At 71.8% G+C, this 48319-nt stretch carries 46 protein-coding genes and 1 pseudogene; 24 read left to right on the forward strand and 23 right to left on the reverse strand.

Translation table 11 applies throughout. The features are described from left to right. Positions 1 to 127 precede the first annotated feature (127 nt). The 7 genes from MLY01S_RS03370 to MLY01S_RS03400 are packed head-to-tail and all read right to left on the reverse strand — an operon-like array spanning position 128 to position 7618. On the reverse strand, positions 128 to 1612 hold the full coding sequence (locus MLY01S_RS03370; RefSeq protein ID WP_067189319.1) for a phytoene desaturase family protein: 1485 nt from the start codon (positions 1610 to 1612) through the stop codon (positions 128 to 130). 31 nt (positions 1613 to 1643) lie between these two features. After that, positions 1644 to 2003, reverse strand: a complete 360-nt coding sequence (locus MLY01S_RS03375) for a cation:proton antiporter (RefSeq protein ID WP_067189321.1) — start codon at positions 2001 to 2003, stop codon at positions 1644 to 1646. A 3-nt stretch (positions 2004 to 2006) separates the two neighbouring features. Next, complete coding sequence (locus MLY01S_RS03380; protein ID WP_082739608.1) at positions 2007 to 2285, reverse strand: monovalent cation/H+ antiporter complex subunit F; 279 nt, start codon at positions 2283 to 2285, stop codon at positions 2007 to 2009. After that, positions 2282 to 2689, reverse strand: a complete 408-nt coding sequence (locus MLY01S_RS03385) for a Na+/H+ antiporter subunit E (RefSeq protein ID WP_245232081.1) — start codon at positions 2687 to 2689, stop codon at positions 2282 to 2284. Before MLY01S_RS03385 ends, MLY01S_RS03380 begins: the two co-directional genes overlap by 4 nt. After that, positions 2686 to 4239: a proton-conducting transporter transmembrane domain-containing protein gene (locus MLY01S_RS03390; protein WP_067189324.1), complete on the reverse strand. Its 1554-nt coding sequence runs from the start codon at positions 4237 to 4239 to the stop codon at positions 2686 to 2688. The genes MLY01S_RS03385 and MLY01S_RS03390 overlap by 4 nt, the downstream gene beginning before the upstream one ends. After that, on the reverse strand, positions 4239 to 4565 hold the full coding sequence (locus tag MLY01S_RS03395; protein WP_067189326.1) for a sodium:proton antiporter: 327 nt from the start codon (positions 4563 to 4565) through the stop codon (positions 4239 to 4241). The genes MLY01S_RS03390 and MLY01S_RS03395 overlap by 1 nt, the downstream gene beginning before the upstream one ends. Beyond that, positions 4565 to 7618, reverse strand: coding sequence for a DUF4040 family protein (locus tag MLY01S_RS03400; protein WP_067189328.1), 3054 nt, complete (start codon positions 7616 to 7618; stop codon positions 4565 to 4567). Before MLY01S_RS03400 ends, MLY01S_RS03395 begins: the two co-directional genes overlap by 1 nt. A 189-nt stretch (positions 7619 to 7807) precedes the next feature. On the opposite strand from MLY01S_RS03400, the gene zupT reads away from it, so the two are divergent. Next, positions 7808 to 8605 carry a zinc transporter ZupT gene (zupT, locus tag MLY01S_RS03405; RefSeq protein ID WP_067189330.1) on the forward strand — a complete coding sequence of 266 codons (798 nt, stop codon included), beginning with the start codon at positions 7808 to 7810 and terminating at the stop codon, positions 8603 to 8605. 116 nt (positions 8606 to 8721) lie between these two features. Here zupT and MLY01S_RS03410 read toward each other — a convergent pair whose 3' ends face one another. Further along, on the reverse strand, positions 8722 to 10320 hold the full coding sequence (locus MLY01S_RS03410; RefSeq protein WP_245232082.1) for a S1C family serine protease: 1599 nt from the start codon (positions 10318 to 10320) through the stop codon (positions 8722 to 8724). 3 nt (positions 10321 to 10323) lie between these two features. Beyond that, complete coding sequence (gene tpx, locus MLY01S_RS03415; RefSeq protein WP_067189334.1) at positions 10324 to 10824, reverse strand: thiol peroxidase; 501 nt, start codon at positions 10822 to 10824, stop codon at positions 10324 to 10326. Between the two features lie 82 nt (positions 10825 to 10906). Between tpx and MLY01S_RS03420 the strand changes: the two genes are divergently transcribed. Beyond that, positions 10907 to 11791: a patatin-like phospholipase family protein gene (locus MLY01S_RS03420; RefSeq protein WP_373279959.1), complete on the forward strand. Its 885-nt coding sequence runs from the start codon at positions 10907 to 10909 to the stop codon at positions 11789 to 11791. A gap of 18 nt (positions 11792 to 11809) precedes the next feature. On the opposite strand, the gene MLY01S_RS03425 is transcribed toward MLY01S_RS03420, so the two are convergent. Beyond that, the gene (locus MLY01S_RS03425; RefSeq protein WP_245232083.1) at positions 11810 to 12403 is read right to left on the reverse strand and encodes a PACE efflux transporter; all 594 of its coding nucleotides are present in this window, start codon (positions 12401 to 12403) and stop codon (positions 11810 to 11812) included. Positions 12404 to 12551: 148 nt separating this feature from the next. Here MLY01S_RS03425 and MLY01S_RS03430 point away from each other — a divergent pair, with 148 nt between their 5' ends. Further along, complete coding sequence (locus MLY01S_RS03430) at positions 12552 to 13067, forward strand: ferritin (protein WP_067189337.1); 516 nt, start codon at positions 12552 to 12554, stop codon at positions 13065 to 13067. Positions 13068 to 13197: 130 nt separating this feature from the next. Continuing rightward, a complete protein-coding gene (locus MLY01S_RS03435; RefSeq protein ID WP_067189339.1) occupies positions 13198 to 14151 on the forward strand; it encodes a DUF808 domain-containing protein in 954 nt (317 codons plus the stop codon). 153 nt (positions 14152 to 14304) lie between these two features. Here MLY01S_RS03435 and MLY01S_RS03440 read toward each other — a convergent pair whose 3' ends face one another. Further along, positions 14305 to 15144 carry an alpha/beta fold hydrolase gene (locus MLY01S_RS03440; RefSeq protein WP_067189341.1) on the reverse strand — a complete coding sequence of 280 codons (840 nt, stop codon included), beginning with the start codon at positions 15142 to 15144 and terminating at the stop codon, positions 14305 to 14307. A 153-nt stretch (positions 15145 to 15297) separates the two neighbouring features. Between MLY01S_RS03440 and MLY01S_RS03445 the strand changes: the two genes are divergently transcribed. From MLY01S_RS03445 to MLY01S_RS03460, 4 genes are all read left to right on the forward strand, one after another. After that, complete coding sequence (locus tag MLY01S_RS03445; protein ID WP_082739614.1) at positions 15298 to 16041, forward strand: NUDIX hydrolase; 744 nt, start codon at positions 15298 to 15300, stop codon at positions 16039 to 16041. Further along, positions 16038 to 17441, forward strand: coding sequence for a quinolinate synthase NadA (gene nadA, locus MLY01S_RS03450; RefSeq protein ID WP_067189343.1), 1404 nt, complete (start codon positions 16038 to 16040; stop codon positions 17439 to 17441). Before MLY01S_RS03445 ends, nadA begins: the two co-directional genes overlap by 4 nt. Continuing rightward, positions 17438 to 18355 (forward strand): carboxylating nicotinate-nucleotide diphosphorylase, encoded by a 918-nt coding sequence (gene nadC, locus MLY01S_RS03455; protein ID WP_067189344.1) that lies wholly within the window; start codon positions 17438 to 17440, stop codon positions 18353 to 18355. The genes nadA and nadC overlap by 4 nt, the downstream gene beginning before the upstream one ends. A 69-nt stretch (positions 18356 to 18424) precedes the next feature. Then, entirely contained in the window at positions 18425 to 19606 is a 1182-nt protein-coding gene (locus tag MLY01S_RS03460) for a cysteine desulfurase family protein (RefSeq protein ID WP_067189346.1), read from the forward strand. 74 nt (positions 19607 to 19680) lie between these two features. On the opposite strand, the gene MLY01S_RS03465 is transcribed toward MLY01S_RS03460, so the two are convergent. Genes MLY01S_RS03465 through MLY01S_RS03470 form a run of 3 tightly spaced genes read right to left on the reverse strand, consistent with a single transcriptional unit; the run spans position 19681 to position 21614 of the window. Then, a complete protein-coding gene (locus tag MLY01S_RS03465) occupies positions 19681 to 20097 on the reverse strand; it encodes a hypothetical protein (protein ID WP_067189348.1) in 417 nt (138 codons plus the stop codon). Positions 20098 to 20139: 42 nt separating this feature from the next. Continuing rightward, positions 20140 to 20340, reverse strand: coding sequence for a hypothetical protein (locus tag MLY01S_RS12930; RefSeq protein WP_245232084.1), 201 nt, complete (start codon positions 20338 to 20340; stop codon positions 20140 to 20142). Then, entirely contained in the window at positions 20307 to 21614 is a 1308-nt protein-coding gene (locus MLY01S_RS03470; protein WP_245232085.1) for a sodium/glutamate symporter, read from the reverse strand. Before MLY01S_RS03470 ends, MLY01S_RS12930 begins: the two co-directional genes overlap by 34 nt. A 221-nt stretch (positions 21615 to 21835) precedes the next feature. On the opposite strand from MLY01S_RS03470, the gene MLY01S_RS03475 reads away from it, so the two are divergent. After that, positions 21836 to 23161 (forward strand): dicarboxylate/amino acid:cation symporter, encoded by a 1326-nt coding sequence (locus MLY01S_RS03475; protein ID WP_082739624.1) that lies wholly within the window; start codon positions 21836 to 21838, stop codon positions 23159 to 23161. Positions 23162 to 23249: 88 nt separating this feature from the next. Here MLY01S_RS03475 and MLY01S_RS03480 read toward each other — a convergent pair whose 3' ends face one another. Beyond that, positions 23250 to 24731 (reverse strand): sugar porter family MFS transporter, encoded by a 1482-nt coding sequence (locus MLY01S_RS03480; RefSeq protein WP_067189350.1) that lies wholly within the window; start codon positions 24729 to 24731, stop codon positions 23250 to 23252. A gap of 134 nt (positions 24732 to 24865) precedes the next feature. Between MLY01S_RS03480 and MLY01S_RS03485 the strand changes: the two genes are divergently transcribed. After that, positions 24866 to 26611: a bifunctional 3'-5' exonuclease/DNA polymerase gene (locus tag MLY01S_RS03485; protein ID WP_067189352.1), complete on the forward strand. Its 1746-nt coding sequence runs from the start codon at positions 24866 to 24868 to the stop codon at positions 26609 to 26611. A 95-nt stretch (positions 26612 to 26706) separates the two neighbouring features. On the opposite strand, the gene MLY01S_RS03490 is transcribed toward MLY01S_RS03485, so the two are convergent. The 5 genes from MLY01S_RS03490 to MLY01S_RS03510 form a co-directional block, all read right to left on the reverse strand. Next, entirely contained in the window at positions 26707 to 28173 is a 1467-nt protein-coding gene (locus MLY01S_RS03490) for a hypothetical protein (RefSeq protein ID WP_067189354.1), read from the reverse strand. Positions 28174 to 28418: 245 nt separating this feature from the next. Further along, a complete protein-coding gene (locus MLY01S_RS03495; protein WP_067189356.1) occupies positions 28419 to 29024 on the reverse strand; it encodes a hypothetical protein in 606 nt (201 codons plus the stop codon). A gap of 48 nt (positions 29025 to 29072) precedes the next feature. Beyond that, positions 29073 to 29744, reverse strand: a complete 672-nt coding sequence (locus tag MLY01S_RS03500) for a GOLPH3/VPS74 family protein (RefSeq protein WP_067189358.1) — start codon at positions 29742 to 29744, stop codon at positions 29073 to 29075. Further along, positions 29741 to 31180, reverse strand: coding sequence for a serine hydrolase domain-containing protein (locus MLY01S_RS03505; protein ID WP_067189360.1), 1440 nt, complete (start codon positions 31178 to 31180; stop codon positions 29741 to 29743). Before MLY01S_RS03505 ends, MLY01S_RS03500 begins: the two co-directional genes overlap by 4 nt. A gap of 149 nt (positions 31181 to 31329) precedes the next feature. After that, positions 31330 to 31653 (reverse strand): FitA-like ribbon-helix-helix domain-containing protein, encoded by a 324-nt coding sequence (locus MLY01S_RS03510; protein WP_255218001.1) that lies wholly within the window; start codon positions 31651 to 31653, stop codon positions 31330 to 31332. Positions 31654 to 31776: 123 nt separating this feature from the next. On the opposite strand from MLY01S_RS03510, the gene MLY01S_RS03515 reads away from it, so the two are divergent. Further along, the gene (locus MLY01S_RS03515) at positions 31777 to 32412 is read left to right on the forward strand and encodes a hypothetical protein (protein WP_067189364.1); all 636 of its coding nucleotides are present in this window, start codon (positions 31777 to 31779) and stop codon (positions 32410 to 32412) included. Between the two features lie 25 nt (positions 32413 to 32437). Further along, the gene (locus tag MLY01S_RS03520) at positions 32438 to 33082 is read left to right on the forward strand and encodes an SIMPL domain-containing protein (protein WP_067189365.1); all 645 of its coding nucleotides are present in this window, start codon (positions 32438 to 32440) and stop codon (positions 33080 to 33082) included. Between the two features lie 9 nt (positions 33083 to 33091). On the opposite strand, the gene MLY01S_RS03525 is transcribed toward MLY01S_RS03520, so the two are convergent. Next, complete coding sequence (locus MLY01S_RS03525) at positions 33092 to 33583, reverse strand: SixA phosphatase family protein (RefSeq protein WP_067189366.1); 492 nt, start codon at positions 33581 to 33583, stop codon at positions 33092 to 33094. Positions 33584 to 33617: 34 nt separating this feature from the next. Between MLY01S_RS03525 and arfB the strand changes: the two genes are divergently transcribed. After that, positions 33618 to 34058 (forward strand): alternative ribosome rescue aminoacyl-tRNA hydrolase ArfB, encoded by a 441-nt coding sequence (gene arfB, locus MLY01S_RS03530; protein WP_067189367.1) that lies wholly within the window; start codon positions 33618 to 33620, stop codon positions 34056 to 34058. A gap of 1 nt (position 34059) precedes the next feature. Here the strand turns inward: arfB and MLY01S_RS03535 are convergent, their stop codons facing one another. Further along, entirely contained in the window at positions 34060 to 35346 is a 1287-nt protein-coding gene (locus tag MLY01S_RS03535) for a DUF4921 family protein (RefSeq protein ID WP_067189369.1), read from the reverse strand. Positions 35347 to 35554: 208 nt separating this feature from the next. Here MLY01S_RS03535 and scpC point away from each other — a divergent pair, with 208 nt between their 5' ends. The 11 genes from scpC to MLY01S_RS12340 all read left to right on the forward strand — a co-directional run bounded on the left by scpC (position 35555) and on the right by MLY01S_RS12340 (position 48028). Next, positions 35555 to 37069, forward strand: coding sequence for a succinyl-CoA:acetate CoA-transferase ScpC (gene scpC, locus MLY01S_RS03540; protein WP_067189371.1), 1515 nt, complete (start codon positions 35555 to 35557; stop codon positions 37067 to 37069). Positions 37070 to 37204: 135 nt separating this feature from the next. Then, positions 37205 to 38776: an AbgT family transporter gene (locus MLY01S_RS03545; RefSeq protein ID WP_082739618.1), complete on the forward strand. Its 1572-nt coding sequence runs from the start codon at positions 37205 to 37207 to the stop codon at positions 38774 to 38776. Positions 38777 to 38844: 68 nt separating this feature from the next. Then, entirely contained in the window at positions 38845 to 40029 is a 1185-nt protein-coding gene (locus MLY01S_RS03550) for a M20 metallopeptidase family protein (RefSeq protein WP_067189373.1), read from the forward strand. Positions 40030 to 40212: 183 nt separating this feature from the next. After that, positions 40213 to 41826 (forward strand): inorganic phosphate transporter, encoded by a 1614-nt coding sequence (locus MLY01S_RS03555; protein ID WP_067189375.1) that lies wholly within the window; start codon positions 40213 to 40215, stop codon positions 41824 to 41826. 72 nt (positions 41827 to 41898) lie between these two features. Further along, positions 41899 to 42681, forward strand: coding sequence for a hypothetical protein (locus tag MLY01S_RS12760; protein WP_209279932.1), 783 nt, complete (start codon positions 41899 to 41901; stop codon positions 42679 to 42681). A gap of 133 nt (positions 42682 to 42814) precedes the next feature. Next, on the forward strand, positions 42815 to 43549 hold the full coding sequence (locus MLY01S_RS03565) for an MSMEG_4193 family putative phosphomutase (RefSeq protein ID WP_174520631.1): 735 nt from the start codon (positions 42815 to 42817) through the stop codon (positions 43547 to 43549). Next, on the forward strand, positions 43546 to 44091 hold the full coding sequence (locus MLY01S_RS03570) for a DUF3090 domain-containing protein (protein WP_067189379.1): 546 nt from the start codon (positions 43546 to 43548) through the stop codon (positions 44089 to 44091). The genes MLY01S_RS03565 and MLY01S_RS03570 overlap by 4 nt, the downstream gene beginning before the upstream one ends. Then, positions 44088 to 44885, forward strand: a complete 798-nt coding sequence (locus tag MLY01S_RS03575) for an SCO1664 family protein (RefSeq protein WP_067189381.1) — start codon at positions 44088 to 44090, stop codon at positions 44883 to 44885. The genes MLY01S_RS03570 and MLY01S_RS03575 overlap by 4 nt, the downstream gene beginning before the upstream one ends. Before the next feature lie 267 nt (positions 44886 to 45152). After that, on the forward strand, positions 45153 to 46520 hold the full coding sequence (locus MLY01S_RS03580) for an acyl-CoA dehydrogenase family protein (protein ID WP_067189383.1): 1368 nt from the start codon (positions 45153 to 45155) through the stop codon (positions 46518 to 46520). Position 46521: 1 nt separating this feature from the next. After that, a complete protein-coding gene (locus tag MLY01S_RS03585) occupies positions 46522 to 47817 on the forward strand; it encodes an acyl-CoA dehydrogenase family protein (RefSeq protein ID WP_067189385.1) in 1296 nt (431 codons plus the stop codon). Positions 47818 to 47881: 64 nt separating this feature from the next. Further along, on the forward strand, positions 47882 to 48028 hold the full coding sequence (locus MLY01S_RS12340; RefSeq protein WP_157531269.1) for a hypothetical protein: 147 nt from the start codon (positions 47882 to 47884) through the stop codon (positions 48026 to 48028). Between the two features lie 47 nt (positions 48029 to 48075). Here MLY01S_RS12340 and MLY01S_RS12590 read toward each other — a convergent pair. Next, positions 48076 to 48319: pseudogene (locus MLY01S_RS12590) on the reverse strand (UDP-glucose 4-epimerase); the annotation flags it as partial.

Below are 48319 nucleotides of genomic sequence, written 5' to 3' on the forward strand. Positions count from 1 at the left end.
CCACATTAGCCCGCCGAGGGGTACTTGCAAAAGCGTGACGTGGGAAACATCCCGCACCGAGGGTGATCGTTACCTTTTCGTAACCTCGATGTCACACGTGCGCCGCCGACGGTGCGCGAAGGCCGGTTCAGGCGGCGTCGCGCAGCAGCGTTCGCACGGCCCATGCCCCGGACATGCCGTGGACACCGGCACCCGGGGCCGCCGCCGAGGACGCCAGGTACAGGCCCGGGACTCCGCTGCCCCGGACGGCGGCGCGGAGCCGGTGCGGCGAGAGAAGCCGAGGCCGGGCCAGAAGCTGGGTGCCGTCCAACGCACCACCGGCGATGTCCCCGCCGACCAGGTTGGGGTTCCAGGCCTGAAGAGCGGACGGCCCCGTCTCCACCGCTCGCAGGATCCGGTCGCGGAACCCCGGGGCATGCTCCTCGATCACCGCCTCGACGACGGGCCGCACCGCTGCCTCCCAGCCGTGCGGGACGTGGGCGTAGGCCCACACCACCGTGCTCCCCGCCGCCGGGGCGGCCGCCCGCGACGGGTCTGCGCCCTGCTGCTGGCACAGCATCACGAAGGGCCGCTCGGGCATCCGCCCGGCGGCCACGGCGGCCTCCGCCGCGGTGAGCTGCTCCGGCGTGCCGCCCAGGTGCACGGTGCCGGCCCCGCCGACGCGCGGGTCCCGCCACGGGATCGGGCCGTCCAGGAGGAAGTCGACCTTCGCCGACGCCGGGCCGTGCCGCCACCGGCGCAGCCGCCGCAGAGGCCGCGCCTCCATGCCGGTGCCGCCCAACGCGGCGACGGCCGCAGGCATCAGGTCGAGGATGGCGGCGTCCACGTCTGCCACCTCGGCCAGGTGGGTGATGCGCCGGCCGGTGTGCAGCCGGCCGCCGTGCGCGGCCAGCACGCTCAGCAGCGCGTCCACCACCGACTGGGACCCGCCCCGGGCGACGGGCCATCCGGTGGTCATGCCGAGCCCGCCGAGGAGCGTGCCCATCGCCGCCGTGAGCGGCCGGGTGGGAGGAAGGATCGTGTGCGCCGCCGAGCCGAGGAACAGGGCACGGGCCCGGTCGCCGCAGAAAGCGGCTCGGGCGGCCGCCGCGGCCGGCCAGGGCGAGCGGAGCCCGAGGCGGGCCATCGTCAGCGGATGGGGCCACCGGCGCACCAGCGGACCCAGGACGTCCGCCGCCGCCGCGGCGGGCGCGTCGAGGACGGGACGATGCCATGCCAACCAGGCGCGGCCGTCGTCGTGAAGGCCCGAGGCGGTGGCCTCCGGCTCCCGATGGAGGAGGACGGCGTCCTGCCCGGGCAGCGGGTGCGCCATCGGCACCTCGGGGTGGACCCACTGAAGTCCGTGGGCGGTCAGGTCCAGCTCGGCGAAGGCGGGGCTGACGACCCCCAGCGGGTGGCCGGCGGCGCCGAGGTCCACGACCGTCCCCTCCCCGAGCACGGGTGCGGAGGCGCACGCTCCGCCCGGACGGTCGGCCGCCTCGTACACGTCGACCTCCCAGCCGGCACGGGCCAGCAGGGCAGCGGCGGTCAGGCCGTTCGGACCGGACCCGACGACGGCGACGCGCCCGGGCTCGACGCCCTCCGGGAGCGGGAAGCCGGAGACGGGACGCATCGACTGCTCGTGGCTCACCGGCCGGTGCGGATCATCGGGCGGTCGGGCCCGGGTCCTGGGCGAGGTCCTGCGGCACGGTCGCCTCGTCCACGTGCGCACCGGAGCGGTAGATGCCGCGGGCGAGCACGTTCGAGGCGAGCGAGGAGACGATCACCAGGGAGATCGCGGTCAGCAGGAACAGCACCAGGGACCACAGCGCGAAGCCGTCCCGGGCGGTGAGGCACAGGAAGACGCCGAAGCAGATCAGCGGCAGGCCCATGCCGGTCGCGGGGCTGAAGACGTTCATCATCTGCAGGCCGTCCCGGGCGCGCAGCATGGACACGGCAGACAGCAGCACCAGGACGGCGCCGCCCACCATGCAGAGGATGCCGAACAGGGCGAGGACGATCATGGGTCAGCGCTCCCCTCGGGTCAGGATGCGACTCAGGGCGACCGTCGCGAGGATGCCGAGGAACGCCGCCAGCAGGGCCACGTCCTGGACGACCGCCGAGTGGAAGACCAGGCCCGCCGCGGCGAGCATGCCGATCGACGCGAAGTACACGAGGTCGCCCACCACGGCCCGCTCGGCATTGGTCTCGGAGCGCAGGATGCGCAGGATGCCGAGGCCGAACGCGACGGCCAGCACGGCGATCGTGGCGACGACGCCCACGGTGATCACGGTGTCGACGCTCATGAGGCCTCCTCCCAACGCGGTCCGCGCAGCATGCGCAGCAGCCGGTCCTCCATCTCACGCAGGCCGGCGACGACCTCCTCGCGGTCCTGGTCGAAGACGCAGTGGACGAACAGGGTCACCGGCTCGGTGTCGGTGCCGTGCGCGGTGCCCACCACGAGCGTGCCCGGGGTGATGGTGATGGAGCTGGCCATCCACGTCACCTCGAGGTCGCGCTCGCAGCGCAGGTCGTACCGGATGATCGACGGCGTGGCGAAGGGGCCGGCAGTCACGGCCTTGCGCGCCACCTGGAACGAACCGGCGATGACCTCCTTCACCAGCCACAGCACATAGGAGACGGCGTGGCCCAGATGGAAGCGCCACCGCCGTCCGCCCTGCGGCGGGCGGGTCTGACGGATGTCGGTCACGGGAGCACCGCCTTCACGTAGTCGGTCGGATCGAACAGCCCGGCCACGCCCTGCTCGACGAACGGCATCACCAGGCCAGCGCCCACGAAGAGCGCCACGGACAGGCCGATCATCAGCAGGCCGGGGGCCATCAGGCGGGGGGCCACGCGCACGTCGGCCGGCAGGACCGTGTCCGGGCCGCGGCCGCCGGTGACGACGTCCGGGCGCATGTGGGTCAGCTCGTCACCGCCGAAGGCCCCGGTCCAGAGGCGCTGCAGGGCCATCAGGGTGGCCACGGAGGCGAGCAGGATGCCCGCCATCATGACCCAGCCCCACGCGGCCTGGCCATGCTGCCCGGCCTCGGCGGTCGCGGAGATCAGGCCCCACTTGCCCCAGAGGCCGGACGTCGGCGGCAGGCCTGCCAGGGACAACAGGCCCAGGGCCATCCCGACGGCGATCACAGGCTCGCGCCTGACGAGGCCGCCGAGGCGGTCGATGCGCGACTGGCCGTAGGCGAGCTCGACCGAGCCGGTGAGGGTGAGCAGGCCGGACATCGTGATCACGTGGTGCACCAGGTAGAACACGCCGGCGACCACGGCGGCCGGGAAGGCCAGGACCACACCGATGAGGATGTGGCCCACGCCGGCGGTCATCTGGAACGCCATGACCCCGCGGACGCGGTTCTCACCGAGCGAGCCGACGGCGCCCACCAGCATGGTGGCGACGACCAGCACGCCGAGCACCCAGGTGAGGGGGTGGGTGGCGAGGTCGTACGGTCGGTGCTGCGGGGCGAAGACGACGTAGACGATGCGCAGCACCGCGTAGACGGCGACCTTCGTGTACAGGCCAGCGAACAGGGCCATCATCCCGGCCGAGGTGCCCGGGTAGGCGCGCGGCAGCCAGCCGTAGGCGGGCACCACGCCGGCCTTGACCAGCAGGGCGACCAGCACGACGGACACGCCCAGGGCCACGCGCGGGTCCTGCGCCGCGGCGCCCTGCAGCACCGCGAGGTTCACTGCACCGGCCGAGGCGTAGACCAGGCCCACGCCGGAGACGAGGACGGCCGAGGTGACCAGGTTGACGATCACGAACATGCGGCCGATGCCGAGGCGACGCCACGAGCCGGTGACGGCGAGCAGCGCGTAGGACGGCAGCAGCATCACCTCGACGAACACGAAGAGGTTGAACAGGTCGCCCGTGAGCAGGGCGCCGTTCACGCCGGCGAACGTCATGAGCGTCAGGGCAGGCACGAAGCGGTAGCGGTACTCCCGCGTGAGGATCAGGAACCAGGCGGCCACCGCGGTGGACAGCGAGGTCACGACGATCATCAGCGCGGACAGGGTGTCCGAGACGAACGGGATGGCCACGCCGGGGACGAAGGCGCCCACGCTGACGGCCATCGGCGGATGGGACCCGTGGTGGACCAGCAGGGCGATCGCGGCGGCCATGGACACCAGCGGGACGGCCACGGACAGCACCGCGTCCAGGGTACGGCTGCGCACCACCACGGACAGGCCCGAGGTGAGCAGCGGCACCGCCACGAACAGCGGCAGGAGTTCGGCGACGGCCATCAGTGGTCCTCTCCGGTCTCGGGCGGCACGGTCTGGTCGTCGTCACGGCCGATGACGGCCAGGGCCAGCATCAGGATGGACGAGGCCATGGAGATCACGATCGCCGTGAGCACAAACGCCTGGGGCAGCGCGTCGGCCACCTGGCGGATGTCCGCCCCGTCGGTCAGGGGCTCCTGGCGCCAGGCGGGCACGCCCGTGGTCAGCAGGAGCAGGTTCACGCCGTGGGAGATGAGCGTCAGGCCGAAGATGGCGCGCACCATCTCCCGCTGCAGCACCATCCACGCGCCGGTGCCGATCAGCAGGCCCACGGTCAGGGCGAGGATCATCATGCGTCATGCCCCCATTCCGGCGGTCGGGTGCCCGAGGAGATGTACTGCGAACGCGGGCTCACCACGTGCATCGAGGAGGTGGTCGGCGGGATCTCGTCCGGACGTTCGCCGTGGACGGTGTCCATGGGCCCGGACAGCTCGCCCTCGACGGCCTCGTCCAGGCGCTCGCGCATGGTCTCCGCGCCCGTGGTCGACTGCCGGGCGACGCCGAGCACGTTCACGGCCACGAGGATCAGGCCGATCACCGCGAGGTACACGCCGGCGTCGAAGACCATGGCGGTGGACAGGTGCTGGCCGAGGATCTCGGCGCCCTGCGGCTGCATGTAGGTGCCGGTCGCCGCCATGTTCCACAGGCCGGTGGCGGTGGCCAGCATGACGCCGCCGCCGATGAAGTACAGCGGCATGCGCGGCGGGCCGATCTGGCGGTCCTTCGAGGTGGATAGGTACATCAGGCCGACCACGGCCGAGCCGACGAGCGCGGCGTTGAAGCCGCCGCCCGGCTCGTTGTGTCCACGCCAGAACAGCAGGGCCGAGACGCCGAGCATGATCACCAGGATCACCCGCAGCATCAGCTGCAGCTGAGCGGTGTTGGCCCAGGGGTTCAGGATCGCCCGGCGCGCGGTGTCGGAGCCGAGGACGGGCTCGCCGGAGTCGAAGGTGCTCGCCTCCACCGCGGACATCGTCCGCGTGGCCGGGTCCAGCTTCGCCGAGCGGAGGGTGGACAGGATGGCGACGATGGCCACACCCGCCATGCCGAGCACGGTGAGCTCGCCCAGGGTGTCGAGGGCACGGAACTCCACGAGGATCACGTTCACCACATTGAGGCCGTGGGAGAGCGGGTAGGTCTCCTCGAGCAGGTAGGTGCCCACCTCGGAGCGCTCGCGGCGGCCGTTGAGGGCCCAGACTGCGGCGAACGCGGCCAGGCCGGTCGCCAGGCCGACGAGCACCGGCACGAGCTGGCGGGTGGGGCGGCGGCGGGAGGCCGCGGAGGAGCCCCAGGTCTTCGGCAGGCGCTGGAGCACCAGCATGATCACGATGATCGTGAGCGACTCGACGAGCAGCTGGGTCAACGCGACGTCCGGGGCGCCGAGCGAGAGGATCTGCACGGTGATGAGGATGCCCACCGCCGAGAGGGACACGGTGGCTCCCAGTCGGGTGTGGCTGCGCACCACGGCGAACAGGGCGACGGCCAGCAGCACGAGCAGGACCGCGTCGATCGAGCGGTTGATGCCCTCGGCGACCGGCGGGATGTGGCCGCCGGCGATGAGGCCGGCGACGCCGCCGAGCAGGACGGCGGACAGGAAGACGAGGATGGCCGCGACGTGCGGCCCCGCGTGGTCGTGGGCGGTGCGGGCCATGAGCCAGGCCCCGGCGCGCTCCAGGCCGGCACGGGCGCCCTCCACCACACCGGCGCCGGAGGCGGGCAGGCGCAGGCCCTCGAGGGCGGGCCAGAGGGTGCGGCGCATCGCGAGGGTGCCCAGACCCAGGGCCAGGACGATCACGGTGGTGACGAGTTCGGCGTTCACGCCGTGCCACAGGGACAGGTGCGGGTCCTGGACCTCGGCGGCCCCTTCGGCGGCGGTGCCGACGGCTCCGACCAGGGTGTTGATCGGGGCCAGGAAGAAGACCAGCACGGCGGTGGCGATCAGCGGGACGGCGGTGGAGCCGACCAGCAGGGCGGACGGGGCGTGCGGATGCAGCGGCTCGGGGGCCTGCTCGCGCGGCTCGTCGAAGAACACGCCGACCACGATCTTGGCGCAGTAGGCCACGGTGAGGACGGAGGCCAGGGCGGCCAGCACCAGGGCGACCGGGCCCGCCCAGGCGGGGGCCGCTCCTCCGGCGCCGCCCTCGCCGTACTCGAGCATGGCGGTGAGGACCTTCTCCTTGGACACGAAGCCGAGCAGCGGCGGGACGCCGGCCATGGCGGCGGCGCCGATCACGGTGAGCACCAGGGCGAAGGGGGCCTGGCGGCCCAGGGCCGGCATGTGCCGCAGGTCGCGGGTGCCGCCGGCGTGGTCGATCACGCCGACGGACATGAACAGGCCGGACTTGAACACGGCGTGCGCCAGCGTGTGCAGCGCGGCGGCGGCCAGGCCGACGGCGGTGCCGGTGCCGATCGCGGCGACGATGAGGCCGAGCTGGCTGACGGTCGAATAGGCCATCAGCTTCTTCAGGTCGGTCTGCTGCACGGCACGCAGTCCGCCGACGAGCGCGGTGGCCAGGCCGGCGGCCACCAGCAGGAAGGACCAGGCCGGGACGGCGTGGAAGAGGGGGGAGAAGCGCAGCAGCAGGAAGATGCCTGCCTTCACCACGGCCGCGGCGTGCAGGTAGGCGGAGACCGGGGTGGCGGCGGCCATGGCGTCCGGCAGCCAGGAGTGGAACGGGAACTGCGCGGACTTGGTCATCGCGGAGACGGCGAGCAGCACGGCCACCAGGGACGTCAGGCCCGGGCTGCCGGCCCAGACGTCCGCGGCGAGGATCTCGGAGACGCGCGTGGTGCCGGCGGCCACGGAGGCGATCGCCAGGCCGGCCAGCAGGCTGACCCCGCCGACGAAGGTGATCAGCAGGGTGCGCATGGACGGCGCCTCGGCCGCACGTCCGGAGCGGGCGATCAGCAGGAACGAGGCCAGCGAGGTCAGCTCCCAGCACAGGAACAGCACGACCGCGTCGTCGGTGGTCACCAGGCCCACCATGGCGAGGGTGAACATCGCCATGCCGAGGTAGAAGCCGAGGTGGCGTCCGGGGCCGAGGTAGGCCACCGCGTAGACGAGCACGATCGCACCGATCACGAGCGCGAGCAGCGTGAACAGGGCGCCGATGGGGTCCGTGCGCAGGGAAAGCTCCACTCCCCAGGCGGGGATCCACGGCATCGACCACGTGTACGCAGCGCCGGTCCCGGTGAGGGAGCCGAACGCCGGTGCGAAGACGACGGCGGCCACGGCGTAGACCGCGGCCAGGAACCACCCGGTGGCGCGGGGCGTCAGCCGTGCCACGACCGGGGTGAGCAGAAGGCCTCCCGCAAGCACGCAGAGCGTGAGGAGTGCGGGCATGGCTCCCAGCCTAGCCAAAGGCGACTGTGGCCCCCAAGACACGTCGGGTAGGGTGCCCTCGTGCGCGCGCGAAGGATGAAGCTGTCGCCAGGGCCCCGCACAGCCATATAACTGTGATGACAGTCACACATCCTCGGCTCCCCACCGCTCGCCGACGACCGCCGCCGCCGACCGCAGAAGGAGCCTGCCGTGCCACCGTCCGACCCCGTCCTGACGGCCCTCGGTCTCACCGTATTCGCCGGCGTCGCCACCGTCCTGGGCGGCGTCCTGGCGGTCATGGGGCGCACACCCGGACCACGCGGACTGGCGCTCGGTCTCGGCCTCGCCGGCGGCGTCATGGTCTCCGTCTCCTTCATGGAGATCATCCCCGAGGCGACCGACGGCCTCGTGCTGGACTTCGGGACCTGGGCCGGCACCGTCATGCTGGTCGGTTTCCTGGCCGGTGTGGGGTCGTTCCTTGCGATCGACCGGTTCCTGCCGGACCGGATCGACCTCGACGAGCGTGAGGACGGCGCCCCGGTCACCCGCCGCGACCGCCGCATGATGCGCCTGGGCCTGGTCACGGCGGTCGGCATCGGCCTGCACAACCTGCCGGAGGGCTTCGCCACCTTCGCCGCAACCCTGTCCGATCCCAAGGTGGGCCTGGCCCTGGCCGTCGCGATGGCCATCCACAACGTCCCGGAGGGCCTCGCCGTGGCCGTGCCCGTCCGCCAGGCGACCGGGTCGCGCCGCAAGGCCCTGGGCTGGGCGGCCCTGACCGGCATCGCCGAGCCGGTCGGCGCCCTGGTCGGATACCTGCTGCTCGCCCCGATCCTCACCGAGGCGCTGCCGTCCATGCTCTTCGCGGCGGTCGCCGGGATCATGGTGGTCATCAGCGTGGACAAGCTGCTGCCGGCCGCCCGCGAGGCCGGCGGCGCCCGGGTCGCGTTGGCGGGCATGCTCATCGGCATGGTCGCGATGATGGTCTCGCTGGACATGCTCCCCTGACCCGCCGGCCCCGCGGCTGCTGCCCGACGACGGCGCCTCCCCCGAGCCGGCCGCCGCCACAGGGCCGCCGGGCAGGTCGCGCCCGACGACGGCCGGTCACCGCGGCAGAGCGGGCGTCAGTTGACGACGGCCTCCTGGAGGACGGCCTCCTCTTCGCGGACCTGCCCGTTGGCGGTGATCCACTTGACGGTGATGCGCTCGCCCACGTTGCGGTCGTTCACCATGCGGGACAGACGCGAGGCGCTGGTGCCGACCGAGTGGCCGTCCACCGCCACGATCACATCGCCGGGACGCAGGCCGATCTCGTCCGCGGAGGAGCCTTCGTCCACGTCCACGACCACGACGCCGTCCTCGCCGGGCCTGATCATGATGCCCAGCGCGCCGTCGGCGCCGATGGAGACGGTGTCCGTCTCCTCGCCGGAGAGCACCTGCTGCACCACGCCCAGGGCCACGTCCAGGGGGATGCCGAAGCCGTCGACCTCGCTGGAGGTGGTCCCGGAGCTGGCGGCGACGGACACGGCGACCACCTGGCCGTCCGCGTCCACCATGGGGCCGCCGGAGTACCCGGGGACGACGTCCGCGTCCGTCTGGATCAGGCCGGTGAGCCGGGAGTAGTCCTCGCTCCCCTCGGGTGCGGCGTAGATGGAGCGGTCAAGGCCGAGGACCTCGCCGCGGACGCTGGTCAGGTAGCCCTGCCCGCGGGCGTTGCCGACGGCGGCCACCGCGTCCCCCGGCGTCGGGTCCCCGGCGGCGAGGCTGGCCGTCTCGAGTCCCTCGGCATCCTCCATCTGGAGGACGGCGATGTCGTTCTCGGCGTCACGGCCGAGCACGGTGGCGGTGTACTTCCGGCCCGTGTCCGAGACGGTGACGCGCACGCGGGAGGAGTCCTCCACGACGTGGTAGTTGGTCACGGCCAGTCCGTCCTCCGAGAGGACGATGCCGGTGCCGGTGCCCATCGCCCCGGACAGCTGGGTGTCCACGAGCAGGACGCCCGGTGCCTCCATGACGGTCTGGCCGCGGTCCAGGTCGCGGCCGCGGTGCGGCGGGGCTTCCCAGTCCACCACGACGCCCTCGTGCACCTCGGTGAGGGCCTGCACCCACTCCTCCGGGTCGCGGTCCTCGTAGGGAAGGCTGCGCTGCTCGGTGCCGCGCGGGGCGCCCTGGGACTGGTGCTGCTGTTGCTGCCGCTGCTCGGCCTCGATCCGGTCCGTGAGCTCGCTGACGGCGAAGCCCGCGCCGCCGCCGGCCAGGATCAGCGCGCCCACCACACCGGCGGCCGTGATGAGCATCCGGCCGCAGGACTTCTTCCGCCTCGGCGGCCTGCCGGGCGGATACCCGCCCATGGCGTACTGGGGGCCGCCGTACGGGCCGCCACTATAGGGACCGCCGTACGGGCTGCCACCAGAGGGGCCGCCGTACGCGCCGCCCTGCGGCGGTGCGCCGTAGGGGCCGCCACCAGAGGGACCGCCGTACGGGCCGCCTTGCGGCTGCGCACCGTACGGGCTGCCCTGCGGCTGCGCACCGAAGGAGCCGCCGCCGAAGCGGCCGTCGCCCTGCCAGGGCGAGCTGCCGTCGTCGTGCCTGCGATAGGCGTCCAGCGGCCCCTCGGGCCGTCCAGGGTCCCCGTCCGCGCGCGCAGACGACCCGTAACCCAGGTAGGCGTACGGGTCCTGCGGGGCTCGGCCGCGGCGGGACTCAGGACGACGGCGGGGCATGGGTCAGGCCTGCGCGGCGGCCAGGGCGGCCTCGTAGTCCGGCTCCTGGGCGATCTCCGGGACGAGCTCGGTGTGCTTCACGGTGCCGTCCGGGCCGATCACCACCACGGAACGGGCGAGCAGGCCGGCGAGGGGGCCGTCCTGCATGCGCACACCGTAGACGTCGCCGAAGTCGGAGCGGAAGGTCGAGCCCGGCAGCACGTTCTCGATGCCCTCGGCACCGCAGAAGCGGGCCGCGGCGAACGGCAGGTCCGCCGAGACGGCCAGGACCACGGTGTCCTCCAGTCCCGCGGCGTGCTGGTTGAAGGTGCGCACCGAGGTCGCGCAGACACCCGTGTCGACCGACGGGAAGATGTTCAGCACCACGGTCTTTCCGGCCAGGTCGGCCAGCCTGATCGCGGCGAGGTCCTGGCCCACGAGCTCGAAGGCGGGGGCGGACGCGCCCACGGCCGGCAGCTCGCCGACGGTGGTGACGGGGGTGGAGCGGAAGGTGATGTCAGCCATGGGTCCACCCTAGAATGTGGACGTGGCAGGGAACACCTCATCGCAGTCCGGCTCCCCCGAGGGCGAACAGGACCGCGCCCGCATCCGGAGCACCGTCACGGACACCGCCCTCGTCTTCGAAGGCGGCGGAATGCGGGCCTCCCTCACCTCGGCCGTCGTGTCCGGGCTGATCGAGGAGGGGATCTTCTGCGACTTCGTGTCCGGCATCTCCGCCGGCTCGTCCAACACGGCGAACTACCTGTCCCGGGACGCCCGCCGGGCACGGGCCTGCTTCGTGGACTTCGCGGACGACCCGCGCTTCGGTTCGTGGCGCACCTGGATCCGCGGCCAGGGCCTGTTCGCGGCCGAGTACATCTACCAGCATGCCGGCCGCCCCGGACAGGTCCTCCCCTACGACTTCGGCACGTTCCGGGCGAACCCGGCCCGGTTCGCGATCGGCGGCTTCGACGCCGAGACCGGGCAGACCGTCTGGTGGGGCCGCGAGGACGTGCACACCCTGGACGACCTCATGGTCCGTGTCCGTGCGTCCTCGACCATGCCGGTGCTCATGCCGCCGGTGAAGCTCGCCGGCTCCACCTGGGTGGACGGCGCGCTCGGCGTGGACGGGGGCATCCCGCTCACCCCCGGCGTGCAGGCCGGGTACGAGAAGCAGCTGGTCATCCTGACCCGCGAACGGTCCTATGTGAAGCGGCCCGAGCGGTTCCCCGGCTTCTACCGCACCTACTTCCGCCGCTACCCGGCCGTGGCCGAGGGGCTGACGACCCGCTGGAAGCGGTACAACGAGACCCGCGAGCGCCTGTTCGAGATGGAGCGTGCGGGCACGGCCTACGTCTTCGCACCGGAGCACATGCCGGTGCAGAACGGCGAGCGCAACGTGGCCAAGCTGGCCGCCGCCCACGAGCTCGGCCGGCAGCAGTTCGCCAAGGAGCTGCCCGCCATCAAGGAGTTCCTCGGCCTGGACGGCTGAGTCCCGGCGCCGGTGACCTCAGACGCGGTCGATCGGGCCGGTGAGGACGTCCACGCCGGAGGCCGGGTGGGCGGTGGAGGTGCCCGCCGGCGGCTCGGAGGCGGAGTCCGGCAGGCCGAAGACGGAGTCGAAGCAGTACGCATAGACCGCGGTGTAGAGGAAGAAGAACACCAGCAGGCCGCCCTCGATCACGATCGCCTCCCCCAGGCTCACCTGCAGGATGAACGCGACGGTGGGCACAAGCATGCAGACCAGGCCCAACTGGAAGAGGACGGCGTGCGCCACCCGCACCCTCAGCGGTCGGCCGGTGGTCCCGGAGCGGCGCTCCCACGCCTCGAAGATCGTGTTGAACGCCAGGTTCCACAGCAGCGCGATGGTCGAGTTGGCGATCGCCAGCACCAGGGACGAGTTCGCCTCCTTGCCGACAAGGGTGAGCAGGACGGTCACGAACAGCACCGCCAGCACCTCGAACACCACGGCGTAGACGACGCGGCGGGTGCCGGGGCTGCGGAACACCCGCCGCCGCGCCCACGCAGGGCGGCCTCCGGGCCCCAGCGGCACGTCGTCGCGGGCCGCCGCACTGCGGGAGGGAGCGGAGTTCGGGTCGGTCACTGTGCTTCTCTCGAACAGGGGACGGGTCGCGGCGCGCAGGCCGACCCGCCATCCTAGCCTGCCGGGGACCGGGACGCAGCGGGCGACCCGGCTCAGGTGAGCCTCACCAGGCTTTCGGCCGCCGGCCGGCGGGTCTACTGTGGGCGTCATGAAGCTCACCGACGACCTGCTGAAGAAGTTCAACGACCAGATCACCCTCGAGCTCGAGGCGTCCATCGTGTACCGCCAGCTGGCGATCGCCGCGGACAACCTGGACCTCACCGGCATGGCCACCTGGCTGCGCCGCCAGGCGGACGAGGAGATCGTCCACGCCAACAAGTTCATCGACCACGTGACCGACCGCGACGCCTACGCGGAGATCGGCACCATCAATGCCCCGCAGGTGTCCCGCGACGCCACCGCCCTGGACATCTTCGAGGCCGCCCTGGCCCACGAGCAGAAGGTCTCCGAGGCCATCCGCGAGCTCTACCGCGCCACCGACGCGGCCGGCGACCTCAACGCCCGCCCGCTGCTGAACTGGTTCGTGGACGAGCAGATCGAGGAGGAGGCCACCGTGTCCGAGATCATCGGCCAGCTCCGCCTGGTCGGCGAGGACGGCTCGGGCCTGCTGCGCATCGACCAGCGCCTCGGCGCCCGCCCGGTGGAGACCACCGAGGCCGAGTGACCCACCGTCGGCGGCCGGGCGACGAGCACCCCGGCCAACGACGCGGCGGCCGTCCGGGACCCTCCCGGGCGGCCGCTATGCTTTTCCCGGCGCGGCACCGAGCCCGCCCTGCGTCCCATCAGGAGGAACCATGAGCGGACTCGTCGCACTGCTGGACGACGTCGCAGCGCTCGCGCGCCTGGCCGCTGCCAGTGCGGACGACGTGGCCGCCGGCGTCGCCAGGGCCAGCACCAAGGCGGCAGGCGTGGTGATCGACGACGCCGCCGTGACCCCCCAATATGTGACCGGCGTGGACCCGAAGCGCGAGCTGCCCATGATCTGGAAGATCACCAAGGGCTCTCTGCGCAACAAGCTGCTCATCATCCTCCCCGCCCTGCTCCTGCTGTCCTGGCTGGCCCCGTGGATCCTGCCGTGGCTGCTGCTGGCCGGCGGCACCTTCCTGGCCTACGAGGGCGCCCACAAGGTCTGGAACAAGATCACCGGCCACCACTCGGCAGACAAGGAGCCCGCGGTCGAGCAGGGCGCCGACGCGGAGGACAAGGTCGTCCGGGGCGCCGTCACCACCGACTTCATCCTGTCCTGCGAGATCATGGTGATCTCCATGAACGAGGTGGCGGACCAGGAGATCTGGATGAAGGCGATCATCCTCTTCGTGGTCGCGATCGCCATCACCTTGGGCGTCTACGGCACCGTGGCACTGATCGTGAAGATGGACGACATCGGCCTGCACATGCTCCGCGACGGCCACACGGACGGCGGCCGCCGCTTCGGCGCCACCCTGGTGAAGGGCATGCCGCATGTGCTGCGCGTGATCACCGTGGTCGGCACCGTGGCGATGCTCTGGGTGGGCGGTCACATCGTGCTCGTCGAGCTCGACCTCTTGGGCCTGCACGCCCCCTACGAGTTCCTGCACCACCTCACCGCGCCGGTGGCGGAGGCCGCCGGCGCGTTCGTCGGCTGGGTCGCCGAGACCCTCGGCTCCGCGATCGTCGGGCTCCTCTGGGGCACCGTGGTCCTGGGCGTCGTGACGGTGGCAGGCAAGGCGTTCGGCACGAAGGACCAGGAGAACCAGGCCGCCCACTGACACCGCCGGCCCGCCTCCCGGCAGGCCCACGACGACGGGCCCCCACCTTCCGTGCACTCCTCGGCGGAGGTGAGGGGACCGTCGTCGTCCCGTCTCCTGGGGACGGATGCCGTGTGGGGGACGGACGCCGTGTGCGAGCCGGTCCGCTTCGGCTCAGTCCTGGGTGAGGAAGTGCCGGACTGCGTCCACGAACGGGCCGGGCTGGTCCGCGTGGACCCAGTGCCCGGCCTCGCGGATGGTGACGCGCACGGCGCGCGGGAACAGCTCCTTCATGCGGGGCACGTCCGAGTCGAGGATGTAGTCCGAGTCCGCGCCGCCGATCCACAGGACCGGGCCGTTGTAGGTGCGGTCCGGGTCCGCCTCGACCATCGGCTCCGGGAAGGAGCCGATCACCTCCAGGTCTCGCAGCAGCATCTCCACGTTCGGCTGCCAGGCGAAGTGGCCGTGGTCCCGGCGCAGGTTCTGCAGCAGGAAGCCACGGATGCGCTCGTCCGGGACCTTCTGCGCCATGGCCGCGTCCGCGTCCGACCGGGTGCGGAAGGAGGCCAGGTCCATCTCCAGCATGGTGCCGAGCAGGTGGACGAACTCGTCCGTGGCAGCCGGCGAGGTGCGCGGGGAGATGTCCACCACCACGAGGCGATCCACGAGCTCCGGGTGGCGCAGGGCCAGCGCCATGACGGCCTTTCCGCCCATCGAGTGGCCCACCAGGTGCACGGGCCCGTCGGCGGCCAGACCGGAGCGCAGGTGGTCGGCGAGCCGGTCGGCGATCCTGCGGTAGTCCACGCCGTCCGTCCACGGGGACTGGCCGTGGTCCGGCATGTCGATCATCTCGACCGTGAACTGGTCGGACAACGCCTGGGCGATGCCGTTGAAGTTGCGGCCCCGGCCCATCAGGCCGTGGACGAAGGCGACGCGGCGGGGGCCGTCCCCCACCACGGTGGAGGCCAGCGGGGCGTCGGGGGCATCGGTGCGGGAGGTGTCTGCGGAGGTCACGGGGACAGGGTAGCGGCCGTGCTCGTCGGGACGGCACCGAAGACGTCTTATGGTCCTACTGACACATATGGCCTCGAATTCATATGGTCTGCGCGACATTATGGAGCCGACCGCGTCCTCGCACGCCCGCCGACCCAGGAAGACCACCACCCCATGACCGCCGACCGCGCCGCCGAGGCGGCCCTGATCCGGGCCGCCGTGTCCACGGCGGTGCTCAGCCTGCGCACGGACCGCTCCGGGCGCACCGCCCTGCACGTGGCCCTCGTCCCCCGCACCCGCGCCCCCTTCCTGGACCGCTGGGCCGTGCCCGGCCGCTGGCTCGAGGCCGACGCCGACGTGGACGAGACCGCCGAGGCCGTGGCGGCGGAGACCGTGGGCGTCTCCCCCGCCCATCTGGAACAGCTGGCCGTGTTCGGCGCCGTGGACCGCTCCCCCACCGGACGCGTCCTCACACTCGCGCACTGGGCCCTGACCTCCGGAACGGACCGCGAGGGCTGGAACGTCCGCTGGTTCGACGTGGACCGCGTACCGGCCCTGGCCTTCGACCACGCGCAGATCGTGGCCGCCGCCCGCACCGCACTGGCCCGCCGCCTGGACGACGCCGCCGTGGCAGGCGCCCTCATGCCGGCCGAGTTCACGCTCGGCGAGCTGCGCGCGGCGCACGAGGCCGTCACCGGCGAGCGGCTGGACGCCGCGAACTTCCGCCGCACCGCCCTGGGCGACCCGTCCGTGCAGGACACCGGCACCGTGCGCACCGGAACCCCCTACCGTCCGCCCCGGCTCTACCGCTTCGCCGCGCCCGAGGTGACGCGCGCGCTGAGGCGCCCACCCACATCGACGACCCCCACCGCCGCCCCCGACGCGGCCCCGCGCCCTGACGAGAGGACCGACCGATGACCGCCGTGACCCCCAACACCGGACAGGCCGCCCCCGCGGCCCCCGCCGCTCCGACGACGCCGTCGGTGCCCGTGCAGCTGACCCTGCTGCCCTCCCGGCCTGCCGGAACCGCCTCCTGCACCGAGGACCTGCTGCTGCCGCCGTGGGAGGCCGGAGGAGGCTACGGCCCCGGCTCCTCCATGCAGGACCGTGCTCCGTCCGACATGCCCCGCCAGGGCGAGATCCCGGCCGAGTACCGCACCGCCTCCGACGACGAGCTGCAGGAACGCATCGCCGCCGCCAAGGCCGAGCTCGCAGACCGCGTGGTCCTGCTGGGGCACTTCTACCAGCGCGACGAGGTGGTCCGGCACGCCGACTACGTGGGCGACTCCTTCCAGCTCGCCCGCGCCGCCACCGCCCACCCGGACGCCGAGGCCATCGTGTTCTGCGGCGTGCACTTCATGGCCGAGACCGCGGACATCCTCTCCGGGGACGGGCAGGCCGTGATCCTGCCCCATCTGGGCGCCGGCTGCTCCATGGCGGACATGGCGGACGTGGACTCCGTCACCGACTGCTGGGCCCAGCTCGAGGACCTCTACGGCACCGAGCCGGATGAGCAGGGGCGCCAGCCGGTGCTGCCGGTGACCTATATGAACTCCTCCGCCGCGCTGAAGGCGTTCGTGGGCGCCCGCGGCGGCATCGTCTGCACCTCCTCGAACGCCGCCCAGGTGCTCGAGTGGGCGTTCGAGCGCGGACAGCGGGTGCTGTTCTTCCCGGACCAGCACCTCGGCCGCAACACCGCCAAGGCCATGGGCATCGGGCTCGAGCAGATGCCGGTGTGGGACCCGCGGCAGCCCCTCGGAGGCAGCACCGCCGAGCAGCTGCAGGACGCGAAGGTCATCCTCTGGCACGGCTTCTGCTCCGTGCACCGCCGCTTCACCGTGGCGCAGATCGAGAAGGCCCGTGCCGAGCACCCGGACGTGCAGGTGATCGTCCACCCGGAATGCCCCATGGAGGTCGTGGACGCCGCGGATGCCTCCGGCTCCACGGACGCGATCGTCAAGGCGATCCAGGCGGCGCCGGCTGGCTCGACCTTCGCGGTCGGCACCGAGATCAACCTGGTGCAGCGTCTGGCCGCGCAGCACCCGGAGCACACGATCTTCTGCCTGGACCCGGTGATCTGCCCCTGCTCCACCATGTACCGCATCCACCCCGGCTACCTCGCCTGGGTGCTCGAGGAGCTCGTTGCCTCACGCGTGGTCAACCGCATCGAGGTCCCCTCCGCAGTGCAGGCCCACTCGCGGACCGCCCTGGAGCGCATGCTCGCGGTCGTCCCGCTGGCGACTCCCGCGGGGGCCGGTCCCCGGAACGGGTCCGCCCCCGCCGGCACCGAGCCCTCCACCACGGGAGCCGCCCAGTGACCGCCGCCCTGCGCCGCGAGGTGCTGTCCCGCGCCTTGGCCGAGGACGCCCCCTGGGGCGACGTCACCGGCGAGGCCTTCGTGCCGGAGGACGCCGTCATGGACGTCCGTGTGGTGGCCCGGGAGGCCGGCGTGTTCTCCGGTGCCGCGGTGCTGGCCGAGGTCTTCCTGCTCGTGGACCCGGCCGTGTCCGTGACGCTGAATGCCTGCGACGGCGGCCGCTTCGCCGCCGGGCAGGTGCTGGCCGAGGTCTCCGGCCCCGCCCGCGCGGTGCTGCGCGGCGAGCGCATCGCCCTGAACCTGCTGCAGCGCATGTGCGGGATCGCCACGGCCACGGCGCGGTACGTGGACGCCGTCCGTGCCGCCGGGGCGCACACCCGCATCGCGGACACGCGCAAGACCGCCCCGGGCCTGCGCGTCCTGGACCGCCAGGCGGTACGGGACGGCGGCGGGCACAACCACCGCATGTCCCTGTCGGATGCCGTGATGGTCAAGGACAACCACTGGGCCGCCATGGGCATCGCGGAGGGCGCTTCGGACGAGGAGGTCACCGCCGCCCTGCGCGCCGGCATGGATCGCCTGCCGCACACCGTCCACGTGGAGGTCGAGGTGGACCGGTTCGAACAGATCGCCCCCGTGCTCGCCGCGGGCGCGGATACGATCATGCTGGACAACTTCAGCCTCGCGGACCTGCGGGCCGGGGTCGCCCTCGTCGACGGCCGGGCCGTGGTGGAGGCCTCCGGCGGGATCACCCTGGAGACCGTCGGCCCGGTCGCCGCCACCGGCGTGGACGTGGTCTCCGTGGGCGCCCTGACGCACTCGGTGCGGGCCCTGGACATCGGCTTCGACGCCGCCGTCTCCCCCGGAACGCCGCAGCGCCGCGCGACCGGCGGCCCGGAGGACGCCGCGGGCTGAGGACCTGTCCGCACCCGCATCATCACCGACGCGCGGCAACGGTGCCGCACACCTGGGAGGGGAACCGACGTGATCCTGCTCGACCATGCCGCCACCGCCCCCGTCCGCCGCGAGGCGGTGGAGGCCATGTGGCCCTATCTCACCGGCGATTTCGGCAACCCCTCGTCCGTGCACGAGCTCGGCCGTCGCGCCGGACTCGGCCTGGAGCAGGCCCGCGGCCAGGTGGCCGAGGTCCTCGGCGCCCGCCCCTCCGAGGTGGTCTTCACCTCCGGCGGCACCGAGGCGGACGTCCTCGCCCTGCAGGGGATCATCCTGCCGAAGCTGCTGCGCGCCCGCCGCCAGGGCACTCTGGACGCCCCGCTGCGCCTGGTCACCACCGCGATCGAGCACGGCGCCGTCCGCCAGACCGCCGCGTCCCTGAAGCGGATCCACGGCATCGAGGTGGACCTGCTCCCCGTGGACTCCACCGGCAGGGTGGACCCGGAGGACCTGCGCCGGATCCTGCGCCCGGAGACCGCCCTGGTGTCCATCCACCTGGGCAACAACGAGATCGGCACCGTCCAGCCCATCGCCGAGCTCGCCGCCGTGGCACACGAGGCCGGCGTGCCGATCCACACGGACGCCGTGCAGGCGGCCGGCCAGCTGGACCTGGACGTCGCGGCCCTGGGAGTGGACGCCCTGTCCGTGTCCGGCCACAAGGTCGGCTCCCCCAAGGGCGTCGGCGCCCTCTGGATCCGCCCGCGCCTGCCGCTGGAGCCGGTGCTCACCGGCGGCGGCCAGGAGTCCGGCCGCCGTTCCGGCACCCAGAACGTGGCCGGCGCGGTGGCCATGGGCACCGCCATGGCCCTGGCCGAGGCCGAGCGCACCGCACCGGGCGAGGTCGGCGCCGCCGCCCGTACCGCCCGTCGGGACCGGTTCATCGCCCGCGTCCTGGAGAGCGTGGACGGCGTCCGCCTCTCCGGCCACCCGGAGCATCGCCTGCCGCAGCACGCCTCGTTCCTCATCGACGGGGTCACCGGCGAGGCCGTGCTCGTGGAGCTCGAGGCCCGCGGGGTGCTGTGCTCCGTGGCCTCCGCCTGTTCCGCGGGTCTGGCCGGCCCGTCCCCCGTCCTCGCCGCGCTCGGCTTGGACTCCTCGGCCGCCCAGTCCTCCCTGCGCTGCACCTTCGGCCCGCACACCACCGAGGCCGAGCTCGAGGAGGCCGCCGCCGCGGTGGTCGCCGGCATCCAGGCGGTCCGCCGCCTCGGCTGATCGATGCGGCCGCCTGCACGACAACGGCCGCGCACCTGCCCAGGTGAGCGGCCGTCGTCGTGGGGCCGGGCCCGTCAGGGACGGATGTCGATCAGGTCCACGCAGGGATCGCCGATCAAGCCGAGCCCCCGCAGCACGTGGAGGACTGCCATGACCGCGCAGGCGGCGACCATCGCCCACAGCGCCCAGCGCGGGGCCGTCCAGTTCGGGTTCTCCCGCATCCCATGGACCAGCCCCACCAGGCCGAGCACCGCGGTGGCGGCCGCCCAGAGCCACGCGGAGAAGTCCGTGTGGCGGCACACGGTGACCACGTCGTTGACGGAGCGCGTGGTCGTCGCGCTCACGGTGATCACGAAGCCGAGCAGGCCGACGCCGACGCCCAGAACAAGCGGGATCGGCAGGCCGAACCAGGCCTTCCCGTCCGGGCGGTGGCGGGCGGCGGCGCGGCGGCCCTCGTCGGTGCTGGTGTCGAAGTAGTCGGGAACGGACATGTGGCTTCCCCCTCCGGGATCAGTGGTCTGCGGTGCTGCGGCTCAGCCCCGCGATGCTTCGATCGGCTCGCCGTCCGCGCCCAGGTCGAAGCGGGAGCTGCGGCCGAAGTACAGGTAGCCGGCCAGGATCGCCGCGATCAGCAGGACGCCCATGATGGCGAGCAACGGGTAGGGGCCGCCCTGGATGAGGAACGGGATCGCCAGCGCGGTCACCAGGCCGCCGCCGAAGAACGGCTCGAACACGAGCTGCTTGTAGCCGAAGCCCTGGTAGGCCGGGGTCTCCTTCTTCGGGTCGCCATCCGCAGCAGCAGCAGACCGGTGGCGGTCACGCCCTGGGACTGGCCGTAGTCCGCGATGCCGCGCTCGAACCAGTAGGTGCGGATGAACTTCGGGGCGAAGACGAACAGCACCACCAGGTTCCAGACGATTCCGAGGGCCGCCAGGATGGCGAACGGTGCCAGGTTGTCCGCCACGGCCTGCAGGGACAGGGCCGCCAGGGCCGCGATGATCAGCAGGTCCAGGCTGACACCCTGGATGCGCTCCATCATGCCGCGGTTCACCAGGCCGTGGAGGGTCTCCGAACGGTCCAGGACCATCTGGACGAGCACGCCGCCGAGCATGGCCAGCGGGAACAGCGGCACGTGCCCGAAGATCTCGATGGTGTCGATCCAGAGCATCTCTTCCACCCACTGGAAGGCGGCCAGGCCGAGCCAGCCGATGAGCACCGCCAGGCCGACGACGCCGAGGTGGATGGTGAAGGACTCGACCGCGGAGTCGCGGAAGGTCAGGCGGCCGGCGGCCGGGCGGTCCTCGTCGCGGACAGCGGCGTAGTAGCCGATCCTCTCGTCCAGGGACAGCTCCTGGCCGGCGTCCAGGGAGGTGGAGACACCCTTGCGGGCGGCCCAGTTCACGGCTGCGACGCCGAAGAGGATGCCGGACACCAGGCCGACGGTGGCCATCGAGAGGGCGAGGTCGTAGCCCTCGTCGAAGCCCAGGGACTCGAACTGGCTCTGCAGGCCAGCCGCGGTGCCGTGGCCGCCTTCGAAGCCGATCTCCAGCAGCGCCGCGAACTCCGGCCCGACGTTGAACAGCGGGCCGAGGATCAGCAGGACGGCGAGGATGCCCACCACGTACTGGCCGGACGCGAAGGTGATGCCGAGCGACAGCTGCGGGCCGAGCAGACGGACCGCGGACTTCGGCGATGGGATGCGCGAGCCCAGGAACATCGTGGCGAACACCACGGAGATCAGGATGCCCGGCAGCGTGGACCAGACCTCGATCACGGTCTCTCCGAAGAGACCGCCGGCCTCCAAGGACTCGACGCCCAGCGCGCCGGCGATGCGGCCGAGCACCTCGGGACCGAGCAGCAGCGCGAGCAGGCCGGCGATCAGTGCGACAGGCAGGAACAGCCGCTGGGTGAACCGGAGCTTCGCGCGCAGGTACATGCCGACCGCCGCCAGCATGCCGAGCATCAGCAGCGACATGCCGATGACGCCCGGGGTCATCTCGAGTTCCATGGGCACCCCTTGACTCATGGCCGGGTTCCTCATGCGGGACCGACGCCCCGGACCCGGCACACGGAGTGTCGCTCAGGTCACGCTACCAGGAAGCTCTCAGCCGAGAGACATCAGCCGCATGGGCACCGGCGCATGGCGTCCACGGCAGGCCAGGCCGCCCCGCAGGCGATGTGTTGAACAAAAAATGGTGCTCCGGGTCACAGGTGGGTAGGGTGACCGCCATGTCTGTTCTGCACCGCATCGGGCTGCTGCCCCGGGTCCTCATCGCCATCGTGCTCGGCGTGCTCGTCGGCCTCGTCGCACCGCACTGGCTCGTCGTCGTCTTCGCCACCTTCAACGGGGTCTTCTCCGCATTCCTCGGCTTCATCGTCCCCGTCCTGATCCTGGCCCTCGTCGCCCCGGCCATCGGCGACCTCGGCCGCGGTGCCGGCAAGTGGCTGGCCCTCACCGGAGGCATCGCCTACGGCTCGACCCTGTTCGGCGGTGGGATGGCCCTGGCCGTCTGCCTGCTGGTGTTCCCGCTGATCCTCACCCCGGGATCCTTCACGGACATGGCCAACCCGGAGGACGCCCTCACCGGACCGGCGTTCGAGATCGCCATGACCCCGCCGTTCGACGTCATGGCGGCCCTGCTGCTGGCCTTCGTCCTGGGCGTCGGCATGACCCTGCTGCCCAAGGGCACCCTGCACGCCGGTTTCGTGGAGCTGCGCGCGATCATCGAGAAGCTCGTGGCCGCGGTGATCGTGCCGCTGCTGCCGATCTACATCTTCGGCGTGTTCCTGAACATGACCGTGGCCGGCGAGGTGTTCCAGGTGATCTCCACCTTCCTCGGCGTGATCCTGCTGGTGTTCGGCCTGACCGTCGTCCTGCTGCTCATCCAGTTCCTGGTTGCCGGGGCGGTGGCCGGGAAGAACCCGTTCAAGGCCCTGGCCACCATGCTCCCGGCCTACGCCACCGCGTTGGGCACCTCCTCCTCCGCCGCCACCATCCCGGTGACCCTGCGCCAGTCCATCAAGACCGGCGTGCGCCGCCCGATCGCCTCGTTCGTGATCCCGCTCTGCGCCACCATCCACCTGGCCGGCTCGACCGTGAAGATCGTCTCCTTCTGCCTGGCGGTGATCATCCTGTCCGGCGGCTCCGTGGACGTCCCGCTGATGATCGGCTTCATCTTCATGCTCGGCGTGACGATGGTGGCCGCCCCCGGCGTGCCCGGCGGCGCGATCGTGGCAGCCTCCGGCCTGCTGTCCTCCATGCTGGGCTTCACCGAGCCCCAGGTGGCGCTGATGGTGGCCACCTACATCGCCATCGACTCCTTCGGCACCGCCACCAACGTCACCGGCGACGGCGCGATCGCCCTGATCGTCGACCGCATCGCCGGAGACCGCCTCACCGGCGACTCCGAGGACGAGGTCGAGGACCTGGAGCGCCGCGGGGACGAGGAGGCCGAGGCGCGTGCGGCGGCCGACCCCACCACGCACAACACGTCCCCCGCCTCGGGCCCCGACGACGGCCGCCCGGCCCCCGGAGAGCGCCCCGGCCCCGCCTGAGCGGCCTCATCGGCCTGTGGCCGACCCGCCCCCGACGCACGGCGGCCCCCTCCCGGGAAGGAGGGGGCCGTCGTCGTGCAGGGGCCGGTCAGCGGCGCAGGTCCTGCTCCGCCTGGGCGCGCACCGCGCGCCGCTGCCCCGGGGAGCGCACGACGACGTCGCTCATCTCCTCGAGGGTCTTCCCCTTGGTCTCGGGGACGAAGGCCGCCACGAAGGCCAGGGACAGCGCCGCCATCACGGCGTAGAGGCCGTAGGCGAGGGTCAGGCCGATGTCCGCCAGCCACGGGAACGTGGTGGAGACGGCGAAGTTCGCTGCCCACTGTGCGGCGGCGGCCACGGCGAGCGCGCCGGCGCGGATGCGGTTCGGGAACATCTCGCCCAGCAGCACCCAGACCAGCGGCCCCCAGGTGGCGCCGAAGAACACCACGAAGGCGTTGGCGGCCACCAGCGCCACGGTGGCCCACGGCTCCGGAAGGGAGACGGACTCGGCACCGTCCGACTGGGCGAAGGAGAAGGCCAGCGCCATTAGACCGAGGCTGACCGTCATGCCGGCCGAACCTGCGAGCAGCATGGGGCGGCGGCCGACGCGGTCCACGAGGGCGATCGCGACGAAGGTGACGGCGATGTTCGTGACCGAGGTGATCACGGAGACCGTGAGGGCGTCCGACTCCCCGAAGCCCACCGACCGCCACAGGGTGGTGGAGTAGTAGAAGATCACGTTGATGCCCACGGCCTGCTGGAAGACCGAGAGCAGGATGCCGATCCACACGATCGGCTGCAGCCCCGCCAGCGGGCCGCGCAGGTCCGCCAGGGACTCGCGGCGCTCCGAGTCCAGTGAACGCCGGATGTCCTCGATCATCAGGTTCACGCGGTCCACGCCGGTGAACTCGTGCAGGACCTCGGCCGCCTCGTCCGTGCGCCCGCGGGCGACCAGATAACGCGGGGACTCCGGCAGCCTCAGGGCGAACACGCCGTACAGGATGGCCGGGACGGCCTCGGCCAGGAACATCCAACGCCAGGAGGCGATGCCGAACCAGAACGGCTGCGCCGCCCCTCCGGCCATCGTCGCGAACAGTGCGTCGGACAGAAGCGCCGCGAAGATGCCGAGGACAATCGCCAGCTGCTGGAGCGAGCCGAGGCGGCCGCGCACATGGGCCGGGCTGACCTCCGCGATGTACGCCGGAGCGATCACGGACGCGGCGCCCACGCCCAGGCCGCCGACCACGCGCCAGATGATCAGGTCGACCACGCCGAACGCCAGGCCCGAGCCGATGGCGGAGACCAGGAACAGGATCGCGGCGATCACCATCACGGGCACGCGGCCGCGGCGGTTGGCGATCGGCCCGGCGAACCAGGCGCCCAGCGCGCAGCCGATCAGCGCCGAGGAGACGGCGAAGCCCGTGAGGCCGGCACCGAGGCCGAATTCCCCGGCGAGCGCGTCCACGGCGCCGTTGATCACGGAGGTGTCGAAGCCGAACAGGAAGCCGCCGAGCGCGGCGGCGACCGAGATGCCGACCACCTTGGCGTTGAGGCGAGACGTCGCACCGCCGCCGGACCTGGTCGCTGTCATGGTGGGTCCTCTCAGGGTTGCGCCCGGCGGCCCGCTGCGCGCCGGTGCATCGGCACAGTGTGCTCTGCGCGTCCGCGGGCGTGCAAGCCGCCCGATTCCCCTCCCCCGCCCGGCTCCAGGGCAGAATGAGGCTCATGCTCGTCGTCCTGGGTCCCGCTCCCGCCTCCGCCGGCACGCCCGGCACCTGGTGGGCCCTGGACGTGGACGGCAGGGACGCCGCTCCCCTGGACTCCTGCCCCGCCGGGGCCGTGGCCGGGCTCGTGGACGCTCTGCCCGGCCGCCTCCGTCTGCCTGCGGACCACATCCGCTGGGTGTTGGCGTCGGTCGGTGCCGAGTACGGCACCTGGCTCGACGCCGGACTGCGTGTGCGCCGTGCCTGGGACCTCTCCCTTTCCCAGCGGATCCTCAGGACCGCGGCCACGGCCGGCGGAGCGCAGGTCTCCTACGCCCCGGTGGTCGAGATTCCCGTGCACGTCCCAGCGGACCCCCTCGCCGCGCCCCCACGCCGTGGACCGGAGCAGGACGCGTTCTTCGACCTGACCGCGGATGCCTCGCCGGGGGTGCCGGACGCCCCGACGCTCGCTGCCGAGGCCCGCCGCCAGCGGGAGGCGATCGGCGGCTCGGCCCGCCCTGACCGGCTGTGGATGCTGGTCACCGCGGAGTCCCAGGGCGCGCTGATCGCCGAGGAGATGCACACAGCGGGCCTGCCCTGGGACGCGGAAGTGCACGACGCGCTGCTCACTGACATCATCGGTCCCCGCCCGGCCGAGGGTGAGCGTCCCGCCCGACTGCAGGAGCTGGCCGAGCAGGTGGCGGAGGACCTCGGGGCCCCAGGCCTGAATCCGGACTCCCCACCGTCTCTGCTGCGGGCGCTGCAGAACGCCGGCGTCACCGTGGACTCCACACGTCAGTCGGACCTGAAGCAGTGGATCGATTCCGGCGGCACCCTCAGGCAAGAGCGCGCACGGATGCTCGAGGCCCTGGTGGAGTACAAGGCCCGCTCCCGACTGCACACCGCCAACGGCTGGCACTGGCTGGACAGCTGGGTGAAGGAGGGACGCTTCCATCCCCGCTACCTGGTGGGCGGAGTGGTCACCGGACGGTGGGCCGCCCACGGCGGCGGCGCCATGCAGGTGCCCGCCGTGGTGCGGGACGCCGTCCGCGCAGACCCCGGCCACGTGCTCACCGTGGCCGACGCCTCCCAGGTGGAGCCGCGCATCCTCGCCGCCATGTCCGCAGACCCGGCCCTCGCCGGGGCCGGCACCACCGAGGACCTCTACCGTGAGGTGGCCGAGCAGGGGCGGACCCGGGGAACCGCCCTGGACGACCGCTCTCGTGCGAAGATCGCCCTGCTCGGTGCCATGTACGGCTCCACCACCGGCGACTCTGCCGCCCTGCTCCCCCATCTGCGCCGGCTCTACCCGCAGGCGATCGGCCTGCTCGAGCGCGCCGCCGCCATGGGAGAGTCCGGCAACCAGGTGTGCACATGGCTCGGCCGGTGGTCCCCTCAGCCGGAGCAGCGTTGGCTGGACGCGGTGGCGGACAGACAGACCCGGGCCGCTGAGTCACGGGCACGCTCCCTGCGCCGCGCGGCCGGGCGTTTCACCCGCAACTTCGTGGTGCAGGGCACCGCGGCGGAGTGGGCCCTGTGCTGGATGGGCGAGCTTCGCCGGCGGCTGCACAACGAGGCACCGGGCACGCAGCTGGTGTTCTTCGTCCACGATGAAGTGGTGCTGCACGGCCCGACGCACGAGGCGGACAGCGCCGGGAGACTGGCGACTGAGGCGGCAGAGGCCGCAGGCCGGCTGCTCTTCCCGGACGCACCGGTCACCTTTCCGCTGACCGTCGCGCAGGTGCGCTCCTACGCCGACGCCACGTAGCCCCGGGACGGGAGCACGGCAGACGAGATCGCCCCGGGACCATGGTCCCGGGGCGATCTCGTGTCAGGGCCAGTAAGGCCTGGCGGGGAGTCCGATCAGGAGTCCGAGTCGGAGTCGGAATCCGAGTCGGAGTCGGAGCCGGAGCCGAAGTCAGAGTCCGAGTCGAAGTCGGAACCGGAGCCCGAATCGAAGTCAGAGCCCGAGCCGGAGCCGTTCTGAGCGCCGAACACGTTCTCGAAGTCCTCCTCGGTCAGCTCCACGGCGTCCTTCGGGACCTCGAGGCTGTCGGCCTTGTCCGAGAGCTCCACGGAGATCGGCAGTTCGGCCTCCTTCATCTCCTCGAAGGTCTTGACCTCGTCCTCCTCGGCGTCGGCCGGAGGCTCGATGACGTCGAGGATGTCCATGACGTCCATCTCCACGGCCGTGACCTTGCCGTCCTTGACCGTGAAGGTCACCGGGAACGTGTTGTCGTTCAGGGAATCGAGGACCTCGTCCACGTCTGCGGAGGAGTCAGTGGACGGGGAGGACGACTCGGCGGAGTCGAACTCGGAGGTGGAGGCCGAGGCGGACTCCAGCATCTCCGGGTTGTCCTCGAACATCTCCTTGAGCTTGACGTTCATCACATAGGTCTCGTCGCCGTCCTTCTCGACGTCGGCGTAGTCCAGTGCGAAGTCGGCGGACTTCTGGTCCCCGGCCTCGTCCTCGATGCGCTTGGTCTCCTCAGAGACGGCCTTGTCGAACTCGGAGCCGAGGGCCTTGTCCAGGCCCAGCCAGGAGCCCTTGACGAAGTCGACGATCCACTCCTGCTCCTTCGGGACGTCGCTGAACGACTGCTCGAGCTGCTCGGCCTGCTGCTTGCCGTCCGAGCCCATGGAACGCAGGATCTCCAGGACGTCGGCACGCAGGAAGTACTCGGACTCGCCGACCTCCATCATCTCCACGGAGCGTCCGTTGCCCAGATCGGCCACGAAGGACCAGTCGAGGCCGGTGAGGTCCTTCATGTCCGCCAGCGGGGCGTCCGTGGTGGAGCGGGCCTGGAACTCCACGGACACCTCGCGGACCATGTCCATGGCGTCCTCGAGGGACTTGCGGTCCTGCTCGGTCATGTTCTCGTCGGACTCGGAGAGAAGATCCACGATCTTCTGCATCTGCTCCTCGGACGCGTCCACGCGCATGGTGGCCTTCTGCTCCGTCCAGGTCTCCTGGTCCTCGAGGGCCTCGCGGAGCTCCTCCTCGGCGCCCGACGCGTCGTCGTCCCGGTCGTCGTCCTTCTCGTCGTCGTCGTCCTCGTCCTCGTCGGAGTCCTTGTCGGAGTCCTTGTCGTCCTTCTCGTCGGAGTCCTTCTGGTCCTCGTCGGAGTCCTTCTGGTCGTCGTCCTTCTCGTCGACCGTCTCCTCGACCTGCGCGTCCTTGCTCGCGTCGCCATCGTCGCCGGGGGTGTCCCCGCCGTCGCTGCAGGCAGCCGTGAACATGAGTGCGGCCACGCCGAGCGCGGCCCAGGCCTTGGCTCCGTGGCGGCGCTCAACCTTGTCCTGGAGCTCGGTCTTCTCGGTGAACGTCATCTGTTCGGTCCTTCCCCTCGTGCGGGCCGTCTTGTGAGCTGAGGGACCACGCTGTGTGCGGGCCCACCTTGCCTTACCTTAGCCAGGACAAGGTCACATCAGTCCAGTCCTGCCGCCCGCACAGCGGATCGCGACCGGGCCGTGACATTGGCGCGGACCGGTCGCAGGACCGGCGCAACCCCGAACACCAGACTGAGAGAAGCGTCCGCGTCCGCGGACGACGGCACCCCGCAGGTGCCTGCACGTCACCGACCGCCGAAGCGCTCCCAGGCCTCGCCCACCACGGCGACCCAGTCGCCCATGTCCGCATCGCGCATCGGCATCAGGCGGACCACCTGAGGCCGCCGCCGGCCGATGACCATCAGCCGCGGACGGAGCGAGGGATCGAAGACCTGGCGACAGCCGTCGTCGAGCGTCTGCATCCAGGCGATCCCCTCCTGGGTGAGCGGCAGGCACCAGCCGAGCTCCTGTCCGTCCGAGTAGGCCGAGCGGACCAGGCGCCTCTCCGGCGGACCGACGTACTCCCACGGGAGCGGGCCCACGCCGGCCACTGTGATGCCCTGCGGATCCAGCCGCCACACATGCCAGGGCGCGGTGCGGGCATGGCGGCGCAGCAGCAAGGCCACGGCCAGCAGGAGAACGCCGACGCCGATCATGACCGCACCCGTGGCGGGCAGCGTCGGCTCGTTCCGGCCCAGGACCATCATGAGGATCCCGCCGACGACCCCGATCGGCCACAGGAAGAGCAGCACGGTCGCCACGATGTTCGCCACCGGCCGCCGGGCCGTGGCCTCCACCGCTTCCCGGCCGAGCAGGTCGGCTCTCAGGTCGTTCAGATCTCGGATCTGCATGGCACCTTCCTCTGCAGCGGTCGATGTGCGGGCCCGCGGTTCAGGCCCTCAGCCGTTGCTGACGTTGGCGGACAGGGCCCCGGTCATCACGGCGGCGTGCATGGCCCGCACGGCACGCGAGACGCCGGCGACCGCAGGACCGGCACTCTCACGCAGCTCGAAGGCGCGGGCCTTGAGCTCACGGTTGGTCAGGCCGGTGTCCTGCTTGTCGAAGACGGCCGTGGGGATCTCGAGGGCGCTGATGAGCCCAAGCATCGCGTGCTGCTGCAGTGTCGGCTCGGCGCCGCGCAGCACCTCGATGAGTCCCTCGCGCAGCTCCGCCTCCATGGAGCCGTCCGCCTCCGGGTAGCGGCGGGGCTTCAGGCCCAGCCAGCCGCCCTCCTCGACCTCCACGACGCCGCGTTCGGCAAGGTAGTCTCCCACGGCGTGCTCGAGTGTGCGGCCGATGGTGGTCAGCGCGATCGAGACGCGCTTGCCGTCATGGCCGAGGAACCGGGTCAGGCCCTCGTCCAGCAGCGGGTCACCGGTGGGCGTCGGGTCCGTGACCTGGATGAGGTGCCCCTCGTCCGCCACGTCCACACGGCCGGCCGCGGCGAGGTCCGCGAGCATCGCGCCCGCCAGTCCGTAGCCGGTGTACTGCCCCAGGGCTTCGGGGCGTCCGTCCTCCTGCAGCAGGAGCAGGAACAGTCCGGTGGTGACGGTGGGGTGCGGCGCGCTCATGGCATCAGGGTAGCGCCGCGGCGGGCGAGGTACTGCTCCTCCGGCCAGCTGCTGACGCCGGTGATGCGCATGCGGGTGACCGTGCCGTCCTCGTCCACGTCGAAGGGGATCTGCTCGCCGGAGGCGCCGAAGCCGTCCTTGTCCTGCACCCGCAGCGTGGTGGCGTCCAGAGCGCGCAGCTCCTGGGCTGCGGTCAGCGGCGTGGAGACGGTCGGGTCGAGCATGAGCAGCCGGCCGCCGCCGTACACCACATCCGTCTCGCCCCAGAGGCAGCAGTAGCGGCCGGCGAGGCGCTTCAGGTCCTCCTCGGTGACGTTCTCGGGCAGCTTCTGCCAGGCAGCGGGGGCGGTGGTGAGCAGGTCGATCAGCTCGACCAGGCCGACGGCCAACGACTCGGCCGGGCCGTCCACGGCGTTGGTCAGCACGCAGACGGTGAGGCCGCCGTCCGGGTCCACGAGGGTGCGGGTGATCTGGCCGGGGAAGCCCCCGGAGTGGCCGACGGTCTTCCGCTCGCCGACCGTGGCCCCGATCATGCCGAGGCCATAGGTCCCCGTCTCACCGCCGCGCGGGACGGTGGACTCGGGCCGCTGCATCAGGCGCAGGCTGCGGTCGGTGAGCAGGCCGCCGCTGCCGACGGTGAGCGAGGCGAAGAAACGGCTGAGCTCCTCCGCGGTGGACACGAAGCCCGTGGCGGCGGCCAGCGCGCCGGTGGTCGGGTTCCCGACCGTCACCCGGGAGCGGTTGCGGCCGTGCGGGCGACAGTGCCCGGTGACCAGGCGCGGGGCGCCCTCCTTCTGGGCCTCCGCGAGCTCCGGGCTGGTCTTCTCCAGGCCGAGCGGCGCGAGCACCGCCGAGGTCATGTGGGTGACGTAGTCGGCGCCGGCGAGGCGCTCGATGATCGCCCCGAGGACGCCGTAGCCGATGTTGGAGTACTTGAAGTGCTCCTGCGGCTGGTAGGTGGCGCCGTGCTCGGCCACGGTCGCACGCAGGGCCTCGGCGTCCGGGAACGGCTTGTCCAGCTGCCAGAAGTCGGCGTCCACGCCGTCGCGGATGGCGCCGGCCGTGTGGCTGAGCAGCTCGCGGACGGTGGCGCCGGCCAGCGGGGTGTCGGCGTAGTCGTCCAGCAGGTCCGCCACGGTGTCGTCCAGACGGAGGCGGCCGGCCTCCACGAGCTGCATCACGGCGACGGCGGTGAAGGTCTTGGAGTGGCTGGCCACACGGAACAGGTGGTCGGTGGTGAGCACCTCGCCGGTGGCCTGGTCGGCCTCGCCGTAGGCCTCGGAGAGCACCAGCTCGTCGCCGAGGCGGACGGCCACCTGGGCGCCGGGCACCTGCTGCACCTCCACCTGGGTGGCGAGCCAGCGGCTCAGGTACGGGACCAGCTCCTTCAGCTGGTCGAGGCTCGGGCTGGTCTCGGCGGCGGTGTCCTGGGTCATGCCCTCACCCTAGGCACAGAGGACCCGTCGGCACTCGCTGAGAGGACCGGCCTTCCTCAGGGTGGCGCTCGTCGAGCCGGCAGGGGCGACGACGCTCGGGTCCGGCGAGGGCTTGAGCGTCTCCGAGAGGACGTTCGTGTCCAGCGGGATCATCCGATGTCCGCCCACCGTGCGTCATCGGTCCGCTCGGGGACGACGAGTCCGTCCAGTCCATCGTCGGCCTGAACCCTCTCCATCACCTCAAGGGCGACGTTCCGCGACTCCACCGCTTCGGTGAGGATCGCTCGGGCCTCGGCTTCCATGGACCTGCCGTTCGCCGCGGCCCGACTGACCGGTGCCTGCTTGACCTGTTCGTCCAGGCCCCTGACGAGGATCTGTGCCATGCCGATCGCCTCCTGATTGCTATCGCTGATGCTAGCGAGCAGCGGGCGATGAATTCTTGGCAGATGCGTCCTTCTCATGCCCTCGAGCATCGCCGCCCACCGAAGCCCCGCGCCACCGCCCGCCCGGACCTGTGGACAACTCCCCGGCGGCCTCGGCATTCGGGTCACGATGGATGGAGGCGAGGACGGGCCTCGCCGGAGGGAGGAAAGACCATGACCATCACCGCAGGCGAGTCCCGATACGGCATGCCGTGGGCGCGCGAGGACTATGAGCGGCTGGCGGACGTGCTGCCGGAGACCGAGGACGCCTTCGAGATCGGCGTCAGGATCGGCAGACCTCCCACTGCGCTGGCCGAGCGCTGCCGTGCCATGCTCCCCGCGCGGGAACGGCACATTCCGGGATGCATGGTCCTGAACCGGCTCCACCGGCTGATGCAGGAGGAGGACTTCGACTGGGAGTCCGCCATGCGCGAGCCCGAGATCAAGGCACCGGTGACCGTGGTCGAGGAGCACCACACCGGGTGGAAAGGCCTGGAGACGGCGGACAAGGTGGCGGCACTCGATGCGCTCATCGCCCATCGCGAGCATCTTGCGCCGGATGAGTGGAAGCGCGTCCGGGAGGCCCTGGACGAACCCGGTATCGACGAGGCGCTCGCACGCCGCCGCATCGACCGCCTGGTCCGCCAGGGGTGGGCTCGGAACGACGCGCACTACTCCACGATGTTCCGCCTCCAGTACGAGGCCTTCGACGGCGACGACGACCGCGTCGCCTTCATCCTGAACGCCCACGAGCCTGCCCCGGAACCCAACCCGTGGTTTGGGTCCGACGACGGAGACTGGCGGTACTGAGACACCCTCCGGCTACGCTCGCCCCATGCGCATCACCGTCCACGGCCATCACCGCATCAGCCGCTCCCCCGAGCTCGGCAGGCTCCGCCTGCGTGTGGAGGCATCCGGCCCGGACAGGGCCGCGGCGCTGGAGACGGTGCGGCAGGAGGCCGCCCGCCTGTCCGGTGAGCTGCTGGATCTGAAGGCCGGCGGCCTGCTGGACGAGTACGTTGTCCAGGCGCCGGGCACCCATGTGGAGCGCGACCACGACGAGCACGGCCGCCCCACCGTCCTGCGGCACGTGGTGTCCGTGGCGGTCACCGCCGTCTTCACCGACGCCTCCGTCCTCGGCGAGCGCGTCTCCGAGTGGGCGCTCCGCCTTCCCCTCGAGATCGGCTGGGTGGACTGGCAGCTGACGGAGGCCACCCATCGAGAGCTCGAGGAGTCCGCGCTGACCGAGGCCGTCGCCGACGCCCGACGCCGCGCGCAGGTCATGGCCGCCGCGGCCGGGGCTGGGGAGGTCCGGGTGCTCGAGGTCGCCGATCCGGGGCTGCTCTCCGGCGGCGAGGCCGCGCAGGACTCCGGTGTCCGCTTCGCCCGCGCCTACGGGGCCAACGGCGGCGAGGGCATCGCCGTGGTCCCGGAGGACGTCACGGTCGAGGCCGCCGTCCAGGTCCGCTTCGAGGCCTGACCGTCCTGCTCAGTCCTCGCTTCCGGGTGGCCGCCCGTGGGCGGTCAGCTCAGCGGGCCCTCCCCACTGCTGCATCACGACGACGGCCAGCCCGGACGTCTTCATCGTCACCGGTTCTCCGGTCAGGTGGGCGACGAGCTCGTCGCAGGCCGGGCTGTGGCCGACCAGGACCACGGTGTTCGCGTCCCGGGCCTCCGGGGCGGAGGCCAGGCCGCGGACGATCTCCAGCAGGTCGGCGCCGTCGAAGGTGTAGGCCCGTTCCTCGACGCGTTCGGGGACGGTGTCCGGGAGCTCGGCGGCGGCCAGACGCCAGGCGTCGGCGGCGCGGACGGCTGGCGAGACGACGGCGAGGTCGATCGTCGGGGTGTTCGCGGCCAGCCAGCGCCCGGCCTCGGCCGCCTGGCGCCGGCCGCGCTTCTTCAGGGGCCGGTGCCGGTCGTCCACGGGGACGGACCAGTCCGACTTGCCGTGGCGCATGACGATCAGGGTGCGGTGGCTCATGGCCCCATTGTGTCTGCACGGGATACTGGAGGGCATGAAGGATCTGCGCGTCGCCCCGTGCCCCGGTGCGCCGCGCGGACTCATGATCCCGGCTGCAGAGCTGACCGAGCGGTTCGCGCGGGCCTCCGGCCCCGGCGGTCAGGGCGTGAACACCACGGACTCACGCGTGCAGCTCAGCCTGGACCTCACGGAGTGCTCCGTGTTCACCGACGCCCAGCGCGAGCGGGTCCTGCAGCGCCTGGCCGCTAGGCTGACCGCTGGCGTCCTGACGATCGACGCCGCCGAGCACCGGGCTCAGCGCCGTAACCGCGTGGCCGCCCGCGAGCGGCTGGCGGACCTGCTCGAGGAGGCGCTGACGCCTCAGAAGCACCGGCGGGCCACCAAGCCCACGCGAGGCTCCCAGCGCCGCCGGCTCGAGGGCAAGAGGCGCCGCTCCGAGATCAAGCAGGCCCGGCGCCGGCCCCGGATGGGCTGACTCAGGCCAGCTCGATCCCCGCGGCGAGCGCTCCTTCCGCCTGCAGCTCGCGCAGCCGCGCCAGGACCCGGTCACGCAGGGTCCACGGGCTGACGGTGTTCACGTTGACCTTGGTGGCGCCCTCGAAGCCGGCGAGGGTGGAGACGCGCCACTTCAGGCAGATCCGCCAGGGGATGCGCACGTCCACACCGGCCGGACGGGTGTGCCACTCCTCGTTGCAGGGCACGTCCGCGCCGGTCGCGGCATGGGCCGCGTGCAGCAGGTCGGACACCGCGCCGAGCTCCTCGGTGGAGTGCTCCCACGGCTCCGAGGCCTCGGCGGTGGACCAGACCTCGAGCGTCGGGTAGCGGTGCCCGAAGCCGGCGAACAGGACCGCGTGCGCGTTCTGCGCCACCACGAGGCCGCGCTTCCGCGCATATCCCACGGCCCAGTCCTCGAACACGTCGGGGTTCTTCGCCACGGCGGCGAGGACGGCCTCGTTCTGCGCCCCGCGCTCGTCGATGGCCACGAGCTGCTTGTGCAGATGGTCGAAGGAGGCGCCGGCCGGCTTGAGCCAGTTCTGGAACACGGACACGTACCGCACGCCCGGGTCCATGGCGTAGAGGTCCTTCGTGGCCTCGGCGGTGAACCGGATGAACTCGCGGTGCTCCTCCGGCGTCAGGGTTCCGGACGACGCCAGCTCGTGGTCCGTCCGGGCGCCGTCCACGAAGTGGCGCCGGGCGATGACCACGTCATGTCCACCGCCGAAGAACCCGGAGGCCGCCTCGATCCGCTCGTCCTCGGTCATGCCGGAGACCTCGTCGCCGGTCTTGCCGGAGGCGCGCAGCTTGTTCTCGATCACCGCGAGCACGTGGGCCCGCCCCTGCACAGTCGCCAGGTAGGCGTCCCGGCGGGCGCGCACGGCGTCGGACAGCTCGTAGCCGTGGTTGAGGTGCCAGTAGTCGTAGCTGAGGATCTCGAAGAGGTTCGGCACACGCCGGAACTCGGCCACGGTGGAGTCGAGCTCCTCGGCAGGCACGGCCAGCAGCGTGCGGTGCGTGCCGTCGTCGTCCCTCACGGAGCGGGACTTCTCCGGCGGGGTCTGGCGGACGTTCTCGGGGCAGAAGGCACAGTGGCGGCCGTGCATCGACGGGTCCAGCGGGACGGCGGCGGGGCGGGCCATGCCGAGCGGGCGGTCGCCGCGGCCGGGGACGGTCCACACCTCGGTGCCGGTGAACGGGTTGCGCTGCTTGACGGTGCCGTCGGCGAGCTGGACGAGGAAGTCGGGGGCATCGGCGGCCACGGCCATGGCGGCTCCTTCGAGAGGACGGCGGGGACTACGCCACAACCTAGCCGCTGCCGCAGGCCGGCACGTGCAGGCGAAGAACGGGCACCACAGCCGGCGGCCGCGCCCTGGACAACCGTGCTTCTTGCAGGGCGACGGCTGACACCCGCTCCCTGCCCCGGGGGTACCCTGGACGGTGGCCCGTCTCACTCGCTCACCCCATGGAGGCCCCATGTCATCCCGCATCCACCACCCCGGTCTGCGTGCCAAGGTGATGTCCGCCGACGAGGCCGCGGCCTTCATCGAGCCGGGCAGCACGGTGGGCATGTCCGGCTTCACCGGATCGGGCTACCCGAAGGCCGTGCCGACCGCACTGGCCGAACGCATCAAGGCCGCCCACGCCCGCGGCGAGGACTTCCAGATCAACCTGCACACCGGCGCCTCCACCTCCACCGAGATGGACGGCGCGCTGGCCGAGGCGGACGGCATCGCCCTGCGCACCCCGTTCCAGTCGGACCCGACCATGCGGGCGAAGATCAACTCCGGTGACATCGAGTACATCGACACCCACCTGTCCCACCTGGCGCAGACGGTGTGGAACGGCTTCTACGGCCCCATGCGCACCGCCGTGATCGAGGTGTCCGCGATCCGCGAGGACGGCACCCTGGTCCCCTCCTCCTCGGTGGGCAACAACAAGTCCTGGCTGGACCTGGCGGACCAGGTGATCCTCGAGGTGAACTCCTGGCAGTCCGAGGACCTGGAGGGGCTGCACGACGTCTACTACGGCACCGCCCTGCCACCGCAGCGCAAGCCGATCATGATCATGGACCCGGCCGACCGCATCGGCCAGCCGTACTTCGAGTGCGACCCGGACAAGGTCGTGGCGGTCGTGGAGACCCACGCCCCGGACCGCAACTCCCCGTTCAAGCCGGCCGACGCCGACTCGATCGCGATCGCCCGGCACCTCGTCGACTTCTTCGAGCACGAGGTGGCCCACGGCCGCTACGACGAGCACCTGCTCCCGCTGCAGTCCGGCGTGGGCAACATCGCCAACGCCGTGATGGCGGAACTGGTGAAGTCCCGGTTCAAGGGTCTGACCGCCTTCACCGAGGTGGTCCAGGACGGCATGCTCGACGCCCTGGACTCCGGCACCCTGCGGCTGGCCTCGGCGACCGCGTTCTCCCTGTCCACGGACAAGGCGGAGGAGTTCAACGCCAACGCCGGCAGGTACCGGGACAAGCTGATCCTGCGCACCCAGGAGATCTCCAACCACCCGGAGCTCGTGCGCCGACTCGGCATCCTCGCCATGAACGGCATGCTCGAGGCCGACCTCTACGGCAACGTCAACTCCACCCACCTGATGGGCACGACGATGATGAACGGCCTCGGCGGCTCCGGAGACTTCGCCCGCAACGCCTTCACCTCCTTCTTCCTCACCCCGTCCACCGCGAAGGGCGGCGCCATCTCCTGCATCGTGCCGATGGTCTCCCATGTGGACCACACCGAACACGACGTGCACGTGGTGGTCACCGAGCAGGGACTGGCAGACCTGCGCGGCCTCTCCCCGAAGCAGCGCGCCCGCACGATCATCGACACGTGCGCGCACCCGGACTACAAGGAGCAGCTGCAGGACTACTTCGACCGCGCGATGCGTGACTCGGGCGGCCTGCACACCCCGCACCTGATGGACGAGGCCCTGGCCTGGCACCAGCGCTTCATCGAGACCGGGACGATGCGTCAGGGCTGACGGCCAGACGACCCGCACGCCTCCGGGGCTCTCGAGGGACGCCTCCCGGACGCCCGGGGCCGAGCGCCTACTATGGTTCCACCTCGACCCTGTGGCCGAGGTCTCACCGCACGTCGAACCTCAAGAGGAGTCCCCATGACCTCGCTCAACGGCGGGTCCACCACCGCCGACGCGTCAGATCGGAATGCCGCTTCCCGGGGCCTGCTCAACAGGTTCCTCAACGTGATCGAATGGAGCGGCAACAAGCTTCCGGACCCGATCATCATCTTCGCGGGCCTCTGCGCCCTGACCCTGGCGGCGTCCGCCGTGGCCGGTCTGGCCGGGTGGAGCGCGGTCCACCCGGGCACGGGCGAGACCCTGGAGGCGACCAATCTGCTCAGCACGGAGGGCATGCGCATCGTCATCGGCGATGCGGCCGCGACCTTCGGCGCCTTCGCCCCGTTGGGACAGGTGCTCATCATCATGCTCGGCATCGGCGTGGCCGAGCGCTCGGGATGGTTCGAGACCGGCCTGACCCAGGCCATGACCACTGCCCCCAAGATCCTGATCATCCCCGCGATCGCGGTCATCGGCCTGCTGGGCAACATCGCCGGCGACGCCGCCCCGATCGTCCTGCCCCCGCTGGCCGCCCTGATCTTCCTCAAGCTGGGCTGGCACCCGATCGCCGGCATCGCCCTGGCCTATGCGGCCGCCACCGGCGGCTTCGCGGCGAACCTGATGATCGGCATGTCCGACGCGCTGGTCCAGGGCTTCACCCAGGAGGCCGCGGTCCTCATCGACCCGGACATCACGACGACCGTGCCGATGAACTGGTGGTTCATCGCCGTGTCCGTCGGCGTCCTGCTTCCGGTGCTGTGGATCGTCACCACCAAGGTCACCATCCCCCGTCTGGGCGCCTACCAGGCGGCCGAGGACCTGGACGCGGAGGACGTGGAGATCGACGACGTCCAGCGCCGGGCCAACCGCTGGGCCCTGGTGGCGCTGGCCCTGTTCGCCGCGCTCGTGGTGGCCGCCTGCATCCCCCAGGGCTCGTTCCTGCGCAACGCGGAGACCGGCTCCCTGACCACCGACGCGCCCCTGATGAACGGGATCGGGCTGATCCTTGCCCTGGCGTTCTTCATCCCGGGGCTGGTCTACGGGATCCGGGCGAAGACGATCACCGGGTCCTCGGACGTCGCCCGCATGATGGTGGAGTCCATGGCCACGATGGCCAGTTTCGTCGTCGTCGTCTTCTTCGCCTCCCAGCTGCTGTCCTATGTGAGCGCATCCAACATGGGCGCCATCCTCGCCATCCGGGGCGCCGAGCTGCTGGAGGGTCAGGACGGCGTCGTGCTGATCATCGGGATCCTCGCGATCTCCGCGTTCGTGAACCTGTTCGTCGGTTCGGCCTCCGCCAAGTGGGCGATCCTGGCGCCGATCTTCGTCCCGATGATGATGCTCCTGGGCTACCACCCGGCGTTCACCCAGATGGTGTACCGCATCGGCGACGCCATCACGAACCCCATCACGCCGATGTTCCCGTACTTCGCACTCGTGCTGACCTACGCCCAGCGCTATGACAAGAAGCTGGGCATCGGCACGTTCATCTCCACGCTCGTGCCCTACTCGCTCGCGATGGGCCTGGCGTGGGCCGCCATGATGATCGTCTGGTTCCTGCTGGGCTGGCCGATGGGGCCGGACGGCCCCATCCGCCTGCCCGCCGAGTGACGAACCACAGACAGGTCGGCGCCGAGCCAGGCGCCGGCCTCGTCCCGCCCCGTTCGAAAGGAGCACCCATGTCCGCCGACATCGAGGCCTACCAGGACCAGCTCGTCGCCTGGCGCCGTCATCTGCACCAGCATCCGGAGGCCTCGTTCGAGGAACACGAGACCGTCCGGTACATCCGCGCCGAGCTCGAGCCGCGTCTGCCGGGCGCCACGTTCGAGAACCTCACCGAGACGAGCCTGCTGGTGACGCTGGACACCGGCCGCCCCGGCCCCACGCTGGGCCTGCGCGCGGACATCGACGGACTGGCCATGACCGAAGACCGGCCCGACCTCGACTTCGCCTCGACGACGCCGGGCCGCATGCACGGCTGCGGTCATGACGGGCACACGGCCACGATCATGTCCGCCCTGGTCTGGGCGCACGATCACCTGGACGAGCTGACCGGCACCGTGCTCGGCATCTTCCAGCATGCGGAGGAGACCCCGCCCGGCGGGGCCAAGGAGATGGTGGAGACGGGCCGGTTCGCGGACGTCGACTACTTCTTCGGCTTCCACTACTGGAGCACCCTGCCCACGGGCACGGTGGACATCAAGCCCGGCCCGGCCTCGGCGAACTCGGACCTGTTCGAGGTCCACCTGCGGGGCGAGGGCGCCCACGCGTCCACCCCGGAGGACGCCGTGGACGTGGTCACCGCCGCCAGCTCCCTGATCCAGCAGTTCCTGCTCATCCCGTCCCGCCGGGTGGCCGGGCTGGACCCGTGTGTGGTGTCCACGACCTGGATGGACGCCGGCCGCCAGTCGGCGCTGAACGTGTACCCGCCTGAGGCGCACATCGGTGGAGTGGTCCGTACGCATGACGACGGCGTGCGGGACACGGTGGAGGCGGCGATGCGGGACATGGTCCGCGGCCTGGAGGCGGCCAACCCGGGACTCAGCTGCGAGCTGGACTATCTGCGCGGCTACGACATGGTGTGGAACGACCCGGACCGCACCGCTGTGGTCCATGAGCTCTGCGAGGACCTGTTCCCGGGCTCGGTGATCGCCGACCCGCCGATGCTCGGCGGCGAGGACTTCGCGGCCTTCTCCCGGACCGCGCCGGCGACGTACGTGTTCGTGGGGGCCGGCAACGCCGCCAAGGGCTTCGACGCGGGTCACCACAACCCGCGGTTCGGTCTGGACGAGGACGCGTTCCCGATCGCCCTGCGGCTGGTCGTGGAGGTGCTGCGGAACGGGCCGCGCCTGGCTGCGGGATGACGGTCTGACCCCACGCACGCTCGGAGGCGCAGGCCTCCAGCCTGTCAAGGACGGTTCACGGCTCTGCAAGCCAGCCGTCACGACGGCGTCAGATCACTGGCGGAAGGTGGCGTTCGTGGTCGACCCCGAGCAGCGGGGTCGACCACGAACAGCAGGGTCGACCCCGAGCAGAAGGGACCCGTCATGTCCTCCTCCACCACCGAAGCCCCGGAGCTGAAACGCAACGGGTTCCTGGGGCCCGACACCAACTGGCACCTCGCCTTCGGCATCCTCGCCATCGGGGCGCTCGCCCTGTGCATCTCCTGGGCGCTCGACTACACCGACACCACCCACACGGTGCTGCTGATCACCACGATCGTCGTGGGCATGTTCATGGCCTTCAACATCGGTGGAAACGATGTGGCGAACTCGTTCGGCACCTCCGTGGGCGCCGGCACGCTGACCCTGAAGCAGGCGCTGCTGGTGGCCGCGGTCTTCGAGGTCAGCGGCGCCGTGATCGCCGGCGGTGAGGTCACCGAGACCGTCCGCAGCGGCATCGTGGACCTCGACAGCGTGTCGCTGCCGCCGATGGACTTCGTGTTCATCATGCTCGCGGCCCTGATCGGCGCCGCCCTCTGGCTGCTCATCGCCACTCAGATGGGGTGGCCGGTGTCCACGACGCACTCCATCGTCGGCGGCATCGTCGGCGCTGCGGTGACCCTGGGCCTGCAGACCGGCGTCGGCGGTTTCGAGATGGTGCAGTGGGGCGAGATCGGCAAGATCGCGCTGTCCTGGGTCCTCTCCCCCGCGCTGGGCGGACTGGTGGCCTGGGTCCTGTACCGGGCGATCAAGAAGCACATCCTCGTCTACAACGAGGAGGCCGACGCCAGGATGCGCGAGCTGCGGCTGGAGCGCATCGAGCTGCGCAAGAAGCACAAGACGGCGTTCGAGCGCCTCTCCGAGGTGCAGCAGATCGCCTACACCAACGCCATGGCCCGCGACGCCGCCACCAAGTCCTCCGGTCACGAGTACGAGCCGGACGAGCTGGAGTCGGACTACTACCGTGAGCTGGACGCGATCGAGTCCAAGGAGGACGAGGTCAACTCGCAGCACGCGCTGCAGGTCTGGGTGCCGCTGCTGGCGGCCGGCGGTTCGATCGTGATCACGTCGATGCTGCTGTTCAAGGGCCTGAAGAGCCTGGATCTGAACATCGACAACGTCGGCAACATCCTCATCATGCTCATGGTCGGTGCCGCCGTGTGGATGGCCGTCTTCATCTTCGCCAAGACCCTGAAGAAGCAGTCCCTGTCCCGGTCGACCTTCCTGCTGTTCAGCTGGATGCAGGTGTTCACGGCGTCCGCGTTCGCGTTCAGCCACGGCTCGAACGACATCGCCAACGCGGTGGGCCCGTTCGCGGCGATCGTGGACGTGCTGCGCACCGAGGAGATCAACGCCGAGGCCGCCGTGCCCGGCGCCCTGATGCTGGCCTGTGGCATCGGCCTGGTCTGCGGTCTGTGGTTCATCGGCCGCAACGTGATCAAGACCGTCGGCACCGGGCTGACCGAGATGCACCCGGCGTCCGGCTTCACCGCCGAGCTCGCCGCGGCCGGCGTCGTCATGGCCGCGTCCATGCTGGCCCTGCCGGTCTCCTCCACCCACATCCTGATCGGTGCGGTGCTCGGTGTGGGCATCGTGAACCGTGCCGCGAACTGGGATCTGATGAAGCCGATCGCGCTGGCCTGGGTCATCACTCTCCCGGCCGCTGCGATCATCGGCGCCATCGGTGTGACGGTGCTGCGCGCCGTGTTCGGAGGCTGACCGAGGGTTTAGCGTTGTGTGCGTCATAGCAGCCTGATGCGAGAGCGTCACTGAACACGGAGGCACCTGCCCATGACCACCCCTCATCCCCGGCAGCCGGACAACATGAGCGGCCGCGCCAACCTCCAGCGCGGACTCGAGACGGTGGGCGGCCACTTGAGCCTGGTCAGCGACCGCCTGGTCTTCACCCCGCACACGCTGAACGTCCAGTCCGAGCCGGTGCAGATCCCGCTCGACCAGGTCCGCGGCACCCGCCCCGTGTGGACGAAGTTCCTGGGGGTTCTTCCGCTGGCCCCGAACTCCCTGGCCGTGGAGCTGGCGGACGGGACCGAGCACGCTTTCGTGCTCTCGGGGCGCCAGGAGTGGAAGGCCGCGATCGACGACGCGGTGGCGGCCCAGCGCCGGCGCCCTGGGCCGAGGCGACCCCAACAGCCCGAGGAGACCGACACGACCTGGAACTCGCATCCGCGCCCGGCGGCCTCGCCGGCCGACGACCAGCGGTCCCCGTCCGCCGAACGATGGGAGGTCGACTTGGACTGGCTGTGGGGCACCCCGCCGGGCAACGACGGATCTGCCGCGACCCTGCGCCTCGATGTCATCGGGCCCGGTGCGGCCCAGGCGGCGGCGCGGTGGATGGAGTCGCTGGACGCGGACGAGGACGGCGTGCGCGGTGAGGGCGGCTGGCGAGCCGACCCCGGCGGCGTCGCAGGCGGCGAGGACCACGCTGTGATCCTGCTGACCTCGGCGGGTGAGGACGTGGCCGATGGCCTGGAGGACGCCGCGGACACCGCGTACGAGGCGCTGTCCGCGGTGCCGGGTCTGCGTCTGCACTGGACGCCGCAGCCCCGGCGCTGACCAGCCGCTGACCCGGCGGCGCCGGTGGCAGTTCCCGCGGCGAGCTCCGGCGCATCCGGCTGGTCCCGTTTCGACGTCGTCCTCCGACTGTCCGAACGAGGTGGCCAGAGCCGCCCGTCAGTAGGCTGAGGACATGGCGACGGTACTTCTCGTGCGGCACGGCCGCACCACGGCCAATGCGACCGGAATCCTGGCCGGCAGGACCGGCGGCGTCGACCTGGACGAGCACGGCCGGGAGCAGGCGGCCCGCACCGCGGAGCGGATCGCCGCGGTGCCCGTGGCCGCGGTGGTGGCCAGCCCCCTGCAGCGGTGCGCGCAGACCGCGCGGGCCGTCGTCGAGCGCCAGCCGGCCACGGTGGTGTCCACGGTCGAGGCAGACCTCACCGAGTGCGACTACGGCCAGTGGCAGGGACGCGCGCTCAGCGACCTGGCCACCGAGCCCCTGTGGGCGACGGTGCAGACCCAGCCGTCCGCCGTCGTCTTCCCCGGCGGGGAGTCCATGGCGGGCATGCAGGCCCGGGCGGTGGCGGCGATCCGGAAGCACGACGCCGCCGTCCAGGCCGAGCACGGGGCCGGGGCGGTGTGGGTGGCCGTCAGCCACGGGGACGTCATCAAGTCGATCCTGGCCGACGCGCTCGGCATGCACCTGGATCTGTTCCAGCGGATCGAGGTGGGGCCCGCCTCCGTGTCCGCGGTGAGCTACGGTCCGGCCCGCCCGCGGGTCTGGGCGATGAACACCGACGCCGGGGACCTCGCCTGGCTCTCGAGACTCGCCCCGGCCGACGACGCGCCGGTGGGCGGCGGCGCAGGTGCCGGTGGCGCCGCCGTCGACAAGGCGTCCGGGACGACCCCTAGGATCGAGGCATGACCGACCTGCCTGCCCCCGCCCACGAGTTCGACTGGCCGGACCGGTGCGTCATCGGGACGATCGGCCAGCCGGGAGCGCGGACGTTCTACCTGCAGGTGCGCACCGGGCCCCGGCTGGTGAGCCTGGCCCTGGAGAAGCAGCAGTCGGCGCTGATGGCGGAGATGATCGACGAGCTCCTCGACGAGCTCATGGCCCAGGAAGACAACCCGCACAGCGTCCCGGCCAGCACGCCCGCCGAGCTCGTGGACAACGATCCGCTGGAGTCGGTGCAGGAGTGGTTCCGGGTGGGCGCCATCGGCCTGGGCTGGGACCCGAGCACCGCGCAGGTGATCGTGGACGTGCATCCGCTGACCGACGACGCCGCCGAGCAGATGCTTCAGCCGGAGTCCGAGGCGGTGCGGGTGCGGATGCCGGTCGGCGCCGCGCGGGCGTTCGCTCGGCGCACCCGTCAGGTCGTGGACGCCGGACGTCCGTTCTGCTCGGACTGTGGCCAGCCCATCGACCCCGACGGTCACGACTGCTCCCCGCCCGAGCTGCGATGACCGCCGCGGAGCCGGGCGGCGCTGACCTCGACGGCGGCGAGCTGGTGTCCGGGCAGCTGAGGCTCACCGGCAGGATCACGACGGCGTCCAACGCCACGTTCCTCGGAGCCATCGGGAACACCCCGGTGGTCTACAAGCCGGTGGCCGGCGAGGCCCCGCTGTGGGACTTCCCCGCCGGCACCCTGGCCCGCCGCGAGGTGGCCGCACACCTGGTGTCCGAGGCGCTGGAGTGGGAGATCGCGCCGCGCACCTGGCTGCGCGACGGCCCCTTCGGCGAGGGCATGGTGCAGCTCTGGCAAGAGCAGGATCCTGGGCAGGACGCCGTGGACCTGTTCCCGGCGGACCAGGTGCCGGCGGCGGGCTGGCGGACCGTGCTGGAGGGCGAGGACGAGGACGGGAACCGGCTGGTCCTGGCCCATGAAGACACGCCGGCGCTGCGCCACATGGCGGTGTTCGACGTGATCGTCAACAACGCCGACCGCAAGGGCGCGCACATCCTCACCATGCCCGGCGGACACCGCCACGGCGTGGACCATGGGCTCACGTTCCATGTGGAGGACAAGCTGCGCACGGTGCTGTGGGGCTGGCTCGGCGAGGAGCTGACCGAGGACGAGCACGACGGCGTCGGCCGGGTCCTCGACGGACTCGACGGTGAACTGGGGCGGGGGCTGTCGGAGCTGCTGGGTGCTGAGGAGATCGCCGCGCTCACCCACCGCTGTGCCCAGCTTCTCGACGACGGACGGTTTCCTCCCCCGAGCGGGCGCACTCCCGCGGTGCCCTGGCCACTGTTCTGAGCACCGACGGGATGCCGCGGCCGGCTCTGGCCTGAACGGCGCCGACGGACGTCCCTGCGGGCGGGCCGCAGGGCCCGGCGGGACGCAGGTGCGGCGAGGCCCGGGTGACCCGCTGTGACGGACCTGCCGCCGGTGCCCGTCATGCCGGCGGTGCCGACTCCGCCGGCCAGCAACGGGAACCGGCGCGTGACGCCACCTGTCGGCGGGCTGGGGCGAGCCCGGCACGGATGCCTACGGTCGGCCCACCCACCCACGGAAGGACCGCCCATGACCACTCCCGTCCTCGACCGTCCCGCACCGGCCGCGGCCACCGATGCCCCCGACACCGCAGAACTCCGAGCCCGCTTCGCCCCCGTCTTCGCCCGCATCGCCTCGAACGAAGCGTCTCGGCGGGATACCGCCACGCCTCCCCACAAGGCGGTTCGTCTGCTGGCCGAGACCGGCTTCACCGCCCTCCGGCTGCCGCGGGAGCGCGGCGGCTCCGGTGCGTCCCTCACGCAGCTGCTCGACCTGCTCGTGGACCTCGCCGCGGCCGACGCGAACCTCCCCCAGGCCCTCCACGGGCACTTCATGTTCACGGAGCAGGTCGCCCGTGACGTCCACCCGCGTCTGACCGACTGGTGGTTGGACGAGGTGGCCGCCGGGAAGGTCTTCGCCAACGCACTCGTGGACCCGCCTGCAGCGACCGGCCTGCCGGGCGTCACGGCCCGCCGGGACCCGCGCGACCCGGAGGCGTTCCTGCTGACCGGCACGAAGCAGTACTCCACCGGCACCCTGCTGGCGGACTGGACCCTGGTCGCCGCCCACGACGACGCCGGGGCCCTGCAGCCCCTCGTCGTCGAGGTGGCCGGGCCGGGCGTCAAGGCCCGCGACGACTGGGACGGCATCGGCCAGCGCGGCACGGCCTCCGGCACCACCGTCTACACCGATGCGCCCGCCCCGGCCTGGCGCCGCCTCGACCTGGAGCGCCCCGCCGCCGCCCCCGGCTACCCGTTCCTGTGGCTCATCCTCGCGGCCACCCAGGCGGGCATCGCCCAACGCGCGCTCGACGAATTCACCGAGATCCTCCGCCGCCGCTCCCGCTCCTACCAGCACGCCGCGAGCGCCAGCCCCGCGCACGACCCGGTCCTGCAGCACCAGCTCGGCGCCGCCGCGGCGCAGGTCCGCGCGCTGCGCTCCGTGGTCCTCGGCGCGGCCCCCGCCCTTGAGGCGGCGTACACCGCCGCGACCAACGCGGCGCCCGCGATCGGCGCGGCCGAGCCGGAGTCCCCGGACGACGGCGCCGCGGAGGCCTTCGAGTCCGCCCACACCGAGGCCTGGGTCGCCGCAGCCTCGGCGTCCTCCGTGGCGGCCGACCTGACGCTGCGGCTGACCTCCGATCTGTTCGAGACGGCCGGGGCATCGGCCGTCGTCGCGGGCCCGGGACTCGACCGCCACTGGCGCAACGCCCGTGTGCTGGCCAGTCACACGCCCCTTCCCCACCGCCGCCGCCAGATCGGGGAGTGCCTGCTGCACGGCACCCCCGCCCCGCACAGCGCGGACGCGGTCGAGACCGCGTCGTCCACCGACGCCGATCCGTCCCGCGACACCGCTTCCCCGTCCCCCTCGACCCCCGCCGCCCCGAAGGAGCAGTGAGATGACGACCACCACCGACCGCACCGACACGACCACCCGTCCCGCCGACGTCGGGACCACCGATTCGGGGGTGCCGACCACCGCGCACCCGGCCGACCGGCCCCAGTTCCTCGCCGCCCGCGCACGGTTGGCGCCCGTGTTCGCCTGGCTCGCCGAGACCGCCGCCGAGCGGGACCGCGAACGCGTGACCGATCGCGAGGCCACGGACCGCCTCGCCGCCGCCGGCTTCCCGGGGCTGCGCGTGCCCGAGGACGCGGGCGGGGCCGGGCTGACGTTCCCGGAGGCCGCACGCCTGTACGTGGAGCTCGCCGAGGCCGACTCGAACGTGCTGCAGGCCCTGCGAGTGCACGTGGTGAACGTGGAGACGGCGCTCGGCTCGCCGGCCGGTGCCCGCCGCGAGCGGTGGCTGCACCGCTTCGCCACGGGTGAGACGGTCGCAAACGGGACCACGGAGATCGGCAACCGCACCGGCCACTACGAGACCCGCCTGACGACGCGTCCGGACGGCTCGGCGGTGGTCAACGGTCGCAAGGCCTATTCCACCGGGACGCTGTACGCGGACTGGACGATCGTCGTCGTCGAGGACGAGGACGGCGCCGAGCGCGCGGCGACCGTGCGCTCGGACGCCCCCGGAGTGACCCTGCACGACGACTGGGACGGATTCGGCCAGCGGCTGTCCGCCTCGGGAACCACGGAGTTCACCGACGTGGTGGTGGATCCGGACGAGCTCACGCCGGTGGGCCAGTCCCTGGACGACGGCTCGTCCATCTTCGCCTCGCAGGCGATCTTCCAGTTCGTCCACCTGGCGGGCCTGACGGGCATCGCCCGCGCCGTGGTGCGCGACGCGGCGGCCTATGTGGCCGGGCGCACGCGCGGCTTCTCCCACGGTGCAGCCCCGCGGCCCGGTGACGATCCGCAGGTGCTGCAGGTGGTGGGCGAGCTGGAGGCCGCCGCGTTCGGGGCGCAGGCGGCGCTCGACGCCGTCGTCGGGCCCCTGGACCGGGCGCTGCGGGCCGAGGCCGCGGGCGCGCCCCTGGCCGAGGCCGAGGTGGACGCGGTGTACACCGCCGTCTACGCGGCCCAGCAGGTGATCGCCCGGACCGCCCTCGACGCGGCGACCCGCCTGTTCGAGGTGGGCGGGGCCTCCGCGACGCTGCGCACGCGGGGGCTGGACCGGCACTGGCGCAATGCGCGGGTGCTCGCCAGCCACAACCCGCTGATCTACCGCGCCCGGCTGCTCGGCGACCGCGCCGTCAACGGCACGCCGCTCGAGCGCCACTACCGCCTGGGCGGCTGACACCCAGGACGTCGTGGCACCGGGTCCCGGGGACCCGGTGCCACGCCGAGGAAGACGGTCGCCGATGTGGTCGCACCGCTCCACCGACCCGGCGGACGCGGTGCAGTACCCCTACAAGCGGGGCCCAGAGGCCATGGCGATCGCCGCACAGCAGATCGATACGACCATGGACGTCATCGCACCCGCGCTGGAGCACATGGCCCAGGACTGACGTTCCCCACAGCGAACGGCCGCGCGGCTCCGTGGGGCGTCTCTGCGTCAGTGAGAGTCCCCCGCGTAGCCCGATGGATTGGCCTGTTGCCATGCCCAGAGATCGCGCACCATGGCGTCGGTGTCACGGCAAGCCCGCCACCCCACGGTCTCAGCGATGGCATCCACAGACGCGCATGACGCAGCGATGTCACCGGGTCGGCGCTCGACGACCTGGAACGGCACCGGACGGCCGGTGACGCGTTCGAACGCCTGAATCATCTCGAAGACCGTCACCCCTTCGCCGCGGCCG

This window comes from Micrococcus lylae NBRC 15355 (assembly GCF_001570885.1).
GTDB lineage: Bacteria > Actinomycetota > Actinomycetes > Actinomycetales > Micrococcaceae > Micrococcus > Micrococcus lylae.

Bases quoted from the DNA above. Each gene is read 5' to 3' on its own strand.
- MLY01S_RS03370 (WP_067189319.1), bottom strand. From the start codon at position 1,612: ATGCGTCCCGTCTCCGGCTTCCCGCTCCCGGAGGGCGTCGAGCCCGGG.
- MLY01S_RS03375 (WP_067189321.1), bottom strand. From the start codon at position 2,003: ATGATCGTCCTCGCCCTGTTCGGCATCCTCTGCATGGTGGGCGGCGCC.
- MLY01S_RS03380 (WP_082739608.1), bottom strand. From the start codon at position 2,285: ATGAGCGTCGACACCGTGATCACCGTGGGCGTCGTCGCCACGATCGCC.
- MLY01S_RS03390 (WP_067189324.1), bottom strand. From the start codon at position 4,239: ATGGCCGTCGCCGAACTCCTGCCGCTGTTCGTGGCGGTGCCGCTGCTC.
- MLY01S_RS03395 (WP_067189326.1), bottom strand. From the start codon at position 4,565: ATGATCCTCGCCCTGACCGTGGGCCTGCTGATCGGCACCGGCGCGTGG.
- MLY01S_RS03400 (WP_067189328.1), bottom strand. From the start codon at position 7,618: ATGCCCGCACTCCTCACGCTCTGCGTGCTTGCGGGAGGCCTTCTGCTC.
- MLY01S_RS03410 (WP_245232082.1), bottom strand. From the start codon at position 10,320: ATGCCCCGCCGTCGTCCTGAGTCCCGCCGCGGCCGAGCCCCGCAGGAC.
- tpx (WP_067189334.1), bottom strand. From the start codon at position 10,824: ATGGCTGACATCACCTTCCGCTCCACCCCCGTCACCACCGTCGGCGAG.
- MLY01S_RS03430 (WP_067189337.1), top strand. From the start codon at position 12,552: ATGAAGCTCACCGACGACCTGCTGAAGAAGTTCAACGACCAGATCACC.
- MLY01S_RS03435 (WP_067189339.1), top strand. From the start codon at position 13,198: ATGAGCGGACTCGTCGCACTGCTGGACGACGTCGCAGCGCTCGCGCGC.
- MLY01S_RS03445 (WP_082739614.1), top strand. From the start codon at position 15,298: ATGACCGCCGACCGCGCCGCCGAGGCGGCCCTGATCCGGGCCGCCGTG.
- nadA (WP_067189343.1), top strand. From the start codon at position 16,038: ATGACCGCCGTGACCCCCAACACCGGACAGGCCGCCCCCGCGGCCCCC.
- MLY01S_RS03465 (WP_067189348.1), bottom strand. From the start codon at position 20,097: ATGTCCGTTCCCGACTACTTCGACACCAGCACCGACGAGGGCCGCCGC.
- MLY01S_RS03470 (WP_245232085.1), bottom strand. From the start codon at position 21,614: ATGGAACTCGAGATGACCCCGGGCGTCATCGGCATGTCGCTGCTGATG.
- MLY01S_RS03475 (WP_082739624.1), top strand. From the start codon at position 21,836: ATGTCTGTTCTGCACCGCATCGGGCTGCTGCCCCGGGTCCTCATCGCC.
- MLY01S_RS03480 (WP_067189350.1), bottom strand. From the start codon at position 24,731: ATGACAGCGACCAGGTCCGGCGGCGGTGCGACGTCTCGCCTCAACGCC.
- MLY01S_RS03485 (WP_067189352.1), top strand. From the start codon at position 24,866: ATGCTCGTCGTCCTGGGTCCCGCTCCCGCCTCCGCCGGCACGCCCGGC.
- MLY01S_RS03490 (WP_067189354.1), bottom strand. From the start codon at position 28,173: ATGACGTTCACCGAGAAGACCGAGCTCCAGGACAAGGTTGAGCGCCGC.
- MLY01S_RS03495 (WP_067189356.1), bottom strand. From the start codon at position 29,024: ATGCAGATCCGAGATCTGAACGACCTGAGAGCCGACCTGCTCGGCCGG.
- MLY01S_RS03500 (WP_067189358.1), bottom strand. From the start codon at position 29,744: ATGAGCGCGCCGCACCCCACCGTCACCACCGGACTGTTCCTGCTCCTG.
- MLY01S_RS03505 (WP_067189360.1), bottom strand. From the start codon at position 31,180: ATGACCCAGGACACCGCCGCCGAGACCAGCCCGAGCCTCGACCAGCTG.
- MLY01S_RS03510 (WP_255218001.1), bottom strand. From the start codon at position 31,653: ATGCTCGAGGGCATGAGAAGGACGCATCTGCCAAGAATTCATCGCCCG.
- MLY01S_RS03515 (WP_067189364.1), top strand. From the start codon at position 31,777: ATGACCATCACCGCAGGCGAGTCCCGATACGGCATGCCGTGGGCGCGC.
- MLY01S_RS03520 (WP_067189365.1), top strand. From the start codon at position 32,438: ATGCGCATCACCGTCCACGGCCATCACCGCATCAGCCGCTCCCCCGAG.
- MLY01S_RS03525 (WP_067189366.1), bottom strand. From the start codon at position 33,583: ATGAGCCACCGCACCCTGATCGTCATGCGCCACGGCAAGTCGGACTGG.
- arfB (WP_067189367.1), top strand. From the start codon at position 33,618: ATGAAGGATCTGCGCGTCGCCCCGTGCCCCGGTGCGCCGCGCGGACTC.
- MLY01S_RS03535 (WP_067189369.1), bottom strand. From the start codon at position 35,346: ATGGCCGTGGCCGCCGATGCCCCCGACTTCCTCGTCCAGCTCGCCGAC.
- scpC (WP_067189371.1), top strand. From the start codon at position 35,555: ATGTCATCCCGCATCCACCACCCCGGTCTGCGTGCCAAGGTGATGTCC.
- MLY01S_RS03545 (WP_082739618.1), top strand. From the start codon at position 37,205: ATGACCTCGCTCAACGGCGGGTCCACCACCGCCGACGCGTCAGATCGG.
- MLY01S_RS03550 (WP_067189373.1), top strand. From the start codon at position 38,845: ATGTCCGCCGACATCGAGGCCTACCAGGACCAGCTCGTCGCCTGGCGC.
- MLY01S_RS03555 (WP_067189375.1), top strand. From the start codon at position 40,213: ATGTCCTCCTCCACCACCGAAGCCCCGGAGCTGAAACGCAACGGGTTC.
- MLY01S_RS12760 (WP_209279932.1), top strand. From the start codon at position 41,899: ATGACCACCCCTCATCCCCGGCAGCCGGACAACATGAGCGGCCGCGCC.
- MLY01S_RS03565 (WP_174520631.1), top strand. From the start codon at position 42,815: ATGGCGACGGTACTTCTCGTGCGGCACGGCCGCACCACGGCCAATGCG.
- MLY01S_RS03570 (WP_067189379.1), top strand. From the start codon at position 43,546: ATGACCGACCTGCCTGCCCCCGCCCACGAGTTCGACTGGCCGGACCGG.
- MLY01S_RS03575 (WP_067189381.1), top strand. From the start codon at position 44,088: ATGACCGCCGCGGAGCCGGGCGGCGCTGACCTCGACGGCGGCGAGCTG.
- MLY01S_RS03580 (WP_067189383.1), top strand. From the start codon at position 45,153: ATGACCACTCCCGTCCTCGACCGTCCCGCACCGGCCGCGGCCACCGAT.
- MLY01S_RS03585 (WP_067189385.1), top strand. From the start codon at position 46,522: ATGACGACCACCACCGACCGCACCGACACGACCACCCGTCCCGCCGAC.
- MLY01S_RS12340 (WP_157531269.1), top strand. From the start codon at position 47,882: ATGTGGTCGCACCGCTCCACCGACCCGGCGGACGCGGTGCAGTACCCC.